The sequence below is a fragment of the Thermus thermamylovorans genome, assembly GCF_004307015.1.
In the GTDB taxonomy this organism is placed as follows: domain Bacteria; phylum Deinococcota; class Deinococci; order Deinococcales; family Thermaceae; genus Thermus; species Thermus thermamylovorans.
On the sequence record NZ_SIJL01000005.1, the window covers coordinates 106,178 to 159,415 of the forward strand.

At 71.3% G+C, this 53,238-nt stretch carries 54 protein-coding genes, 3 pseudogenes and 1 riboswitch (2 of these 58 only partly in view); of the genes and pseudogenes, 17 read left to right on the forward strand and 40 right to left on the reverse strand.

Translation table 11 applies throughout. From position 1 onward, the window contains the following. Positions 1 to 346, forward strand: the 3' portion of a protein-coding gene (gene ndk / locus ETP66_RS05350; protein WP_130841321.1) for a nucleoside-diphosphate kinase. Its footprint begins 68 nt before the window's first position; 346 of the gene's 414 nt are visible here — the last part of the coding sequence; its start codon lies off the left edge, out of view; it ends in the stop codon at positions 344 to 346. Between the two features lie 112 nt (positions 347 to 458). Here the strand turns inward: ndk and ETP66_RS05355 are convergent, their stop codons facing one another. The 3 genes from ETP66_RS05355 to folP form a co-directional block, all read right to left on the reverse strand. Next, the gene (locus ETP66_RS05355; protein WP_130841323.1) at positions 459 to 1,004 is read right to left on the reverse strand and encodes a LabA-like NYN domain-containing protein; all 546 of its coding nucleotides are present in this window, start codon (positions 1,002 to 1,004) and stop codon (positions 459 to 461) included. A 177-nt stretch (positions 1,005 to 1,181) separates the two neighbouring features. Continuing rightward, entirely contained in the window at positions 1,182 to 1,538 is a 357-nt protein-coding gene (gene folB, locus ETP66_RS05360) for a dihydroneopterin aldolase (RefSeq protein WP_130841325.1), read from the reverse strand. 2 nt (positions 1,539 to 1,540) lie between these two features. Continuing rightward, on the reverse strand, positions 1,541 to 2,311 hold the full coding sequence (gene folP, locus ETP66_RS05365) for a dihydropteroate synthase (protein WP_201738476.1): 771 nt from the start codon (positions 2,309 to 2,311) through the stop codon (positions 1,541 to 1,543). Between the two features lie 139 nt (positions 2,312 to 2,450). Here folP and ETP66_RS05370 point away from each other — a divergent pair, with 139 nt between their 5' ends. From ETP66_RS05370 to ETP66_RS05380, 3 genes are all read left to right on the forward strand, one after another. Next, entirely contained in the window at positions 2,451 to 3,659 is a 1,209-nt protein-coding gene (locus ETP66_RS05370) for an MFS transporter (protein WP_130841329.1), read from the forward strand. Between the two features lie 147 nt (positions 3,660 to 3,806). Next, positions 3,807 to 4,343, forward strand: coding sequence for a TRAP transporter small permease subunit (locus tag ETP66_RS05375; RefSeq protein ID WP_130841331.1), 537 nt, complete (start codon positions 3,807 to 3,809; stop codon positions 4,341 to 4,343). Position 4,344: 1 nt separating this feature from the next. Continuing rightward, the gene (locus tag ETP66_RS05380) at positions 4,345 to 5,844 is read left to right on the forward strand and encodes a TRAP transporter large permease (RefSeq protein WP_130841333.1); all 1,500 of its coding nucleotides are present in this window, start codon (positions 4,345 to 4,347) and stop codon (positions 5,842 to 5,844) included. Positions 5,845 to 5,967: 123 nt separating this feature from the next. On the opposite strand, the gene ETP66_RS05385 is transcribed toward ETP66_RS05380, so the two are convergent. From ETP66_RS05385 to rnhB, 3 genes are all read right to left on the reverse strand, one after another. Continuing rightward, positions 5,968 to 7,047: a TRAP transporter substrate-binding protein gene (locus ETP66_RS05385; RefSeq protein ID WP_130841335.1), complete on the reverse strand. Its 1,080-nt coding sequence runs from the start codon at positions 7,045 to 7,047 to the stop codon at positions 5,968 to 5,970. Positions 7,048 to 7,131: 84 nt separating this feature from the next. After that, the gene (locus ETP66_RS05390) at positions 7,132 to 7,602 is read right to left on the reverse strand and encodes a hypothetical protein (protein ID WP_130841336.1); all 471 of its coding nucleotides are present in this window, start codon (positions 7,600 to 7,602) and stop codon (positions 7,132 to 7,134) included. A 35-nt stretch (positions 7,603 to 7,637) separates the two neighbouring features. Beyond that, a complete protein-coding gene (gene rnhB / locus ETP66_RS05395) occupies positions 7,638 to 8,243 on the reverse strand; it encodes a ribonuclease HII (RefSeq protein ID WP_130841338.1) in 606 nt (201 codons plus the stop codon). A gap of 29 nt (positions 8,244 to 8,272) precedes the next feature. Here rnhB and ETP66_RS05400 point away from each other — a divergent pair, with 29 nt between their 5' ends. Then, positions 8,273 to 10,285: a molybdopterin oxidoreductase family protein gene (locus ETP66_RS05400; protein WP_130841340.1), complete on the forward strand. Its 2,013-nt coding sequence runs from the start codon at positions 8,273 to 8,275 to the stop codon at positions 10,283 to 10,285. A gap of 52 nt (positions 10,286 to 10,337) precedes the next feature. After that, the gene (locus ETP66_RS05405) at positions 10,338 to 11,642 is read left to right on the forward strand and encodes an amidase (RefSeq protein WP_130841342.1); all 1,305 of its coding nucleotides are present in this window, start codon (positions 10,338 to 10,340) and stop codon (positions 11,640 to 11,642) included. A gap of 13 nt (positions 11,643 to 11,655) precedes the next feature. On the opposite strand, the gene ETP66_RS05410 is transcribed toward ETP66_RS05405, so the two are convergent. Continuing rightward, positions 11,656 to 12,345, reverse strand: a complete 690-nt coding sequence (locus ETP66_RS05410; protein ID WP_130841343.1) for a hypothetical protein — start codon at positions 12,343 to 12,345, stop codon at positions 11,656 to 11,658. A gap of 216 nt (positions 12,346 to 12,561) precedes the next feature. Here ETP66_RS05410 and ETP66_RS05415 point away from each other — a divergent pair. Then, positions 12,562 to 13,681: pseudogene (locus ETP66_RS05415) on the forward strand (NADH:flavin oxidoreductase/NADH oxidase). Positions 13,682 to 13,701: 20 nt separating this feature from the next. Beyond that, the gene (locus ETP66_RS05420) at positions 13,702 to 14,661 is read left to right on the forward strand and encodes a quinone oxidoreductase family protein (RefSeq protein ID WP_130841345.1); all 960 of its coding nucleotides are present in this window, start codon (positions 13,702 to 13,704) and stop codon (positions 14,659 to 14,661) included. 23 nt (positions 14,662 to 14,684) lie between these two features. Here ETP66_RS05420 and ETP66_RS05425 read toward each other — a convergent pair whose 3' ends face one another. Continuing rightward, a complete protein-coding gene (locus ETP66_RS05425; RefSeq protein WP_130841347.1) occupies positions 14,685 to 15,470 on the reverse strand; it encodes a TSUP family transporter in 786 nt (261 codons plus the stop codon). Positions 15,471 to 15,629: 159 nt separating this feature from the next. Beyond that, positions 15,630 to 15,754, reverse strand: a riboswitch (molybdenum cofactor riboswitch). Positions 15,755 to 15,758: 4 nt separating this feature from the next. Beyond that, entirely contained in the window at positions 15,759 to 16,679 is a 921-nt protein-coding gene (locus ETP66_RS05430; protein WP_130841349.1) for a carbohydrate kinase family protein, read from the reverse strand. Positions 16,680 to 16,813: 134 nt separating this feature from the next. Between ETP66_RS05430 and ETP66_RS05435 the strand changes: the two genes are divergently transcribed. From ETP66_RS05435 to ETP66_RS05450, 4 genes and pseudogenes are all read left to right on the forward strand, one after another. Then, positions 16,814 to 18,637: an aldehyde ferredoxin oxidoreductase family protein gene (locus tag ETP66_RS05435; RefSeq protein WP_130841351.1), complete on the forward strand. Its 1,824-nt coding sequence runs from the start codon at positions 16,814 to 16,816 to the stop codon at positions 18,635 to 18,637. Positions 18,638 to 18,693: 56 nt separating this feature from the next. Continuing rightward, positions 18,694 to 18,963 (forward strand): annotated as a pseudogene (locus ETP66_RS05440) (ubiquitin-like small modifier protein 1); the annotation flags it as partial. Beyond that, complete coding sequence (locus ETP66_RS05445; protein ID WP_130841353.1) at positions 18,960 to 19,259, forward strand: DUF309 domain-containing protein; 300 nt, start codon at positions 18,960 to 18,962, stop codon at positions 19,257 to 19,259. The pseudogene ETP66_RS05440 and the gene ETP66_RS05445, both read left to right, overlap by 4 nt. Then, complete coding sequence (locus ETP66_RS05450; protein ID WP_130841355.1) at positions 19,256 to 20,236, forward strand: asparaginase; 981 nt, start codon at positions 19,256 to 19,258, stop codon at positions 20,234 to 20,236. Before ETP66_RS05445 ends, ETP66_RS05450 begins: the two co-directional genes overlap by 4 nt. Here the strand turns inward: ETP66_RS05450 and ETP66_RS05455 are convergent. Next, entirely contained in the window at positions 20,223 to 21,833 is a 1,611-nt protein-coding gene (locus ETP66_RS05455; RefSeq protein ID WP_130841357.1) for a dynamin family protein, read from the reverse strand. The genes ETP66_RS05450 and ETP66_RS05455 overlap by 14 nt on opposite strands. Next, positions 21,814 to 22,089: a hypothetical protein gene (locus tag ETP66_RS05460; protein WP_130841359.1), complete on the reverse strand. Its 276-nt coding sequence runs from the start codon at positions 22,087 to 22,089 to the stop codon at positions 21,814 to 21,816. The genes ETP66_RS05455 and ETP66_RS05460 overlap by 20 nt, the downstream gene beginning before the upstream one ends. A gap of 66 nt (positions 22,090 to 22,155) precedes the next feature. Here ETP66_RS05460 and glyA point away from each other — a divergent pair, with 66 nt between their 5' ends. Together glyA and ETP66_RS05470 are read left to right on the forward strand one after the other, a co-directional pair. Beyond that, the gene (gene glyA, locus ETP66_RS05465) at positions 22,156 to 23,379 is read left to right on the forward strand and encodes a serine hydroxymethyltransferase (RefSeq protein WP_130841361.1); all 1,224 of its coding nucleotides are present in this window, start codon (positions 22,156 to 22,158) and stop codon (positions 23,377 to 23,379) included. Between the two features lie 45 nt (positions 23,380 to 23,424). Next, complete coding sequence (locus ETP66_RS05470) at positions 23,425 to 25,011, forward strand: DNA repair protein RecN (protein ID WP_130841363.1); 1,587 nt, start codon at positions 23,425 to 23,427, stop codon at positions 25,009 to 25,011. Between the two features lie 94 nt (positions 25,012 to 25,105). Here ETP66_RS05470 and ETP66_RS05475 read toward each other — a convergent pair whose 3' ends face one another. Genes ETP66_RS05475 through gmk form a run of 5 tightly spaced genes read right to left on the reverse strand, consistent with a single transcriptional unit; the run spans position 25,106 to position 28,354 of the window. After that, entirely contained in the window at positions 25,106 to 25,717 is a 612-nt protein-coding gene (locus ETP66_RS05475; RefSeq protein ID WP_130841365.1) for a MarC family protein, read from the reverse strand. Next, complete coding sequence (argR, locus tag ETP66_RS05480; RefSeq protein WP_130841475.1) at positions 25,717 to 26,214, reverse strand: arginine repressor; 498 nt, start codon at positions 26,212 to 26,214, stop codon at positions 25,717 to 25,719. The genes ETP66_RS05475 and argR overlap by 1 nt, the downstream gene beginning before the upstream one ends. Positions 26,215 to 26,219: 5 nt before the next feature. After that, positions 26,220 to 27,410, reverse strand: coding sequence for a bifunctional phosphopantothenoylcysteine decarboxylase/phosphopantothenate--cysteine ligase CoaBC (gene coaBC, locus ETP66_RS05485; RefSeq protein WP_130841366.1), 1,191 nt, complete (start codon positions 27,408 to 27,410; stop codon positions 26,220 to 26,222). A gap of 1 nt (position 27,411) precedes the next feature. Continuing rightward, entirely contained in the window at positions 27,412 to 27,711 is a 300-nt protein-coding gene (rpoZ, locus tag ETP66_RS05490; protein WP_130841368.1) for a DNA-directed RNA polymerase subunit omega, read from the reverse strand. Then, entirely contained in the window at positions 27,689 to 28,354 is a 666-nt protein-coding gene (gmk, locus tag ETP66_RS05495; protein WP_130841369.1) for a guanylate kinase, read from the reverse strand. The genes rpoZ and gmk overlap by 23 nt, the downstream gene beginning before the upstream one ends. 99 nt (positions 28,355 to 28,453) lie before the next feature. On the opposite strand from gmk, the gene ETP66_RS05500 reads away from it, so the two are divergent. Beyond that, the gene (locus tag ETP66_RS05500) at positions 28,454 to 29,881 is read left to right on the forward strand and encodes a glycoside hydrolase family 13 protein (RefSeq protein ID WP_130841371.1); all 1,428 of its coding nucleotides are present in this window, start codon (positions 28,454 to 28,456) and stop codon (positions 29,879 to 29,881) included. Here the strand turns inward: ETP66_RS05500 and ETP66_RS05505 are convergent. From ETP66_RS05505 to ETP66_RS05585, 17 genes and pseudogenes are all read right to left on the reverse strand, one after another. After that, a complete protein-coding gene (locus ETP66_RS05505; protein WP_130841373.1) occupies positions 29,878 to 30,324 on the reverse strand; it encodes a methylated-DNA--[protein]-cysteine S-methyltransferase in 447 nt (148 codons plus the stop codon). The two genes, ETP66_RS05500 and ETP66_RS05505, sit on opposite strands and share 4 nt — an antisense overlap. Positions 30,325 to 30,327: 3 nt before the next feature. Further along, positions 30,328 to 31,401, reverse strand: coding sequence for a SpoIID/LytB domain-containing protein (locus tag ETP66_RS05510; protein WP_130841375.1), 1,074 nt, complete (start codon positions 31,399 to 31,401; stop codon positions 30,328 to 30,330). 63 nt (positions 31,402 to 31,464) lie between these two features. Further along, the gene (gene bshC, locus ETP66_RS05515) at positions 31,465 to 32,919 is read right to left on the reverse strand and encodes a bacillithiol biosynthesis protein BshC (protein ID WP_130841377.1); all 1,455 of its coding nucleotides are present in this window, start codon (positions 32,917 to 32,919) and stop codon (positions 31,465 to 31,467) included. 10 nt (positions 32,920 to 32,929) lie between these two features. After that, positions 32,930 to 33,556, reverse strand: coding sequence for a Crp/Fnr family transcriptional regulator (locus ETP66_RS05520; RefSeq protein WP_130841379.1), 627 nt, complete (start codon positions 33,554 to 33,556; stop codon positions 32,930 to 32,932). Between the two features lie 9 nt (positions 33,557 to 33,565). Then, entirely contained in the window at positions 33,566 to 34,384 is an 819-nt protein-coding gene (locus ETP66_RS05525; protein WP_130841381.1) for a menaquinone biosynthesis family protein, read from the reverse strand. Positions 34,385 to 34,390: 6 nt separating this feature from the next. Next, a complete protein-coding gene (locus tag ETP66_RS05530; RefSeq protein ID WP_130841383.1) occupies positions 34,391 to 37,183 on the reverse strand; it encodes a tetratricopeptide repeat protein in 2,793 nt (930 codons plus the stop codon). Positions 37,184 to 37,268: 85 nt separating this feature from the next. Further along, positions 37,269 to 38,291, reverse strand: a complete 1,023-nt coding sequence (locus tag ETP66_RS05535) for a 1,9-bis(guanidino)-5-aza-nonane synthase (protein ID WP_130841384.1) — start codon at positions 38,289 to 38,291, stop codon at positions 37,269 to 37,271. 66 nt (positions 38,292 to 38,357) lie between these two features. After that, positions 38,358 to 38,576, reverse strand: a pseudogene (locus ETP66_RS05540) (hypothetical protein); the annotation flags it as partial. 128 nt (positions 38,577 to 38,704) lie between these two features. After that, complete coding sequence (locus tag ETP66_RS05545) at positions 38,705 to 39,595, reverse strand: 2-hydroxyacid dehydrogenase (protein ID WP_130841388.1); 891 nt, start codon at positions 39,593 to 39,595, stop codon at positions 38,705 to 38,707. Then, the gene (locus ETP66_RS05550) at positions 39,570 to 40,097 is read right to left on the reverse strand and encodes a GNAT family N-acetyltransferase (RefSeq protein ID WP_130841389.1); all 528 of its coding nucleotides are present in this window, start codon (positions 40,095 to 40,097) and stop codon (positions 39,570 to 39,572) included. Before ETP66_RS05550 ends, ETP66_RS05545 begins: the two co-directional genes overlap by 26 nt. A gap of 77 nt (positions 40,098 to 40,174) precedes the next feature. Then, the gene (locus ETP66_RS05555; RefSeq protein WP_130841391.1) at positions 40,175 to 41,449 is read right to left on the reverse strand and encodes a Glu/Leu/Phe/Val family dehydrogenase; all 1,275 of its coding nucleotides are present in this window, start codon (positions 41,447 to 41,449) and stop codon (positions 40,175 to 40,177) included. Positions 41,450 to 41,462: 13 nt separating this feature from the next. Continuing rightward, positions 41,463 to 42,722 carry a Glu/Leu/Phe/Val family dehydrogenase gene (locus tag ETP66_RS05560; RefSeq protein WP_130841393.1) on the reverse strand — a complete coding sequence of 420 codons (1,260 nt, stop codon included), beginning with the start codon at positions 42,720 to 42,722 and terminating at the stop codon, positions 41,463 to 41,465. A gap of 48 nt (positions 42,723 to 42,770) precedes the next feature. Beyond that, positions 42,771 to 43,718, reverse strand: a complete 948-nt coding sequence (locus ETP66_RS05565) for a polyprenyl synthetase family protein (RefSeq protein WP_130841395.1) — start codon at positions 43,716 to 43,718, stop codon at positions 42,771 to 42,773. Between the two features lie 22 nt (positions 43,719 to 43,740). Beyond that, complete coding sequence (locus ETP66_RS05570; RefSeq protein WP_130841397.1) at positions 43,741 to 44,184, reverse strand: hypothetical protein; 444 nt, start codon at positions 44,182 to 44,184, stop codon at positions 43,741 to 43,743. A 63-nt stretch (positions 44,185 to 44,247) separates the two neighbouring features. Further along, positions 44,248 to 44,883 carry a redox-sensing transcriptional repressor Rex gene (locus ETP66_RS05575; protein ID WP_130841399.1) on the reverse strand — a complete coding sequence of 212 codons (636 nt, stop codon included), beginning with the start codon at positions 44,881 to 44,883 and terminating at the stop codon, positions 44,248 to 44,250. Further along, a complete protein-coding gene (locus tag ETP66_RS05580) occupies positions 44,880 to 45,635 on the reverse strand; it encodes an SPOR domain-containing protein (RefSeq protein WP_130841401.1) in 756 nt (251 codons plus the stop codon). The genes ETP66_RS05575 and ETP66_RS05580 overlap by 4 nt, the downstream gene beginning before the upstream one ends. A gap of 1 nt (position 45,636) precedes the next feature. Further along, a complete protein-coding gene (locus tag ETP66_RS05585) occupies positions 45,637 to 46,983 on the reverse strand; it encodes a tetratricopeptide repeat protein (protein WP_130841403.1) in 1,347 nt (448 codons plus the stop codon). A gap of 109 nt (positions 46,984 to 47,092) precedes the next feature. Here ETP66_RS05585 and ETP66_RS05590 point away from each other — a divergent pair, with 109 nt between their 5' ends. Next, a complete protein-coding gene (locus ETP66_RS05590) occupies positions 47,093 to 47,605 on the forward strand; it encodes an HNH endonuclease (protein ID WP_130841476.1) in 513 nt (170 codons plus the stop codon). Here ETP66_RS05590 and ETP66_RS05595 read toward each other — a convergent pair. Together ETP66_RS05595 and ETP66_RS05600 are read right to left on the reverse strand one after the other, a co-directional pair. Next, positions 47,581 to 49,335: a glycoside hydrolase family 13 protein gene (locus ETP66_RS05595; RefSeq protein ID WP_130841405.1), complete on the reverse strand. Its 1,755-nt coding sequence runs from the start codon at positions 49,333 to 49,335 to the stop codon at positions 47,581 to 47,583. The genes ETP66_RS05590 and ETP66_RS05595 overlap by 25 nt on opposite strands. A 9-nt stretch (positions 49,336 to 49,344) precedes the next feature. Beyond that, on the reverse strand, positions 49,345 to 50,178 hold the full coding sequence (locus tag ETP66_RS05600) for a DMT family transporter (protein WP_130841407.1): 834 nt from the start codon (positions 50,176 to 50,178) through the stop codon (positions 49,345 to 49,347). A gap of 45 nt (positions 50,179 to 50,223) precedes the next feature. On the opposite strand from ETP66_RS05600, the gene ETP66_RS05605 reads away from it, so the two are divergent. Then, complete coding sequence (locus ETP66_RS05605; protein ID WP_130841409.1) at positions 50,224 to 50,712, forward strand: DNA cytosine methyltransferase; 489 nt, start codon at positions 50,224 to 50,226, stop codon at positions 50,710 to 50,712. Between the two features lie 97 nt (positions 50,713 to 50,809). Here ETP66_RS05605 and rplQ read toward each other — a convergent pair whose 3' ends face one another. The 5 genes in view from rplQ to rpsM are tightly spaced (at most 45 nt apart) and all read right to left on the reverse strand, a layout consistent with a single transcriptional unit that may run on beyond the window. After that, positions 50,810 to 51,166, reverse strand: a complete 357-nt coding sequence (gene rplQ / locus ETP66_RS05610) for a 50S ribosomal protein L17 (RefSeq protein WP_130841411.1) — start codon at positions 51,164 to 51,166, stop codon at positions 50,810 to 50,812. A gap of 4 nt (positions 51,167 to 51,170) precedes the next feature. Next, complete coding sequence (locus tag ETP66_RS05615) at positions 51,171 to 52,109, reverse strand: DNA-directed RNA polymerase subunit alpha (RefSeq protein ID WP_130841413.1); 939 nt, start codon at positions 52,107 to 52,109, stop codon at positions 51,171 to 51,173. 45 nt (positions 52,110 to 52,154) lie between these two features. Then, positions 52,155 to 52,784 (reverse strand): 30S ribosomal protein S4, encoded by a 630-nt coding sequence (rpsD, locus tag ETP66_RS05620; protein ID WP_130841415.1) that lies wholly within the window; start codon positions 52,782 to 52,784, stop codon positions 52,155 to 52,157. 14 nt (positions 52,785 to 52,798) lie between these two features. Further along, on the reverse strand, positions 52,799 to 53,188 hold the full coding sequence (gene rpsK / locus ETP66_RS05625; protein ID WP_130841417.1) for a 30S ribosomal protein S11: 390 nt from the start codon (positions 53,186 to 53,188) through the stop codon (positions 52,799 to 52,801). A 36-nt stretch (positions 53,189 to 53,224) separates the two neighbouring features. Beyond that, positions 53,225 to 53,238, reverse strand: the 3' portion of a protein-coding gene (gene rpsM, locus ETP66_RS05630) for a 30S ribosomal protein S13 (protein WP_130841419.1). 367 nt of this gene lie beyond the right edge of the window; 14 of the gene's 381 nt are visible here — the last part of the coding sequence; the start codon falls outside the window, past its right edge; its stop codon occupies positions 53,225 to 53,227.

A 53,238-nucleotide genomic window follows, 5' to 3' on the forward strand; every position in this document is an offset into this window, starting at 1 on the left:
CCGCTTTGAGCGCAAGGGCTTCCGCCTGGTGGGCCTGAAGCTCATGCGCATCTCCCAGGAGTTGGCGGAGAGGCACTACGCCGAGCACCGGGAGAAGCCCTTCTTCCCCGGCCTGGTGAGCTTCATCACCTCGGGGCCGGTGGTGGCCCTGGTCCTGGAGGGCCCGGGCGCGGTGGCCGAGGTGCGGAAGATGATGGGGGCCACCCACCCCAAGGACGCCCTTCCCGGCACCCTCCGCGGGGACTTCGCCACCACCATCGACGAAAACGTGGTCCACGGCTCGGCGAGCCTCGAGGACGCCGAGCGGGAAATCGGCCTCTTCTTCCGCCCGGAGGAACTGCTCTAAGCACCCCGTCGTGGCCTGCGCCACGACGGGGCCCCAGGGACGCCGTGGGCAGGCCCCTTTGCCCCCATTCTGTGAGGCGGCCCCCCGGGGAAGAAGCCCGCGGGGGGTGGCGTCACTCCCCGCTTTCCGGGGCCTGGGGGAGGCTTTGCGCCCGGAGGCGCTCCCAGGGGAAGTCGTCCAGGGGGTAGAAGCGGTCCGCCTGCTGGGCCAGGCGGTGGGAGGAGAGGGCGTGGAAGGTGGTGTTCTCCACCTGCTTGCCCATGTCCTGCACCACCCGCACCACCTCGGCGAAGTCCCCGTCCCCGGAGACCAAAACCGCCACGTCGTAGGCGTCCGCGTAGGCCAGGCGCAGGATGTCGATGGCGATTTGGATGTCCACCCCCTTTTCCACGAACCCCTCGGTGCGGCGCTCCAGCCGGCCCAGGCGCACGGTCACGTAGGGAACCCGCTTCAGGTAGTTGAGGAAGCTCTGGTGGGCCTTGGCCGCGGGGTCCTCCGGGGGCAGGGGGGCGTTGTAGTAGTAGGCCCTGAGAAGCCGCCGCCCCGCGGTGAGGAGGGTGATGAACTCGATGAAGTTCAGCCGGTAGTCCGAGCCCAGGTGCTGCACCAGCCCCTTGTAGAGGTTGGAGCCGTCGATAAATATGGCCACCCTTTCCATACGCAGGCCCGCCCCTTCACCGGGCCCCCTCAGTTTAGCCCATGGGGGTGAGGGAGTTCATAGCCCACCGCTCAATGAGCGGTGGGGAGGGCATAGGGCTATCGGCTTTGCCCTTTCGGGCGGGGTCATCCTACCACAGGCTTCCCATGAGCGCAAGATGAGGGGAGGAAACGCCCTCTAGGAGCGCCTCCTCTCCGTTTCCGCGTACACGTCGCGGAAGACCCCGGGGATGGGGGCGTGGGGCTTGTGCACCCGCACCCGCACCGCCTGAAGGCGGGGGAAGGCCCGGAGGAGCTCCTCCGCCAGGTGGTCGGCCAGGGCCTCGATCAGGTAAAACCGTCGGCGGCGCACCGCCGCCTCCACCAGGGCGTAGACCTGGGCGTAGTCCACGGTCTCCTCCAGCCGGTCCCCCTTGCCCTCGAAGGGCACCTGGAGCCAGAGGTCCACCACGAACCGGGCCCCAAGCCGCCCCTCCTCGGGCCGCACCCCGTGGTGGCCGTAGAACTCCAGGCCCAAAAGGGCGATCTCCCCCACGGCTACCCCCAAAGGGCGTTCCAGACGGAGAGGGCCTCCCGGTGGGCCTTTACGTCGTGGACCCGAAGGAGCCTCGCCCCCTTCATGGCGGCGTAGAGGTGGGCGGCCACGGAGCCCAGGACCCGCTCCCGGGGCTCCTCCACCCCCGTGAGCTCCCCGATGGTGCGCTTGCGGGAGAGCCCCACCAGAACCGGGTGGCCCAGCCCCACGATGGCCTCCAGGCGGCGGAGGAGGGCCAGGTTGTGCTCCAGGAGCTTCCCGAAGCCGAAGCCCGGGTCCAGGACCACCTGGGGCACCCCCGCCCTCAGGGCCCCCTCCGCCTGGGCCTCCAGGAAGGCCCGCACCTCGGCCACCACGTCCCGGTAGCGGGCGTGGGCCATCATGGCCCGCGGGTCGGGGACGGGCATGTGCATGACCACCGCCGCCACCCCAAAGCGGGCGCAAAGGGCCACCATGCGCTCGTCCCTGAGGCCCGTCACGTCGTTCAGGAGGTGGGCCCCCAGCCTCAGGGCCTCCGCCGCCACCTCGGGTTTGCGGGTGTCCACGCTCACCGGCACCCCCAGGCCCAGGACAGCCTCCAACACAGGGAGGAGCCGCCTTTTCTCCTCCTCCAGGGGCACGGGCTCCGCCCCCGGGCGGGTGGACTCGGCCCCCAGGTCCAGGAGGTCTGCCCCCTCGGCCACCAGGGCCTTGGCCCGCTCCAGGGCCCGTTCCGGATCCAGGTAGAGGCCGCCGTCGGAAAAGGAGTCGGGGGTGAGGTTGAGGACGCCCATGAGGCGGGGGCGGGAGAGGTCCAGGGCGCGGTCGCGAAGCCAGAGGACGGGCACGGTAGGGATTATATCGGAGGAAGGGGGCGGGGGCCCGTCCCGGAAGGACCTGCCCGCGGGCCTGGGCTCTGGTAAGGTGGGGCCCATGCCCCGCGGCCCCGGGTGGTTCCTCGCCCTTTCCGCCTACTGGTTCGCCACCAGCCTCAAGTGGTTCCTGGTCCTCCTGGTGATCCTCCCTGCCAAGGTGGCGGAGCTCTCCCCCCCGGAGGAGCGGGCCTCGAGGCTCGGCTTCCTCTTCGCCCTGGGGGCGGTGATGGCCATCCTGGGCCCGCCCCTCATGGGCTACCTCTCGGACCGCCTGGGAAGGCGGCGGCCCTTTTTGCTCCTGGGAAGCCTCCTCACCGCCACGGCCCTCCTCCTCCTGGTCCACGCCCCCAGCTACGGCCTCCTCCTCCTGGCCTACCTGCTCCTGCAGGTGGGGGACGACCTGGCCACCGGGCCCTACTCGGCCCTCATCCCCGACCTGGTGCCCCGGGGAGAGCGGGGGACGGCCGCGGGGTACATGGGGGTCTTGCAGGTGTCCGGGCAGGTGCTGGGGGGGGTGGTGGGCTTCCTCCTGCCCCTGGCCCCCCAGGCCCACCTGGCGGCCCTGGTGAACCTCCTGGGGGCCCTGGCCAGCGCCCGGGTGGTCCCCGACCGCCTTCCGCGCCGGAACCCCAGGCCCCTCCTCACCGCCCTGGCCGCCCCCTGGGGGGACCGGGACTTCCTCCTGGTCTACCTCACCCGCTTCCTGGTGATGCTGGGCTTCTACCTGGCCCAGACCTACCTGCAGTACTACCTGGCGGACGCGGTGCGGACCTTCCAGGCCCTGGGCCGGACCCTCACCGAGGAGCCTTTCCAGGCGGTGGCCCTCCTGGGCCTCCTCATCTCCCTGGGGGCGGCCCTGGCCAGCCTGCCCGCGGGGCGGGCCTCGGACCGCCTCGGGCGCAAGCCCCTCATCTACCTTTCGGGGGCGGGGCTGGGCCTCCTCATGCCCTTCCTCCTCCTCTTCCCCCGCTACGACCTCTTCCTGGGCCTGGCCCTCTTCTTCGGCCTCTTCTACGGGGTGTACCTGGCGGTGGACTGGGCCCTGGTGGCCGATGTCCTCCGGGACCCCGAGGCCCACGCCACGGACATGGGCCTGTGGCAGACCTCCATCGTGGTGCCCCAGGTGCTGGCGGGGGCCTTCGGGCGGCCCTTGGACCTCCTGAACGCCCGGGAGGAGGGGCTGGGGTACCTGGTCCTCTTCCTCCTGGCCGGGGGGTTCTTCCTCCTGGGGGCCTTCCTGGTGGCCCCCATCCGCCGGGCCCGGTGAGGCAGCCCCTTGCCTTCAGGGGCCCAGGGGGGCGAGAATATGCCCCATAACCCCAAGGGGCCAGCCGGGCGAGGCCCTTGCCCTGGCCGCGTTGACGCCCTACCGGCCCCTGGGTAGCATGGTGCGGGTTAGCCAAGGAGGTTGGGAATGCGCATTCTCTTGCAGGTTTCGCGGGGCATAGACGCCTTGACCGAGGGGGTGGGGCGGGTCGTCCTCTGGCTGGTGCTCCTGGTAGCCCTCCTCTCCGCAGGCAACGCCCTCATGCGCTACGGCTTCAGCTACAGCTCCAACGCCTACCTCGAGGCCCAGTGGTACATGTTCAGCCTCATCTTCCTCTTCGGGGGGGCCTACGCCCTGAAGCACAACGCCCACGTGCGCATCGACCTGGTCTTCGGCCGCCTTTCCAAAAGGACCCAGGCCTGGATCGACGTGGTGGGCACGGTGCTCTTCCTCCTGCCCATGGCGGCGGGGGTGATCTACCTGGCCTGGCCCTGGGCCATGGCCTCCTGGAGCATCCGGGAGATGTCCCCCGACGTGGGGGGCCTGCCCCGCTGGCCCATCAAGCTGGCCCTGCCCCTGGGCTTCGCCCTCCTCTTCCTCCAGGGAATCTCGGAGCTCATCAAGCGGGTGGCCTTCCTCACCGGGCACCTCCCCCTGCCGGGGGAGGAGAAGGGGGTGATGTAGGGTGGACCTCTACGCCCTCATGCCCCCCCTGATGTTCCTGGCCCTGATCCTCTTCCTCCTCTCCGGCTACCCCGTGGCCTTCGCCCTAGGCGCGGTGGGCATCGTTTTCGGCTTTTTGGGCATCGCCCTGGACCTCTTCCCTGCACCGCTTCTCCGGGCCATGCCCGACCGCATCTTCGGCATCATGTCCAACCAGCTCCTCCTGGCCATCCCCTTCTTCACCTTCATGGGGATCATCCTGCAGCGGAGCGGCCTGGCCGAGGCCCTTTTGGACACCATGGGCAAGCTCTTCGGCCCCTTCCGGGGGGGGCTGGCCTTGAGCGTGGTCTTCGTGGGGGCCATCCTGGCCGCCACCACCGGGGTCGTCGCCGCCAGCGTCATGGCCATGGGGCTCATCTCCCTGCCCGTCATGCTCAAGTACGGCTACAACCCCCGCTTCGCCAGCGGGGTGATCCTGGGCTCGGCCACCCTGGCCCAGATCGTCCCCCCCAGCGTGGTCCTCATCGTCATGGCCGACCAGCTGGGGGTGAGCGTGGGGGACATGTACCGGGCGGCCCTGATCCCCGCCGCCTTCACCGTGGGGCTCTACTTCCTCTACGTGATCTACGTGGCCCTCTTCCGCCCCCAGTGGGCCCCGGCCCTGCCCCCGGAGGCCCGGCCCGAGGCGGGCCGGGAGGGGGAGGCGGTCTTCGCCCTCCTCTCCTACCTCCTGGTGGGGGTGGGGGCCTGGCGGCTGGGGGAGTTCCTGCGCCTGCCCGCCTGGCTGGAGGGCCTGGAGGTCCTCCTGGCCCTGGCCCTTTGGACCCTGGTTCTCCTGCCGCGGATCCGGGGGAACCCCCTCCTGCGGCGGGCCCTCCTCTCCATGGTCCCCCCCTTGGTCCTCATCTTCCTGGTGCTGGGCACGGTGCTCCTGGGCATCGCCACCCCCACGGAGGCCGGGGCCATGGGGGTGGTGGGGGCCCTGGTCCTGGCGGCCCTGAACCGGAGGCTCTCCTTCCCCGTCCTCTACGGGGCCATGGAGAGCACGGCCAAGCTCACCGCCTTCGTCATCTTCATCCTCATCGGCTCCACCCTCTTCAGCCTGATCTTCCGGGCGGTGGACGGGGATTACTGGATCGAGGGCTTCTTCACCCGGCTCCCCGGGGGGGAGGCGGGCTTCGTCCTCTTCGTCATGGTCCTGGTCTTCCTCCTGGGCTTCTTCATCGACTTCTTCGAGATCGCCTTCATCGTCCTCCCCCTCCTGGCCATCGGGGCCGAGGCCCTAGGCATCGACAAGCTCTGGTTCGGTCTCCTGGTGGGGGTGAACCTGCAGACCTCCTTCCTCACCCCCCCCTTCGGCTTCGCCCTCTTCTACCTGAGGAACGTGGCCCCGGCCTCGGTGCGCACCGGGGACATCTACATCTCGGGGGCCCCCTTCATCGGCCTGCAGCTTTTGGTCCTCCTCCTGGTCTACCTCCTCAAGGACCCCATCCTGGCCTTCGCCCGGGGCCTGGGGTGGTGATACCACCCCACGGGGACCTCGTCCCCGTGGGGGCCCCGGTGATACCCAGGGCCTCCCCCGAGGCGGACCCCAAACCCGCCCCGGCCGGGCCCTGGCCCGGCCGGGACAGGGGCTTTGCCGGACCTAGGGGTTGGGGAAGGCGTAGCTGGCGTAGCCCAGCTCGGCCACGTTGAACCAGCGGTACTGCTCCTGGCGGAAGTTGCGCCAGGCGGTGTAGACCCGGCGGTAGGTGGCGTCCCTGGCCGCCTCCTCCTCGTACCAGGCGAAGGCGGCCTGCTGGGCGGCCCGCATGATCTCTGCGGACCAGCGGCGCAGCTGCACCCCGGCCCGCACCAGCCGTTGCAGGGCCTGGGTGTTCACCTGGTCGTACTTGGCCAGCATCCACTGGTTGGCCTCCGCGGCGGCCACCTCGACCGCCTGCTGGTACTCCCGGGGCAGGCGGCCCCATTCCCGGAGGTTGATGTAGAAGGAGAGCATGGGACCGGGCTCATGCCAGCCGGGGTAGTAGTAGAAGCGGGCCACCCGGTGGAAGCCGAGCTTCTCGTCGTCGTAGGGACCCACCCACTCGGCGGCGTCCACCACGCCCCGCTCCAGGGCGGGGTAGATGTCACCCCCCGCCAGCACCTGGGGCACCACCCCGAGCCGGCTCATCACCTGCCCCCCGGGGCCGGGGATGCGCATCTTGAGGCCCCGCAGGTCGGCCACGGTGCGGATCTCGCGGCGGAACCAGCCCCCCATCTGCGCCCCGGTGTTCCCCCCGGGGAACTGGATGATGCCGAAGTCGGCGAAGATGGGGCGGAAGAGCTCGATGCCGCCCCCGAAGTACATCCAGGCGTTCTGCTGCCGGGCGGTGAGGCCGAAGGGCACCGAGGTGTCGAAGGCCAGGACCTGGGCCTTGCCCACGTAGTAGTAGCTGGCGGTGTGGCCGATCTCCACCGTGCCCGCCTGCACCGCGTCCATCACCTGGAGCCCGGGCACGATCTCCCCCGCCTGGTGGGGCCGGATCTGGAAGCGGCCGCCGGTGAGGGCGGAAACCCGCTCGGCGAAGAGCTCCGCCGCCCCGTAGATGGTGTCCAGGCTCCGGGGGAAGCTGCTGGCGAGCCGCCACCGGACGGTGGGGGTGGCCTGGGCGAAGACCGGGCCAAAAGCCGCGCTGGCGGCCACGCCGATACCTGCCTTCTTCAAAAACCCACGCCTATCCATGTTTTGACCTCCTTGGCGGTCGGGAGGGATTATACCCGGGGCCTCCCTGGGGCTGCAAGCCCCCGAGCGCATGTTCTTGCAGCCTCAACGGACATAGAAGAAAGTTTCTGCCACCTGGTGGCGGGTGGCCCGGGAAGCCTCCACGTAGACCCGAAGCCTCGCGTCCCAGTTGGCGTAGCGCCCCTCCAAGCGCACCCTGCCCGGAGGGGCATCGGTGTAGACCGCCCGCACCCGGTGGAGGCCCCGGGGCGGGGTGAGGGCGTAGCGGTAAGCCCCTGGGGGGAGCAGGTGGGTGCCCCGGTCCAGGTAGAGGCGGTCGAACTCGTAGGTGAAACCGTCCGGGTCCCGGGCCACAAGGGTCACCCAGCCTGGGGCGGCCAGGGTGAGGAGGAAGCGCACCTCCTCCCCCACGAAGTAGGTGGCCCCCACCCCCCGGTCGGGCTCGAAGCGCAGGATGGCCGGGGTGAGGTCCAGGCGGTAGGTGAGGCTCACCCCCTCCAGGGTCAAGGTGCAGGCGGAAAGGAGGCCCGCCATAAGGATCAGAACCGGGCGCATGGGCACCTCCTCCCCCAGCCTAGCCCAAAGCCCGCCTATCCCCCTTCAGGAAACCTTAAGGCCGCCTGGGCCACGGGGGCGTAGCGCTTACGGTGGACCGGGGAAGGCCCCAGGCGGGCCAGGGCCTCCCGGTGCTCCGGGGTGCCGTAGCCCTTGTGCCGGGCGAAGCCGTAGCCGGGGTAGAGGTGGTCCAGCTCCTCCATGAGGCGGTCCCGGTATACCTTGGCCAGGATGCTGGCCGCGGCCACGCTGGGGCTATGCCGGTCCGCCCTGGGAGGGGCAAACAGGGGCAGGGAGGTGGCCACCCGGAGGTAGTCGGTGACCAACGCCTCCGGAGGGGGGTTCAAAAGGGCCAAAGCCCGCTCCGCCGCCAGCAGGGTGGCCCCAAGCGGCCCAAGGCGGTCCACCTCCGCCACCTCCGCCACCCCTAGGGCCAAGGCCAAGGCCACCCGCCGCACCGCCTCCGCCAGGCGCGCCCGTTCCTCAGGCCCTAGGAGCTTGGAGTCCCGGAAGGGGTAGACCCCGGGGGGCAGGACCACCGCCCCCACCACGATGGGCCCCGCCCAGGCCCCCCTTCCTGCCTCGTCCACCCCGGCCACCTGGAGGCCCTTCCGCCAGAAAGGGGTTTCCAAAGGCTCCATACCCGGCACCTTCCCCTATCCTAAGGGGCATGAAGGCCCGCGCCACCTGTCCCCTGGACTGCCCCGACGCCTGCAGCCTCCTCCTCACCCTGGAGGGGGGGAGGCTCGTGCGGGTGGAAGGGGACCCGGCCCACCCCTTCACCCGGGGCTACGCCTGCGCCAAGACCTACCGCTACCCGGAAAGGGTAAAGGCGCGCCTCCTCTACCCCTTGCGCCGGGTGGGGCGGAAGGGGGAAGGCCGTTTTGAGAGGATCTCCTGGGAGGAGGCCCTGGACGGGATCGCCGAGAGGCTCAAGGCCATCCTGGACGCCCACGGGGGCGAGGCGGTGCTCCCCTACCACTACGCGGGCACCATGGGCCTCGTGGAGAACCAGCACCCCCTGGCCTTCTTCCGGGCCATCGGGGCCTCGGAGCTTCTGGAAACCATCTGCTCCAGCGCGGGGAGCGCTGCCTGGGAGATGACCTATGGGCCCCGCCTGGCCCCAGATCCCGAGGAGATCCCGGAAAACGTCCGCTACCTCCTCCTTTGGGGTATCAATAGCCTCTCCACCAACAGCCACCTCACCCCCTTCCTCAAGGCGGCGAGGAGGCGGGGGGCCAAGGTGGTCCACATCGACCCCTACGAGAACCTGACGAGCCGCTTCGCCGATGAGCACCTGAAGCTCCGCCCCGGCACCGACGCCGCCTTGGCCTACGCCCTAGCCCACGTGCTCTTCCGGGAGGGCTTGGTGGACCGGGCCTACCTGGAGGAGGCGGCCACCGGGGTGGAGGCCTTCCAGGAGGAGGCGGAGGGGTGGACGCCCAGGCGGGCCAGCGCCCTCACCGGGGTACCGGAGGAGGCCATAGAAAGGCTAGCCCGGGAGCTGGGGGAGGCCAAACGGGTCTTCCTCCGGGTGGGCTACGGCATGACCCGCCACCCGGGCGGGGGGAACGCCCTCAGGGCGGTGATCCTCCTCCCCGCCCTCCTGGGGGCCTGGCGCCACCCGGGGTGCGGGGCCATGCTCTCCACCAGCGGCGCCTTTCCCCTGAACAAGCGCTTTCTGGGGGGAAGACACCTCCTGGAGGGGGAGCACCCCCATGAGGGCTACTTCCGGCCCAACCCCCGGGTGCGCCGGGTGAACATGAACGAGCTGGCAAGCGCCCTCACCGCCCTTGACCCGCCCATCCGGGCCCTTTTCGTCTTCAACAGCAACCCCCTGGTGGTGGCCCCGAACACGGGAAGGGTCAAGGAAGGGCTTTTGCGGGAGGACCTCCTCACCGTGGTCCTGGAGCAGGTGATGACGGAAACCGCCCGCTACGCCGACTACCTCCTCCCCGCCACCCTCTTCTACGAACACCCGGACCTCTACACCAGCTACGGCCACTACTATCTCTCCTGGAACGAACCTCTGGCCGAACCGGAAGGGAAGGCCCGGCCCAACACCTGGGTCTTCCGGGAGCTGGCGAGGAGGCTTGGCCTAAAGGAGCCCACCCTCTACTGGGAGGCGGAAGCGGTGGCCAGGAGCCTCCTGGATGTGGACCATCCCTACCTGGAGGGGATCAGCCTGGAAAGGCTCAAACGGGAGGGCTTCGCCAAGCTCCGCCTCCCCAAGCCCTTCCTGCCCTTCGCCCAAGGCCCCGTGCGCTTCAGCCCCCCGCCGGAGGTCATCCCCACGGAGCCCCTGCCGGACTACCCCCTGATCCTCCTCACCCCCCCGGCCCACCGCTTCCTCAACACCACCTACGGGAACGTGCGGGAACTGGTGGAAGCGGAAGGGGGGGAGCCCCGCCTCCTCATCCACCCCCTGGACGCGGAGGCCCGGGGGGTGACGGACGGGGCTTTGGTCCACATCCGCTCCCCTTGGGGCCAGGTGGTGCGGAAGGCGAAGCTGACCGAGGCCCCCGTCCCGGGCACGGTGGTCCTGGAGGGCACCTGGTGGGAGGGGTGGACCCCGGACGGCAAGGGGATCAACCACCTCACCTCGGAAAGGCTCACGGACCTGGGGGGCGGGAGCACCTTCCACAGCACCCCGGTGGAGGTGGAGCCCCTCCGCCTAGCCTGAGGGGGGCAAACGCCCCTGGGGGAAGGCCCGCCTGGGGCTTTTATAATGGAGCATGGACCTCATTGGGGCCAAAGCCCTTCTGGAGCGGGAAGAAGCCACCCCTTTGAGCCTTTTGGAAGAGGCCCTGGAGCGGGCCCGGGCCTTCCAGGATCGCAACGCCTTGGCCTACCTGGACGAGGAAGGGGCGCGGGCGGAGGCCCAGAGGCTCACGGAGGAGCTCCGAAGGGGCCAGCCCCGGGGCCCCCTCCACGGCCTGCCCCTCACGGTAAAGGACCTCTTCCCCGTGTCGGGCATGCCCACCCGCGCCGGGACCCGGGCCCCCCTCCCCCCCCTGCCCGAGGAGGCGGCGGCGGTGCGCCGCCTGCGGGAGGCCGGGGCCCTCCTCTTCGCCAAGACCCACATGCACGAGATCGCCCTGGGCATCACCGGGGAAAACCCCTGGACGGGCCCGGTGCGGAACGCCATCGACCCCAGCCGCCAAGCCGGGGGTTCCAGCAGCGGCAGCGCCGTGGCCGTGGCCCTGGGGATCGGCCTCGCCTCCTTGGGCACGGATACCGGGGGCTCCATCCGCATCCCCGCGGCCTTCAACGGGGTGGTGGGCTTCAAGCCCTCCTTCGGCCGGGTGAGCCTGGAAGGGGCCCTGCCCCTCTCGCGCTCCACCGACCACGCGGGGCCCATCGCCAAAAGCGTACGGGACGCCCACTTCCTCACGGAGATCCTGGCCGGGGAGGGCATCCCCCTGGAGGGCCCCCAGAACCCCACCTTGGGCGTGCCCCTGGACTTCCTGGAGGGAAGGCTCGGGGTGGGGGTGCGCAAGGCCTTTTCCCGCCTGCTGGAAGACCTCCCCGGCCTCCGGGCCGAGGTGCGGGAGGTCGCCTTGCCCCTTCCCGGGGTCTACGAGGTCTACACCCGCCTGGTGCGCTACGAGGCGGCCCGCATCCACCAGAAAGCCCTGGAGGAACACCCGGAGGGCTTCTCCCCGGGGGTGCGGGAGGCCCTTTTGGCGGGGCTCGCCCTCACGGAGAAGGACTACCGGGACGCGGTGGCCGAGCGGGAGGCCCTACGCCTCCAGCTGATGAAGGCCCTCCGGGGGGTGGACGCCCTCCTCCTCCCCGCCCAGCCCCTCCCCGCTCCCCCCCTGGGCACGGAGGAGGTGGAGCTGGAATCGGGCAGGAGGAGCCACCGGGAGGCCTTCATCACCCTCACCCTGCCCTTCAGCCTCCTGGGGGTACCCGCCCTCACCCTCCCCTTCGCCAAGGTGGAGGGACTCCCCATAGGGCTCCAGGTGGTGGGGCCCTACGCGGAGGACGGGCGGGTCTTGGCCATCGGGGGGTGGCTGGAAGAGCGCCTCCGCTGAGCCCGCCGGGAGGCTAGGGGCCGAGCTTGCGCCTCAGGTAGGCCAGGAGCTCCTCCAGGGCCCGCCGCAGGGCCCGCTGCTCCTCGGCCAGGGCCTCGAGGGGGTCTCTGGGCAGCTCGCCCCCGGAGAGGGTCTTGAAGAGGAGGGTGGGGTTGCCGCACCGGGGGCAGGCCACCTCGGCGGGGCGCACCGCGGGGGCGTAGAAGACCCGGGCGCCGCAGCGGGGGCACTGGAGGTATTTGGCCCCCATGGCCTCCCCCTTGCGCACCTCCCGCTCCAGCTCCAAGGCCTCCTCCCGGGGGTAGCCCAGGAAGTAGTCCTCCCCCACCTGCACCGGTGCTGCGGCCTCTTCGGTGGCCTCGAGGTCCCCCCGGCCGCCTTCGGGCACCTCCCAGGTGAATCCGTTCCAGCGAAAGTGGCGGAGGTGCTTTCCCCCTTCCAGGTCCTCCACCTCCACGATGAGCTGCAGGTGGGGGTCCCGGGGGTAGTAGTAGAGGCGCACCCCCTGCACCCCGGAAAGGGCCTTCGTGCGGGGAAGGGTGTAGGCGAGGGGGCCATCCCCTCTGGCGGGGTAGCCCACCAGGCGCTCCAGATCGTAGAGGGTGAGGCCGGGGCGCTCCGTGTCGCCAAAGAGGAGGCGCTCCACGTGGCGGAAGGCGGCCGCAAGCCCAGGGCTTTGCCCTTGACCGAGGCCGGGGTCCATGGGACCAGTCTACCCCGGGGAGGCTTGGCGGGGTAGACCTCGTCTGGCGTCCCCTTGGGGTTTGGGCGTGGTCAAACCGCCGCCCCTTCGCCAGGGGTGCACGGCGCCCCGCACCTGGCCTAGGATAGCCCGTCCCCAGGAAAGGACCTTGCCCGCTATCCCTGAAGGCCGGCAGCACCCTTAGCCTTTCCCGGCCTACCCAGCCATAATGGACCCATGTCCCTCCTATTCACCCCCCTGGAGCTGCGGTCCCTTCGGCTCAAGAACCGCCTGGCCATGTCCCCCATGTGCCAGTACTCGGCCACAGAAGGAGGCCGGGTAACGGAGTGGCACCTCCTCCACTACCCCACCCGGGCCCTGGGGGGCGTGGGCCTGGTCCTGGTGGAGGCCACCGCCGTGGAGCCCTGGGGCCGCATCAGCCCCTATGACCTCGGCATCTGGTCTGAGGCGCACCTCCCGGGCCTGAGGGAGCTCGCCCGGAGGATCCGGGAGGCGGGGGCGGTGCCGGGGATCCAGCTGGCCCACGCCGGGCGCAAGGCGGGGACCGCCCGGCCCTGGGAGGGGGGGAAGCCCCTGGGCTGGCGGGTGGTGGGGCCAAGCCCCCTGCCCTTCGCCGAGGGCTACCCGGTGCCCGAGCCCCTGGACGAGGCGGGGATGGAAAGGATCCTAGAGGCCTTCGTGGAGGGCGCCAAGCGGGCCCTGGAAGCTGGCTTCCAGGTGATCGAGCTCCACATGGCCCACGGCTACCTGCTCTCCTCCTTCCTCTCCCCCCTCTCCAACCAGCGCACCGACGCCTACGGGGGAAGCCTGGAAGGGTGCATGCGCTTTCCCCTGCAGGTGGCAAAGGCGGTGCGGGAGGCCCTGCCCCCGGAGCTTCCCNNNAGGGTGCATGCGCTTTCCCCTGCAGGTGGCAAAGGCGGTGCGGGAGGCCCTGCCCCCGGAGCTTCCCCTCCTGGTGCGGGTCTCGGCCACGGACTGGGCCGAGGGGGGGTGGGGCCTAACGGACACCCTGGCCTTCGCGGCAAGGCTCAAGGCCCTGGGGGTGGACCTTTTGGACTGCTCCAGCGGGGGCGTGGTGCCCGGGGTGAAGGTTCCCGTGGCCCCCGGCTTCCAGGTGCCCTTCGCCGACGCGGTGCGCAAGAAGGTGGGCCTGAGGACAGGGGCCGTGGGCCTCATCACCACCCCCGAGCAGGCGGAAACCCTCCTGCAGGCGGGAAGCGCCGATCTGGTGCTTCTGGGCCGGGTCCTCCTCCGGGACCCCTACTTCCCCTTAAGGGCCGCCCAGGCCTTGGGCGTGGCCCCGGAGGTCCCGCCCCAGTACCAGCGGGCCCTCTGAGGGGTAAACTGGGGCTCACCATGAAGGCGGTCCGGGTACACCAAGTGGGAGGTCCCGAGGTCTTGCGGCTGGAGGAGGTCCCCGTCCCCGAGCCTGGGCCAGGGGAGGTCCTGGTGCGCCTTTTGGCCATCGGGGTCAACTACATCGACACCTACAAGCGCAGGGGCCTCTACCCCATGCCCCTCCCCTTCACCCTGGGGGAGGAGGGGGCTGGGGTGGTGGAAGGGGTGGGGGAGGGCGTGCTGGGCGTGGCCCCAGGGGATAAGGTGGCCTTTGCCAACGTGCAGGGGGCCTACGCCGAGTACCAGGTGGTGCCCGCGGAAAGGCTCGTGCCCGTTCCCGAAGGGTTGGACCCCAGGCTCGCCGCCGCGGTCCTCCTCCAGGGGATGACCGTTCACTACCTCCTCAAGAGCACCTACCCCGTGGCCCCTGGGGACCAGGTGCTGGTGCACGCGGGAGCCGGGGGGGTGGGCCTCCTCCTCATCCAGTGGGCCAAGCGCCTGGGGGCCACCGTCTACGCCACCGCCAGCACCGAGGCCAAGCGGGCCCTGGCCAAGGAGGCCGGGGCGGACTACGCCCTGCCCTACGAGGGCTTCGCCCAGGCGGTGCGGGCCCTTTCCGGGGGCGGGGTAGACGCGGTCTACGATGGCGTGGGGCAGAGCACCTTCGAGGGGAGCCTCGAGGCCCTCCGCCCCCGGGGCGTTTTGGTCCTCTTCGGCCAGGCCTCGGGCCCCGTGCCCCCCTTGGACCCCCAGGTGCTGAACCGCAAGGGAAGCCTCTTCCTCACCCGCCCCACCCTGCACCACTACACGTCAAGCCGCAAGGAGCTCCTCTGGCGGGCCGGGGAGGTCTTCCAGGCGGTGCGGGAGGGGTGGCTCAAGGTGCAGATCGGGGCGGAGTTCCCCCTGGAACGGGCCCGGGAGGCCCACGAGGCCCTGGAGGGGCGGAGGACCACGGGCAAGGTGCTCCTGGTCCCCTGAGGCGGGCAAACCCAGGGGAGCGCCTAGTGGCGCAGGAGCCGGAGGCCAGAGAGGGCCAGGAGGAGGGCCAGGAGGAGGAGCAGAACCCGCTCCGTGGCCAGGCCCAGGAGGAGGCCGCCTCCCAGAAAGGCCCCGAGGAGGGAGCCCAGGCCCATGGCCAGAAGGAGCCCCCCCTGCCGCCACAGCACGGCGAAGGTGCGGTCCTGGCTGTACTGGGCGAAGGCCGCCAGCATGGTGGGCAGGCTGATGAGGAGGGAGACGCTTCCCGCCAGCCGGGCCTCGAGGCCGTAGAGGAGGACCAGGGTGGGGATGAGAAGCTCCCCCCCCGCCACCCCCATCACCGCGGCCACGGCCCCGATCCCCAGGCCCAGGAGGAAGCCCAGGGGGTGGAGGAGGAGGGGAGGAGGGTCCAGGGGGAAGGGGCGGTGGAAAAGGGCCTCCAGAGCCAGGACCCCGGCCAGGAGGAGGAGCAACAGGCCCATGGTCCGCCGAAGAAGCCCCTCGGGCACCCGCCGGGCCCAGCCCGCCGCCCCAAAGGCCCCGAGGACGCTCCCCAGGAGGAGGGCCAGGGCCCCCCGGACCTCCCCCAGAACCGCCTCCGGGGGTACCACCCCCAGGCGGGCAGGCAGGCTCACCCCCACCACCAGGAGGCTCAGGGCCTTGTTGGCGATCACCGCCTCCAGGGGGGCGAGGCCGAAGGCGTAGAGGAGGAAGGGCAGCCGGAGCTCCGCCCCCCCAAGCCCCAAAAGCCCCCCGAAGATCCCCACCCCCAGGCCCACCAGGAAGGCCAGGGGGAGCCTGCCCCTCACGGGGCCCCCTTGCCCCCTGCCCGCAGGGGAGGACGCCCTCTTGCGGAGAGGAGGGCTCCCTCCCCTCTCCCCGGCGAGGCGGGCTTTGGCGCGCGGGAGCTAAAGGGCCCCGGCCCGAGGGCAAGGGTCCTTTGGGAGGGTGTCGCCGGGGGAGACGCGAGGTCTTCCATACCACCTCCTTTGCAACCACGGCAGGCGACGGGGTTGCCCCCGCCACCCCGGGGCCATCCGGCCCGGCCCGGAGGGCCCAGGGGGCCCATCCGGGCTCGGAGGCAGGCCGATTTTACCTCAAGGGAAACCCCCACCCCCCCAAAACCGCTCCCGCCAGGCCCGAAGCCCCTCCTCCGGCAGGTAGGCCCCCCGCACGGTGCAGGCCAGGGCGGAAAGGGCGATGGCCCCCTTTAGCGCCTCCTCCAGGTGATGCAGGGGCATCTGGGGGAGGCTGGCCTTCCCATACCCCTTGGGGAGGAGGAGAGCGAGAAGCCCCGCGGTGAAGGCGTCCCCCGCCCCCACGGTGTCCGCCACCGCCACCTTTTCCCCAGGGAGGCGCACCGCCTCCTCCCCCAGGAAGGCCACCGCCCCCTCCGCCCCCAGGGTGAGGACCTTGAGGGGCGGGGGGAGGCGCTTTACCGCCTCCACCGGCCCCTCGGGGAAAAGAAGCTGGGCGTCCTCCAGGGAGAGCTTCAGGAGGTCCACCTGGGCCAAATAGCCCTCCAGGCGCCGCCTTCCCTCTCCGGTAGGGTTCCCCCGCAGGTTGGGGTCGTAGGAGAGGAGGGCCCCTTCGGCCAGAGCCTCCCGCAGGAGGGCCTCGAGGCCCCCCGCGGTGCGCCCCTCCAGGGCGAAGAGGGAGCCGAAGTGAAAAGCCCGCACCCCCTTCAGGCCTCCCGGCTCCGGGCGGTAGGCGGCCCGGAAGGGGCGGTGGAAGCTGTAGAGGGCGTTTCCTCCCTCCTTTAGGCGCACCAGGGCCAGGGGCATGGGGTCGGGGTGGCGCTGCAGGAAGACCTCGAGGCCCCGACGCTGCATCTCCGCCTCGCTCCAGCGGGAAAGCCAGTCCTCCCCCACCTCGGAGAAGAAGCGCACGGGAAAACCCAGGCGGCTCAAGGCGGTGGCGGTGTTCAGGGCCGAACCCCCCAGCACCCCGGAAAAACCTAAGGGAGCCTCGTTTTCCAGGATCAGGTCCACCAGGACCTCGCCCGCAACCGCCAGCATGCCCCCATTATGCCCGTCACCCCCTTCACAATCCCCCCAAGGGGGGGTGGTATAATTTGGGAGAACTCAGGGCAGCCTCGCGCAGCTCAGCCGGCGACGGGCGCACGCTCCCCAAGCCCACGAGGAGGTGGCAGATGCTCGGCGGATATGCCCACAAGCTCGCGCGTATCAACCTTTCCAGCGGCCAGGTGGAGTATTTCGCCCCCGACCCCAAGGACCTGGAGATGTACGTGGGGGGCCGGGGCCTGGGGGTAAAGTACGTGTTCGAAAACGGCCCCCAGGTGGACCCCCTGGGCCCGGAGAACCTTCTCTGCATTATGAACGGCCCCCTCTCCGGCACCCGGGCCAAGATGTCGGGCCGCCTGGCCATCGTCACCAAAAGCCCCCTCACCGGAGGGGTCACCGACAGCCACATGGGGGGCTGGACCGCGGCCAAGCTGAAGTGGGCGGGGTTCGACGGCCTCCTCATCCGGGGGGCCTCGGAAAAACCCGTCTACCTGCTGGTGAAGGACGGGGAGGTCACCATCCACGACGCCTCGGACCTTTGGGGCAAGACCACCCACGAGGTCCACCGCCTCCTGCGGGAGCGGCACGGGGAGGAGGCGGACGTGATGGCCATCGGCCCCGCCGGGGAGAACCTGGTGCGCTTCGCCAACTGGATCAACAACGACGAGCGGGCCGCAGGCCGCGGGGGCACGGGGGCGGTGGCGGGGAGCAAGCGGCTCAAGGCCATCGTGGTGGTGGGCAAGCAGGACCGGATGCCCCAGCCCCAGGATCCGGAGGGGTGGCGGGAGGCGGACCGCCTGGCCTCGGCGGCCATCAACGACCCCAAGAACGTGACCGCCCCCAAGAAGGGCGGGCTCTCCCTCTACGGCACCAACGTGCTCATGAACATCACCAACGTCATGGGGGCCCTGCCCACCTACAACGCCCAGCACACCTGCATCGAGGGGGTGGAGACCATCTCCGGGGAGTACATCCGCGAGCACCGCCTGGTCAAGGACAACACCTGCCACGCCTGCCCCGTGGCCTGCAAGAAGATGGTGGAGGTCCACGTCGACGGCAAGACCATCCGCTTCGAGTCCTACGAGTACGAGTCCGCCTGGGCCCTCGGGGCCCACGCGGGCCACACGGACACCGACTGGACCGGCTACGCCATCTACCTCTGCAACGCCTACGGCATGGACACCATCGAGGCGGGCAACGCCATCGCCGTCCTCATGGAGGCTACGGAGAAGGGCTACTACACCGGGGAAGACGGCCTCCGCTTTGGGGACAAGGAGGGGGAGGCCCGCCTCCTGGAGGCCATCGCCCTCCGCCGGGGGGTGGGGGACGGCCTGGCGGAGGGCCCGGCCCGCTGGGCCAAGTCCATCGGCCATCCCGAGATTGCCCTCGAGGTCAAGGGCCAGTCCATCCCCGCCTATGACCCCCGGGGCCTCAAGGGCATGGGCATCGCCTACGCCACCTCCAACCGGGGGGCCTGCCACCTCAGGGCCTACACCCCGGCCTCGGAGATCCTGGGGGTGCCCTACAAGACCGACCCCCTGGCCTGGGAGGGCAAGGGCAAGCTCACCAAGCTCTTCCAGGACCTCTCCGCCCTCACCGACTCCCTGGACCTCTGCAAGTTCAGCCAGTTCGCCGAGGACCCCGAGACCTACGCCCGGCAGCTTTCCGCCTACTGGGGCCGCCCGGTAAGCGCGGAGGAGATCCTCAGGATCGGGGAACGGATCTACAACCTGGAGCGCTACTACAACAACCTGGCGGGCTGGGCGGAGGGCTCCGACTACCTGCCCGAGCGCTTCCTCAAGGAGCCCTCCGGGTGCGCGGGCTCCAAGGGCCAGCTCACCGAGCTGGACCTGATGCTGGAGGAGTACTACCGGGAGCGGGGCTGGGAGCGGGGCGTGGTGCCCCCCGCCAAGCTGCAGGAGCTCGGTATCCTCGCCCAGGCCGCCGACTAAGCCCCTCGGGAAGGCCCGGCCCCCAGGGGGGCCGGGCCTTCCCCTAAACTCGCCTTATGCCCAAGGTGAACCTCTACGCCACCTTCCGCGACCTCACGGGGAAGGGCCAGCTCCAGGTGGAGGGAAAGACCGTGGGGGAGGTGCTCGCGAACCTCGTCCGCCTCTACCCCGGGATGCGGGAGGAGCTCTTCGAGGGGGAGGCGCTGGCGGAGCGGGTCTCCGTCTTCCTGGAGGGGCGGGACGTGCGCTACCTGGAGGGCCTCGCCACCCCCCTGGCCCCCGAGGCCACCCTGGACCTCTTCCCCCCGGTGGCGGGGGGCGCATGGGGGAAGGCCCCCTGAGGGAGGCCTGGGGCCAGGCCCTCCGCCTCTGGGAGGAGGGGCGGTACTTCGAGGTCCACGAGGTCCTGGAGGCGGCCTGGCTTGGGGCCCGAGGGGAGGAGCGGCGCCTCCTCCAGGGGGTAATCCTCCTGGCCGCAGCCCTGCACCAGCAGGGCCAGGGGAGAAAGGGCCTCCGCAACCTGCGGAAGGCGGAGGCCAAGCTCCGGGGCCTCCCCTCCCCCTACCGGGGCCTGGACTGGCAGCCCCTCCTCCTGGAGGCCCGGCGTAGACTTGGGGGGTGAACGCCTTCGTCCACGTCTACCGCGGCGAGTGGGTGGAAAACCGGCACCGCATTTCCCTGGCGGTGGTGGGGCGGGAGGGGCTTCTGGCTTACGGGGGTGACCCGGCCTTCGTGTCCTACATGCGCTCTTCGGCCAAACCCTTCCAGGCCCTGGCCCTCTTCCTCACGGGGGCGGCGGAGCGCTTCGGCCTCACCGAGGAGGAGGTGGCCCTGGCCACCGCCAGCCACGACGGCACCCCGGAGCACGTGGCCGTGGCCGCCCGCTTCCTGGAGAAGCTGGGCCTAGGCCCGGAGCACCTGGTCTGCGGGGTGCACCCTCCCTTTTCCAAGGAGGCCCGGCGGGCCCTGGAGGCGGCTGGTCTAGGCCCTACCCCCCTCCACCACAACTGCTCGGGGAAGCACGCGGGCATGCTGGCCGCGGCCCTGGCCCTGGGGGCCCCGGTGGAGGGGTACGAGCGGCCGGACCACCCGGTGCAGCGCCTGAACCGCAAGACCCTGGCCGAGCTTTCCAGGGCTGAGCCCGTCCACGCCACCGACGGCTGCAGCGTGCCCACCTTCGCCCTGCCCCTCGCCCGCGCCGCCCGGGCCTTCTACCTCCTGGCCCGCCCGGAGGGGGCCCCGGAGGCCTACCAGAAGCCCCTCCTCCGGGTGGGCCAAGCCATGCGCCGCCACCCCCACCTGGTGGCGGGGCCAGGGAGCATCGACACCCTCCTCATGGAGCGCCTGCCCCTCCTGGCCAAGCGGGGGGCGGACGGGTACTACGGCCTGGCCCTCCTGGAGAGCCCTAAAGGGCCCTTAGGCGTGGCCCTCAAGGTGGAGGATGGCGCCTCCCAGGCCCGGGAGGTGGCGGTGGTAGCCCTCCTGCGCCTCCTGGGCCTGGACCCCGGCCCCACCCCCTGGGACCGGCCGGAGGTGCGGAGCCACCGGGGCCTCCCGGTGGGCCACCTGGAGGCCCGCCTGGACCTCACCTGGCCCTGAGCCCCTCCGCGGCGGCGAGGAGCCCGGCCAGGGCCCGGCGCCCCGCCTCCAGGGCCTGCCCCCGCTCCTCCAGGGCCCCGCAGCGGTCCCGGAAGAGGCCGCGGAAGCGCTCCTCCGTCCGGCGGAGGCCCTCCTCCAGGGCCTCCTCCAGGGCGCCCCGCACCGTGGCGAAGGCCTCCGCCAGGCGCTCGGAAAGGAGGCGCTTGGCCCGCTCCTTGCGCCTGGGCAGGATGGAGAGGGAGAGGAAGGCCAGGAAGAAGCCCGCCAGGAGCCCGGTGAGGTCCGCGGCCACCCCCTTGAGGACCAGGACCAGGGCCGCCCCCAGGCCCAGGCCCCCCGCGCTCCCCGCCAGGGTGCGCACCACCGCCTCCTGGGCCAGGCCGGAGAGGCGCTCCGCCTCCGCCTCGGGGCGGAAGCGGGCCAGGGCTTCCTCCAGGGGGGCGAAGAAGGGCTCCTCCCCCCGGGGGACCGGCCGCGCCTCCTTCAGGTAGGCCAGGGCGTCCAGGAGGAGCTCCTCCTCCCGGCGGGAAAGCCAGCGCAGGGCCTCCCCCACGGCCCTTTCCAGCCTGGCCCCCGCGTCCTGGACCACCTCCTTGAGGAAGCCCTCCCGGAAGGCCTTGGCGTTGAGGAGATCAGGCAGCCGGGCCAGGCGCACCGTCTCCTCCAGGAAGCGGTGGCCCCGGGCCTCCACCTCCCGGAAGACCCGCTCCGCCAGGGCCAGCTGGCCGGCGAAGTCCCGGCGCGTCCGCCCCAGGTGGCGGGCGAGGAGCGCCTCCAGGGCCCGGCAGGTGGCGAGGCCCTGGGCCACCTCCTCCGCCTCCCCGGCCAGGACCCCGTCCGCCTCCCGCAGGAGCTTCCCCAAGACCCCCAAGGCCCCCTCCAGCTTGAGGGGGAGGGCCCTTTGGGCGAGGACCTCCTCCGCATGGGCCCGGAGGGCCCGCAAGCCGGGGTCCTGCCCCCGCTTGCCCCGCCGGGCGGAGACCAGGAAAAGGGGGACCTCCTCCCCCAGGATCCCCCGGACCCCCGCGGCCACGTACCGGGCCACGGCCTCCTGGTCCTGGGGTTCCAGCAGGTCGGCCTTGTTCACCGCCAGGACCACCTTCTTGCCCCAGGCGCGGACGAGGCCCAAAAACTCCCCCTCGGAGCGGGTGAGGGGCCGGTCGGCGCTGGTGACGAAGAGGACCAGGTCCGCCCGGGGCAGGAAGCGGCGGGTCAGGACCTCGTGGGCCTCCAGGAGGGCGTTGGTCCCCGGGGTGTCCACCAGGGCCAGCTCCCGCAGGAGGGGGTGGGGAAGGCGGAGACGGGCGAACCCCTCCCCCGCCTCCTCCCCGCCCTCCCCGTACTCCAGGAGCTGGATGCGGTCCGTGGTGGGGGTGGGGCCCTCGGGGAGGAGGTCCGCCCCCAGGAGGGCGTTGGCCAGGCTGGACTTGCCGCTGTTGAACTCCCCCACCAGGACCAGGAGGAAGGGGCCCTCCAGGTCCAAAAGGGCCTGGCGGAGAGGGGCGGGGTCCAGGGGGGTGCGGGCCAGAAGCTCCAGGCCCTGGAGGAGGAGGGCCCGCACCGCCTCCTTCCTGGCCTTAGCTTCGGGGGAGAGCATTCCGCCTCAGGAGGAGGCCCGCCCCCAGGCCCAGGAGGAAGCCCAGGAGGAGGAAGGCCAGGGCGAAGGCCCCGGTGGAGGCCAGGTGCCAGCCGAAAAACCAGTAGCTGCACACCGCGTAGCGCTCCACCTGCACCCGCACCAGCTCCGGCAGGTCGCGGCTGGTGGTGAAGTTGATGAGGATGGTGACCAGGAGGAGGAGGGCCAGGAGGAGGCCCACCCCCCACTTGGCGATGGTGAGGGCGTTCCCTTTCATGCCCCAAGCTTACCAGGCCTCCCGGACCCCCTGTTCCCCCTCCCGCCCAGGGCCTATAATCGGCCTATGGTCCGGGCACGCCTTAGGGACGAGGCCCTCTTCCGGCTCATCGCCCTGGAGGAAAAGCGGCAGCGGGAGGGCCTGGAGCTCATCGCCAGCGAGAACTTCGTCTCCCAGGAGGTGCGGGAGGCGGTGGGAAGCGTCCTCACCAACAAGTACGCGGAGGGCTACCCCGGGGCCCGCTACTACGGCGGGTGCGAGGTGGTGGACCAGGTGGAGGCCCTGGCCATCGAGCGGGCCAAAGCCCTCTTCGGGGCTGCCTGGGCCAACGTCCAGCCCCACTCCGGCTCCCAGGCCAACATGGCGGTGTACATGGCCCTCATGGAGCCGGGGGACACCCTCATGGGCATGGACCTGGCCGCCGGGGGCCACCTCACCCACGGCGCCAAGGTGAACTTCTCCGGCAGGCTCTACCGGGCGGTCTTTTACGGGGTCCGGCCCGACACCGAGCTCATCGACCTGGAGGAGGTGCGCCGCCTGGCCCTCGAGCACCGGCCCAAGGTGATCGTGGCCGGCGCCAGCGCCTACCCCCGCCTCTGGGACTTCCGGGCCTTCCGGGAGATCGCCGACGAGGTGGGGGCCTACCTGGTGGTGGACATGGCCCACTTCGCTGGGCTGGTGGCGGCAGGCCTCCACCCGAGCCCCCTCCCCCACGCCCACGCGGTCACCAGCACCACCCACAAGACCCTGAGGGGCCCGAGGGGCGGCCTCCTCCTCTCCAACGACCCCGAGCTGGGCAAGAAGATCGACAAGCTCATCTTCCCCGGCATCCAGGGGGGCCCCCTGGAGCACGTGATCGCCGGGAAGGCGGTGGCCTTCTTCGAGGCCTTGCAGCCCGAGTTCCGGGAGTACAGCCGCCTGGTGGTGGAAAACGCCCAGCGCCTTTCGGCGGAGCTGGCCGGGCGGGGCTACCGCATCGTCACCGGGGGCACGGACAACCACCTCTTCCTTTTGGACCTCCGCCCCAAGGGCCTCACGGGGAAGGAAGCGGAGGAGAGGCTGGACGCCGTGGGCATCACCGTGAACAAGAACGCCATTCCCTTCGACCCCAAGCCCCCCCGGGTCACCTCGGGGATCCGCATCGGCACCCCGGCCATCACCACGAGGGGCTTCACCCCCGAGGAGATGCCCTTGGTGGCTGAACTCATCGACCGGGCCCTGGTGGAGGGGCCTTCGGAGGCTCTCAGGGAAGAGGTGCGGCGCCTGGCCCTGGCCCACCCCTTGCCCTAAGGGCGGGCCCCACCCCCAGGGATCCTGGCCCTACAATGGTGGAGGATGCTCCTCCGCCTCGAGGTCCAGAACCTGGCCGCCATCCGCCAGGCCGCCCTGGAGCTCGGCCCCGGGCTCAACGTCCTCACCGGGGAAACGGGGGCGGGCAAGAGCCTCCTGGTGGACGCCCTGGCCCTCCTCCTGGGGGCGAGGCCCGAGGGGCTCCTGGGGCCTTTTGGCGACAGCCTCCTGGTCACCGCCTTCTTCGCTGCGGGGGAGGAGCGGGTTCTCTCCCGCCGGGTGGGGGCCCGCTCCACCCCCCGCATCGACGGGGAGGTGGTGAGCCTCAAGGAGCTCCAGGAGGAGGCCGAGCGCTGGCTCTCCCTCCACGCCCAGCACGCCGCCCTCGCCCTCCTCTCCCCCAGGCGCCAGCGGGAGCTTTTGGACGCCCTCCTCCCCCCGGACCTCCTCCAGGGTTACCAGGAGGCCTACGCCCGCCACCAGGCCCTCCTTGGGGAAAAGCGGGCCCTGGAGGAGGCCCTGAGGTCCCGGAGCGAGCGGGAGGACCTCCTGCGCTTCCAGCTCCAGGAGATCCGGGAGGCCCGTCCCCGGCCCGGGGAGGACCAGGAGCTTGAGCAGGAAGCAGAGAGGCTCCGCCATCTGGAAGCCCTGCGGGAACGGGCAGGGCGGGCCTACGCCCTCCTGGCGGAAGGGGGAGCCTTGGACCTCCTCCAGCGGACCGTGCGGGAGCTCCGGGCGGGGGGGAGGTTCGACCGCGCCCTCGAGGCCCTGGCAGGGGACGTGGAAGGGGCCCTGGAGGGGGCCCGGGCGGTGGCGAGGGAGCTGGAGGACTACCTGGAGGGATTGGAGGGGGACCCGGAGCGCTTGGCCGCCTTGGAGGCCCGCCTCTCCCTCCTGGAACGGCTCAAGCGCAAGTACGGGCCCACCCTGGAGGCGGTCCTGGCCCATGCGGCCAGGGCGGAGGCGGAGCTCGCCGCCCTGGGGGGAGGGGAGGAGCGGCTTTGGGCGCTGCAAAGGGAGGTGGCGGCCGCCCGGGAGGCCCTTCTGGAGGCAGGGGCGGCCCTCTCCCAAGCCCGCCTGCGGGCGGCGGAGGCCCTGCAAAAGGGCATGGAGGCCGAGCTCGCCGCCTTGGGTCTGCCCCGGGCCCGCTTCCCCGTGGGGCTCAAGGCCCTGCCGGAGCCAGGGGCCTTCGGCCTGGAGGAGGTGGCCTTCCGCTTCTCCGCAGGCCCCCACCTCCCCCCCGCCCCCCTCGCCGCCGCCAGCGGCGGGGAGCTGGCCCGCATCGCCCTGGCCCTGGCCCTCCTCACCGGGGCCGAGGCCCCCACCGTGGTCTTCGACGAGATGGACGCGGGGGTAGGGGGGGAGACGGCCTGGAAGGTGGCCGAGCGCCTGGCCCGCCTGGCGGAGACCCGCCAGGTGCTGGTGGTCACCCACCTGCCCCAGATCGCCGCCCGGGCCCACCGCCACCTGCGGGTCAAGAAGGCGGGGGAGGAGGTGCGGGTGGAGGTTCTGGAGGGGGAGGAAAGGGTGCGGGAGCTGGCCCGCCTCCTCTCCGGCCAGTACACCGAGGCCGCCCTGGCCCACGCCCGCCTCCTCCTGGGCCAGCCCGCCGCCTCCCCCAAGACCCCGTGAGGCGCTCCCCGGGCTTCCACGCCCTCTTCTGCCGAGCCCTTCCCCGCCCCAGGCCGGATCCGCCCCCAGCCCGACGCGGTCGGGGTGGGTTGCCCTAGAGGAGGCCCCTGACCCCGTCGGCCACGAACTGCACCGCCAGGGCGGCCAGCAGGATGCCCAGCACCCGGGTGACCACGTTCACCCCCGTGCGCCCCAGGGCCCGGCGCACGGAGGCCGCCCCCCTGAGGAAGAGGTAGGCCAGGAAGAGGACCAGGAAAGCGGTGAGGAAGACCACCGCCGAGCCCCCGGGCACCTCCCGGGCCTCCCCTCCCAGGATGAGGACGCTGGCCAGGGCCCCAGGGCCCGCGATCAGGGGGATGGCCAGGGGGAAGACGGAGATGTCGGCCCGCTCCCGGGCCTCGTCCTTCTCCTCCGCCGTCTCCCGCTCGTGGTGGGCGAAGACCATCTCCGTGGCGATGCGGAAAAGGAGGATCCCCCCGGCGACCCGCAGGGCCTCGAGGCTGATGCCCAGGTACTCCAAAAGCCCCCGGCCGAAGAAGAAGAAGCAAACCAGGAGCCCCCCGGCCACCAACACCGCCTTCCTGGCGATCTGGGCCTGCCTTTGGGGGGGGCGGTCCCCGGCCAGGGCCAGGAAGACGGGGACCAACCCCACGGGATCCACCACCACAAAGAGGGTGAGGAAGGACTTGAGGAAAAGCTCCCACATCAGGAGGGAAGCTGGGGGCCTCGCCTCAAGCCCTTACCCAGAAGCAAAAGCTGCCCGAACTCCTCCTCCAGGGCCTCGGCCTCCCCCTCGGTGCGGCCCACCACCAGGATGGTGTCCTCCCCCGCCAGGGTACCCACGATCCCGTCCCGCCGGAGGCGGTCGATGAGGAGGGCGATGCCGGAGGCGTGCCCCTCGGCGGTCTTCACCACCAGGATGTTGCCCCCCCGGTCCACGTCCTTCACGAAGAGCCCAAACTGGCGCCTGAGCTCCTCGTAGGCGTCCTCGGGGAGCTCCAGGGAAGGGAGGGCGTAACGGTGCCGCCCCTTGCCCAGGGCCACCCGGGCCAGCCTGAGCTCGGCGATGTCCCGGCTCACCGTGGCCTGGGTCACGTCAAAGCCCAACTGCCGCAGGCGCTCCACCAGCTCCTTCTGCGTGCCGATCTCCTCCCGGCTCACGATCTCCTGGATGGCGCGGTGCCGCTCCGCCTTGCTGCGCATAGGCATCAGGACCTCCAAAACTCCCTGACAAGGTCCAGTATACGCTCGGCCACCTGGCGCTTGGGCATCCGAGGGAGTTCCACCACCCGTCCGTCCCGGAGCAGGAGGACCACCTCGTTCTCGGGGCTGCCGAAGCCCACCCCCTCGCGGTTCACCCAGTTGAGGGCGATGAGATCCAGGTTCTTGCGCAGAAGCTTGCCCCTGGCCCGCTCCAGCCCCTCCGCCGTCTCCATGGCGAAGCCCACCAAGACCTTGCCGTCCTTCCGCTCGCCCAGTTCCTTGAGGATGTCGGGGTTGGGGACCAGGCGGAGGACCTTTTCCGCCACCGCCTTGGGCTCCTTGTCCGCCAAGACCTCCGCCGGGCGGTAGTCGGCCACCGCCGCGGCCATCGCCACCGCCTCCGCCCAGGGGTAGCGCTCCAGGATGGCCTTACGCATCTCCAGGGCGCTTTCCACCCTGACCACCTCCACCCCCCAGGGGTCGGGCAGGGCGGTGGGGCCAGAGACCAGGACCACCTCCGCCCCCCGGTCGCGGGCGGCCTCGGCCAGGGCGTAGCCCATGCGCCCCGAGGAGGGGTTGGAGAGGAAGCGCACGGGGTCCAGGTACTCCCGGGTGGGCCCGGCGGAGACCAGGAGCCTGAGGCCCTGGAGGTCCTTGGGGGCGAGAAGGGCCTGAAGCCGCTCGGCGAGTTCCTCGGGCTCCAGCATCCTTCCCCACCCCTCCCCCTCCCCCACCGCCGCCAGGGGGCCGAAGGCGGGGCCGAAGAGGGCGTGGCCCAGGGCCTTGAGCCGCTCCGCGTGGCTTTGCGTCTGCGGGGCGAGCCACATGGCCTCGTTCATGGCCGGGGCCCAGGCCACCCTCCGGGCCCCGGCCAGGAGGGTGGCGGAGAGGAGGTCGTCGGCGAGGCCCAAAGCGGCCTTGGCCATGGCGTCCGCGGTGGCCGGGGCCACCAGGACCACATCGGCCCAGCGGGCAAGCTCTATATGCAAGGCCCGGCCCTCGGGCCTGAACCAGGCCTCCTCCGTGGCCACCTCGCCCCCCGCGGCCACCGCCAGGGAGAGGGGGGTGACGAACTCCAGGGCCCTGGGAGTGGCCAGGGCCCGCACCTCGTGGCCCTGGGCGCGGAGGAGGCGGAGGAGGTGGGGCACCTTGATGGCGGCCACCCCGCCCGTCGCCGCCACCAGGACCCGGGCCACCCTACTCCTCCTCCGCCACGGGATAGAGCCTTTCCATTTCCTTCTGCAGGCGGTCCTCGGGCACCAGGTTCTCCCCGAAGACCAGCCGCCCCGTGGGCATCTCCTTCATGGCCCAGGTGACGGGGTTGGGGTCGTCGAAGAGGCCCTCGAGGGTGCGCATCTTGGGCCTCTCCTCCGGCTCCAGCACGGTGTTCTTGAAGCGGTGGCGCAGGAGCTGCTGGGCCCTTTTGGCCACCGCCACCGTGAGCCGGTACTTGGAGTCCACCAGACCGAAGAGCCTATCGATCCCGGGTTCCGCCATGCTCCCTCCGCAAGATCTCCTCCAGCTCCGCCTCCAGTTCCGCGTCCCGTTCCAAGGCCCGGGAGAGCGCCCGGGCCATCCTTCGGGTGCGCCGCCTCTCCGCGGTGAGGATGGCCAGGAAGTCGGCCACCGCCTCCTCCAGGACGTCGTTCACCACCACGTAGTCGAAGCGGTGGGCGTCCTGGATCTCCCACTCCGCCTGCTCCAGCCGCCTGGCGATCTTCTCGGGGCTGTCCTGGCCCCGGTAGACCAGACGGCGCTTGAGCTCGGAAAGGGAGGGGGGCAGGAGGAAGATGAGGACCGCCTCCGGCACCTTGGCCTTCACCTGCAAGGCCCCCTGGACCTCGATCTCCAGGAGCACGTCCTCCCCCCGCTCCAGGGCCCGCTCCACGGGAAGCCTGGGGGTGCCGTAGAGGTGGCCCACGTACTCCGCGTACTCCAGGAGGCCGCCCTCCCGCAGGAGGGCCTCGAAGCGGGGGCGGTCCACGAAGTAGTAGTCCACCCCGTGGCGCTCCCCGGGACGGGGGGGACGGGTGGTCATGGAGATGGAGTAGAAGAGGCGGGTGCGCTCCAGCACCTTGGCCCGCACCGTACCCTTGCCCACGCCGCTGGCCCCGGTCATGACGAAAAGGCAGCCCCCCATACCCTTCCCCTGGGAGGATACCAGAGGGGGGACCCTTGGGGCAAGGATTTTTGTGAACCGGGCACAATCGGCCGCCAGGCCCGTGGTAGGATGGCGGCCGTGGCCTGGTACGAGGGCGCCTTTTTCTATCAAATCTTCCCCGACCGCTTCTTCCGCGCAGGCCCCCCGGGCAAACCCGCCCCCGCGGGGCCCTTCGAACCCTGGGAAGCCCCCCCCACCCTGCGGGGCTTCAAGGGGGGCACGCTCTGGGGGGTGGCGGAGAAGCTCCCCTACCTGAAGGAACTGGGCGTGGAGGCCCTTTACCTGAACCCCGTCTTCGCCTCCACCGCCAACCATCGCTACCACACCGTGGACTACTTCCAGGTGGATCCCGTGCTGGGGGGGAACGCCGCCCTCCGCCACCTCCTGGAGGTGGCCCACGCCCACGGGATGCGGGTCATCCTGGACGGGGTCTTCAACCACACCGGCCGGGGGTTCTTCGCCTTCCAGCACCTCCTGGAAAACGGGGAGGAGAGCCCCTACCGGGACTGGTACCACGTGAAGGGCTTTCCCCTCAAGGCCTACACCGCCCACCCCAGCTACGAGGCCTGGTGGGGCAACCCCGAGCTCCCCAAGCTCCGGGTGGAAACCCCGGCGGTGCGGGAGTACCTCCTGGAGGTGGCCGAGCACTGGATCCGCTTCGGGGCCGACGGCTGGCGGCTGGACGTGCCCAACGAGATCCAGGACCCTGAGTTCTGGCGGGCCTTCCGCCGCCGGGTGAAGGGGGCCAACCCCGAGGCCTACCTCGTGGGGGAGATCTGGGAGGAGGCCGACTTCTGGCTCCAGGGGGACATGTTCGACGCCACCATGAACTATCCCCTTAGCCGGGCCATCCTGGGCTTCGTGGGGGGGGAGGCCCTGGACCGGGAGCTCGCCGCCTGGTGCGGCCTAGGACGCATCGAGCCCCTCCAGGCCCTGGCCTTCAGCCACCGCCTGGAAGGCCTCTTCGCCCGCTACCGGGAGGAGGTGGTCCGGGCCCAGATGAACCTCCTCACCTCCCACGACACCCCCCGCCTGCTGAGCCTGATGCGGGGGAGCGCGGAACGGGCCCGCCTGGCCCTCGCCCTCCTCTTCCTCCTGCCCGGAAGCCCCACCGTCTACTACGGGGAGGAGGTGGGCCTGGCGGGGGGGCACGACCCGGAGAACCGGGGGGGCATGGTGTGGGAGGAAGGCCGCTGGAGGCGGGAGCTCCTGGACACCGTGCGGCGGATGGCCCGCCTGCGCCGGGAGCACCCCCTCCTCCGCACCGCCCCTTACGGGCGGGTCTACGCCGTAGACGGCCACCTGGCCTTCACCCGCGGCCCCTACCTGGTGGTGGTGAACGCCACCCCCGAGCCCTTCCTGCAGGACTTCCCCCTCCACGGGGCCCTGCCCCGGGGAGCCCAGGCGGTGGACCTCCTCTCCGGAGCCCTCTGCACGCCCACGGGAGGGCGCCTCTGTGGGCCGGTCCTCCCCCCCTTCTCCCTGGCGGTCTGGGTGGAGGTTTAGGGGAGGGCGCCCTCAAAGCGCAGGAGCCAGGCCTTGAGCCCCTCCCGCCCGGCGAACCCCCCCAGCCGCCCGTCGGCGTGGATCACCCGGTGGGCGGGCACCAGGAGGAAGAAGGGGCAGGCCCGCATCCCCGCCCCCACCGCCCGGGGGGAGAGGGCCAGCTCCCGGGCCAGGGCGCCGTAGCTCGCCACGCGCCCGAAAGGGATGCGGCGCACCCTTTCGTAGAGGGCTATCCGGGCCGGGGAAAGGCCGGTGTAGTCCAGGGGAATGTCTAAAAAGTCCGGTTTCCTCCCGGCGAAGTAGGCGGCAAGGCGCTCCCGGACCCAAAGGGCCAGGTCCCCTGTCGCCTCCTTGCCCCGGGGGAAGAGGGCGGGTTCCAGGGACCGGACCCCTCGAGGCGAGACCTCGAGCCACAAGGGGGTCAGGGGCGTGGGGATGAGCACGGCTCAGGGAGGTCCGCTCCAGGCCCAGGCTCCCCGGGCCTGCCCCAGGAGGAGGTCGGAGAGGAAGGTGCCGGGGAAGTAGTGGCCCAGGATCTCCCGGTAGCCGTACCCTGCCTCGGCCATGCCCCGGGCGCCCCACTGGGAAAGCCCCACCCCGTGCCCCGCCCCGCGGCCCACCGCCTCCCAGCCCTGGAACTCCACCAAGGCCGAGGGCAGGCCCATGAGGCGCGCCAGGCGCTGGGCCTCGGGGCCCTGCACCTCCACCCCCAGGACCCGCAGGCGCCAGACCCGCCCCGAGGGGCTCCGCTCCCGCACCACGGGGGGCTCCTGCCCCTGGGGGGTGTAGCCCAGGCCCCGCAGGGCCTGGGCCGCGGCCTCGGGGGTGAGGGCGAGGCGCCACTGGCTCCTGGGCCCCCGGGCGTAGGGGTCGGGGCGGGGGCGGAGGTAGGGGAGGGCCCGCTGGAAGACCTCCTCGCTGCCTGCGGTCATCCCCCCGGAGTCCGCGTGGTAGAGGGCGGAGATGGCCTCCCCCCCGTAGCTCAGCACCTGGCCTTGGGTGGCGGCCACCGCCTGGCCGTGCCTGGGGGTTTCGGCGGCCAGACCCAGGTAGACCTGGCAGAGCTCCCCCGCGCAGAGGTCGTAGGGGGCCCGGGGGTTCAGCCGGTAGACGGCGAAGGTGCGGGCCACCACCGCCTGGGCCAGGAGGGCCTCGAGGGGGAAGCTCCCGGGCATCTCCCCGGGCAGGACCCCGAGGAGGTAGGCCTCCAGGGGGAGGACGTTGACCACCAGGAGGCGCCCCTCGTGGAGGAGGAGGCGCACCCCGCCCCGGTAGGGGCGGCCCTCGAGGGCGAAGCGGGGGGAGGCGAACTCCCAAAAGGGCCCAAGCCGCCCCCCCACCACCACCCCCTCCCGCACCCCCCAGGCCCGCAACTCCCCCTCGGGAAGGAGGAGGCGCACCTCCTGGCCCAGGGGCACCTCCCGGAGGAGGACGCGCACAAGGAGCTCCTCCCCTTGGGCCCAGGCGGGCGGGCGGAGCAGGAAAAGGGCCAGAAGGGCCAGCTTCAACCCCGGCGGCATAGGCCTCCCGCCCATCTTACACCAGCCATCCCGCCCGCAAGCCCGCCCCCCGGAAAGGGCCCCTTAGCCCAGGGCCAGAACCGCCCTGCCCTGGGCCGGGGCCTCCCGAAGAAGGCCCAGGGCCTCGGGGTGGCGCAGGGCGTACATGGGGAAGGGGTAGACCCGTTCCTGGGGCAGGCCCAGGGGCAGGAGGTGCCGCTTAAGGCGCTCCAGGTGGTGGAGGAGGACCGCATCCCGGTCCAGACGGGCCCGCAGGAGCTTGCCCAAAAGCCGCTCCCCTTCCCCCCCGATCCGGGCCCGAAAGCGGCGGAAGGGCCTCTCCAAGGTAGGCTCCAGGGCCTTGGCCCTCTCCCCCAGGGCCTCCAGCTGGCGTTGGAGACGGGCCAGCTCCTCCTCCACCTCCCGGAAGCCTTCCAGCACCCCCCGCACGGCCCCCAGGAAGGCCGCCTCCCCCCCCTCCACAAAGGCCCAAGGGTCCAGGCGGTACCGCCCCAGGAGGCGGGCCGCCGGGGGCTCCAGGACCACGGCCTGGAGCCGCAGGAACAGGGCGGGCATGGGCAGGCCATGGAGGGCGTAGACCCCGGAAAGCTCCGCCACGTAGCGGAACTCGTTGGGCCCCACCACGAAGCCCGCGGTGGGCAGGGCCAGGTCCTGGAAAACGGGCCTGAGGCCCGCCGCTGGGGTGAGGCGGGAGGGATCGGTGCGGAGGATCTCCAAAAGCTCTTTCCGGCTATACCGCCGCACCCCATCGCTGAAGACGCCCCCCTCGTAAAAGAGGAGCCGCCGGGCGTCCGTCTCCAGGAAGAGGTTGGTGGCCCCGGGCTTGCGCCGCAAGGGGGGCTTCCCCCCCAGGGCCCGGATGCGCTCGGCCTCCCGGTTGAGGGCCTGGGCGCTGGCCAGGGGATCGGAGAGCTCCCTTTCCAGGGCCCCCTGGAAGAGGGGGCTAAGCTCCTCCGCCATGGGGTCGAAGGGCAGGAGGCCCCGCTGCCCCAAGAAGGCCAGGAGGATCCTGGCGGAGAACTCGGAGAGGGTCCCGCCCTCCAGGGCGTAGGCCACCCGGGGATCCCTGGCCCACGGTCCCAAAAACCCCACCAAGACGCCCCGGTAGGGGTCTAGGGGGATGCGGCCCGCGGGCAGGGGAGGCAGGGGGAGGGAAAGGGTGCGCAGCTCGTCCTCCAGGAGGAGGTGCAGGTGGCGCACCTCCTCCACGTCGTGGTCCTGGGAGGCCACCCAGAAGACCGCGGCCGCCCCCACCTCCTCCGCCAGGGAGAGGGCGGTGTGGGCCTTGTAGAAGGTGAGGGCGGGCCCCCCCAGGAGCCCCGCCTGCTGGCCGGCCACCACCGCCCCCCGGGCCAGGCGCCCCAGGGCGGAAAAGGCCTCCGGCGGAGCCTGGAGACGGCGCAGGTAGGCGGTGAGGGCGGGGACCAGGTCGGGGTGGCCCCTCCGGCCCAGGCGCTCCCTCAGGGCCTCCTTCCCCTGGGGCAGGCCCAGGAGGTGGGCCAGGGCCTGGGCTTCCATGCTTCAAAGCCTAAAGCGGCTCCGCCAGGCGCACAAGGGCCTCCCGGTCCCGCACCTCCACCCGGCGGTAGCCCAGGTCCACCGCCCCCCGGAGGGCCCACTCCCCCAGGAGCTTGGTCACCGTCTCCCGCGTGGCCCCCACCATGTGGGCCAAGGCCTGGTGGGAAAGGGTCACCTCCCCTTCCCGGGCAAGCCTGAGGATCAGGCGGGCCAGACGCTGGCCCACGGAGAGGTGGCGCACCTCCCAAAGCCGCTCCTCTGCCGCCTTGAGCCGGGCGTAAAGGGCCTGGAGGAGGAAGCGCTCCACCTCGGGAAAACGGGAGCGCAAGGGCCCCAGGGCCTCCTGGGGGGCGAAGAGGAGCTCGGCGTAGGTGAGGGCGGTGGCCCCGGAGGTGCGCCGCTCCTCGCCTACCAAAGCCTCCTCCCCCAGAAGCCCTTCCGGACCCACCACCCCCAAGGTGGCGGGCTCCCCTAAGGGGGACCGGGGTCCTTCCAGCCAGAGGAGCCCCGTACGCACCAGGTACGCGCCGTCCACCCGGTCCCCGGGAACGTAGAGCACCGCGCCGCGCCGCACCCTTAAGGGCTGGAAGACCCGGGCCACTTCCCGCCGGGCCTCGAGGGCCAACCCCTGGAACATGCCCCGAGTCTACAAAAAGAGAGGCGCCTGCGAAGGGGGAAGAAGCCCCCTGGCCTCCGCCAGGGCGAAGAGCTTTGCCACCGCCCTTTCTCCCTCCTCCCCCACGTCTAGGCTGAAGGCGTTCACGTAGGTCCGCACGTGGGCCCAGATCACCTCCTCGGAGAGCTCCTGGGCGTGGGCCCTGAGGTAGGGGAGGGTCGCCTCGGGATGGGCGAGGGCGTACTCCAGGCTCCTCCGCACCGCCCGGTCCAGCCCGCGGATCAGCCCTTCCCCCAGGTCCCGCCGGGCCAGGATGGCCCCCAAGGGGAGGGGGAGGCCCGTCTCCCCTTCCCACCACTCCCCCAGGTCCAGCACCTTCACCAGGCCGTACTGGGGGTAGGTGAAGCGGCTTTCGTGGATGATGAGCCCGGCCTCCACCTCCCCCCTGGCCACCAGGGGCATCACCTGGTCGTAGCGCACCTCCACCGGCTGGAAGCCCTCGGCGTAGAGGGAGAGGAGCAGGAAGGCGGTGGTGTGCCGGCCGGGGATGGCCACCCGCGCCCCCTCGAGGCTTCCCAGGGGCCTTCTGGCCACCAGCAAAGGCCCCACCCCCCGGCCCAGGGCCCCCCCGCTTCTCAGGGCCACGTAGCGGTCCCGTACCCTTCCGTAGGCGGCGTAGGAGAGCTTGGTGAGGGGAAGCCTCCCCTCCAGGGCCCAGCGGTTCAGGGTCTCCACGTCCTCCAGCACCGCTTCCACGGGCCTGGGGCTTTCCACCAGGCCGTGGGCCAGGGCGTAGAAGATGAAGGTGTCGTTGGGGCAGGGGGAGTAACCGAGCCTGAGCGCCTCCACAAGACCCTACTGTACCCCTTTGAGGGCCCGCTTGAAGAGCTCGGGGGCGAAGGCCTTGAGGGCCCTCAGGAACCCCGTGGCCCCCCGGGCCCGCCCCGGGATCACGTGGACGGGCACCCCCAGGCGCTCGGCCTCGAGGCGCACCGGCTCCGAGAGGTCGTGGCCCACGTAGCTGGACACGATCATGAGGCCGTGGGCCTTCTCCAGGCGGTTCTGGATGCGCCTCAGGGCCTCCTTGCCCACCCCGGCGCCGTCGGCGTCGAACCAGTCCACCCTGAGGCCCCGGGCCTCCAAAAAGGGCACCAGGCGGCTCCTTAGCTGGGTGTGCCCCCCCACCACCAGGAGGCGCTCCCCGTGGAACCGGGGGAGCGTCTCCTCCAAAAGCTCCTCCCGGCCCGCGGGGAAGGCCCGGGGCTCCTCGCCCAGGGCGACCAGGCCCCGGCCCACCGCCTTGAGCTCCTCGAGGTAAAGGGCGAGGCTCTCGTCGTGGGGGCGGAGGAAGAGGAGGTTTCTGAGAACCTCCCGGGAGAGCTCCAGGTCCTTCTCCCGGTAGAGGGCCACCTCCAGGGCCTTCTGCCAGCACTCCGCCGCCCGGCGCCAGTCCCCCTGGGCCTCGTGGTGCTCCGCCAGGTCGAAGAGGACCTCCAGGGCCTGGGGATGGGCCTGGAGTTCCTCCAGAAGGAGCCTCTCCGCCTCCTCCACCCTTCCTGCGGCGTAGAGGGCCGCCAGGTACTGCCCCCGCACCGCCTCCGCCTCGGGGCTTTCCCGGAAGGAGCGGGAAAGGCGGTAGGCCAGGGCCAGAAGCTCCAGGGGGGGAGCGGGGGTGCGGCCTAGGGCCTGGTAGAGGACGCTGAAGGCGGCCCAAGGCCCCTCCAAGCGCTCCAGGAGAGCAAGAAGCGCCATGAGGTCCGCTTCGGCCACCTCGGAAAGCCCCGCATCCCGGGCCCGGGAAAGGAGCTCCCGGGCCAGGACCTCCTCGCCCCCCGCCAGGGCCTCCTGGGCCAGGCGGAAGAGGTAGGGGGCGGGGTAGGCCCGGAGGGCGTGGGCCCGCTTGTGGTCCCCCAGGACCTCCCGGAGGGGCCGCCTCAGGGCCCGCTTCACCCCGGCCAGGTGGTGGAAGGCCAGGCCTGCCACCTCCCCTTCCCCGTGCCGCGCCGCCTCCTCCAGGAGGCGGAGGGCTTCCCAGTAGCGTCCCTCCCGCTCCCGGAGCATCCCCAGAAGGAGGAGGGCCTCGGGGATCTCCGCCCGGGCCAGGGCCTCGGTGAGGTAGGGCTCCACCGGCTTCAGGTCCTCGGATGCCCTAAGGTCCAGGGGGGAGCGCACCCTGAGGGCAGCGAGGGCCAGGCCCAGGAAGCCCTCCGCCTCGTCCAGGTCGGCAAGCCGCCTGGCGTAGCGCTCCGCCCGGGCGAAAAGCCCCTGGAGGAGCGCCGCCTTCAGCCCCAGGCGGAGCATCTCGCGGGTGAGGAGACCCGGGGCGAGGTCCTCCACGAACTCCGCCCGGCGGCTCACCTCCGCCCACTCCCCCTCCCGGGCGAAGCGGCGCATGCGCTCGGTGATGCGCTCCAGGGCCTCCCGCACGTAGAGTTCCGCCTCGGGAAGCCCGGACTCCACGAACTGCCTGAGGGCGTCCGCGTAGCGGCCTTGGGCCAGGTAGACCCGGCCCAGATAAAGGCGCCAGCGTCCGCCCTGCCAAGCCAAGGCCTCGAGGCGCCCCCGGGCCCTCTCGTACTCCCCGAGCTCCACCAGGACCAAGGCGCGGAGGTCCTCCGCCTCCTCGCTCATGGCCCGCCTCAGGGCCTCCTCGGCCTCGGCGTAACGGGAGAGGGCGAAGAGGGCCCGGCCCCGGAGGTAGGCCGCCTCCCCCGCAAGATGCGCTTCCGCGTGGCCCGCCCCTTCGGGCAAGCGGGCCAGGACCTCCGCGTACCGACCCGCGGCCAGAAGCTCCCGCGCCTCGGCCAGATCCAACCCCTGGACCCCCACGGGGACCGGCGGGGCAGGGGCCTCCTCCCCGGCCACCCTCACCTCCTCCAACCGGGCCTCCTCCGCCAGCACCTCCGGCCTGCGGGCCAGGACCAGGAAGTACTCCCCCTCCCCTACCCGCACCACCTCCCGGAAGCCCAGGCGCAGGAGGCCCTCCTCCACCCCCTCGAGGCTCTTGCCCAGGAAGGGCCCGTGGCCGTAGACGAGGAGCCCTCCGGGCCTAAGGAGCCTAGCGAAAAGGGGCAGGCGCCGGAAAAAGGCAAAGCGCTGCCAAAAGCCTTCGGGCCCCAGGCGGCCCGGGAGGCCCCCGTCCACAAATCCTTCGGGGAAGACGGAGAGGAGCAGGAGGGTGTCGAAGGGGGGGAGCTCGGCCTCCTCGGCCCAGGCCAGGTGCCAGGCCACCCCGGGCACCCGCTTCCGCCCCACCTCCACCGCCTCCGCCACCCCATCCAGGGCGTGCCAGGCGAGGTCGGGACGCTGCCTCTGCAGGTAGCCCACCAAAGCCCCGGTGAAGGCCCCCACCTCCAGGACCCTGCCCTCCACCCGGGGGGGGACCTCCTGGGCGTAGAACTCCAGAAAGGGGAGGTGCATGCCGTAGACCAGGGCCTCCCCCTTGGGAACCTGGAGCACCTCGCGGTAAAAACTTCGCACCGCCTCCCGCCCCCCGCCCGAGAGGTAGGCCCGCCAGGCCTTGAGAAGGGGCTCCCGCTTGGCGGGGCTTCCCACCCGCTTGGCCAGCTCCGCTTCGAAGCGCCCGGGGGACACGGGCCCCAGGACGCCGAAATGCTCCTTCAGGTAAAGCCTTAGCTCCTCCGGCATTTGCTGGGAGTTTACCAAAAGGAGGAGGGGTTGGTCCATACGAAAGCCCCGCCTGGGCCCGGGCCCAGGCGGGGCCGAAGTCGACCTAAGCGGGCACCCTGGCGGCAAAGAGGTCGGCGTAGCGCCGCTTGGCCCGCGCCCCCGCCCGGTGCCAGACGTAGGAGGCCAGGAGGGGGAAGGCCAGGGTGGCCTCGGCGAAGACCATCTGGGAAAGGGCGGCGTCCACCTTGCCCCAGCTTTGGGCCTCGGAGAGGGTGGAACCGGAAAGCCCCCCGTCCCGCTCGTCGGCCACGGTGATCTGGATGGCGTACTTGTGCATCTCCACCCGGTGGCCCAGCACCTCCGCGGCCACCACGATGTCCTGGGCGAAGTTCTTGGGCACCCCGCCCCCCAGCATCACCAGGCCGGTGGTGCCCGCTTTGAGCTTGATCTCCGTGAGCTCGCGGAAGTCGGCCACGGAGTCGATGGTCACGTGGGCCTTGGGGTTTTTCACCTGGTGGTAAACGAGGCCGAAGCCCGCGGAGGAGTCGGAGAAGGCGGGGACGAAGATGGGCACCCCCTCCTCGTAGGCCGCCCGGACGATGCTCCTCTCCCCCAGGCCCCTTTCCGCCAGGTAGCGGCCCATATGCCCGATGAACTCCCGGCTGGAGTAGGGCCTGGGCTCCAGGGCGTCGGCGATCTCGGCGATGGTGTAATCGGTGTGGCGAAGCTCCTCCTCGTCGATGTAGGTGTCGTAGATGCGGTCGATCCAGAGGCGGCGGAGGGTTTCGTCGTCCGCCTTGGGGTCCCCCTGGTAGTGGCGGTGGCCCAGGGCCTCGAAGAAGTCCTGGTCCACGATGTTGGCCCCGGTGGCCACGATGGCGTCCACCAGGCCCTTCCGTATGAGGTCGTGGACGATGAGGCCCTGCCCGGCGGACACCAGGCTCCCCGCCAGGGTGAGGATGACCGCTGCGTCGTCCTCCAGCATGCGGAGGTAGATCTCCGCCGCCCGGTAAAGGTTCCGGGCCTGGAAGGCGGTCTTGCCCATGGCCTCGAGGATGGGCCCCGCGTCGAAGGCCTTGATGTCGATGGGGACCACGGGCGTAGAGAGGAGTGCTTTCTTTTCCATTTCTTCTCCTTTCTACGCGGGGTGGGCGTCGGGCGGCTCCCCCCCTTTGGCGCCCCCTGCCCCTTGCGGCAGGACCCCAAGTATACCACCCCCCGCGATGGGGGGGTAGACCTCCAGGGGGCCCTCCACGGGCTCGTCCAGGCCCACCGCCCGCTCCCCCACCGCCAGGAGCCAGACCTCCTCCAAGGGGAGGCCCAGCTTCTCCAGGGCCTCCCGGGGCGTCTTGGCCTCCACCTTTAGGCGCTCGCCGAAGCGCCTCAGGTCGCCGTGCAGGATCACCTCCATTTTCCCCTCCTTTAGGGTCCCCGCCGCAACCCAAGCCGCGACGGGGCCTCCTACCCTTGGCCGCCGGAGCCTTCCCCGGTACCCTTTCACCGGGGCCCCCACGCGGACCTTGTCCGCGTGGGGTGGTATCAGTACCCCTCCCGCACCACGTTGAGGAGGGGCTCCCCCCGGAGGTAGCGCAGGGCCTGCTCCGCCAGGAAGCGGGCCGCCCGCCGGGGGAAGCCCTCGGAGAGCCCCGCCACGTGGGGGGTGAGGAGGAGGCCAGGGGCCCGCCACAGGGGATGCCCTTCGGGCAGGGGCTCGGGGTCGGTGACGTCCAAAGCCGCCCGCACCCTCCCCTCCTTGAGGGCCTCCAGGAGGGCCTCCGTCTCCACCAAGCCCCCCCGGCCCGCGTTCAGGAGCAGGGCTCCGGGCTTCATCCGCCCGAGGAACTCCCGGTCCACCAGCCCCCGGGTCTCGGGGGTGAGGGGGAGGAGGAGGACCACCGCGTCCGCCTGGGGGAGAAGGTGGGGAAGGTCCTGAGGGGTGTAGACCCCGGGGCGGGGGTGTTTGGCCACGGGGAGGACCCCCACCCCAAAGGGCTTGAGCCTCGCCTCCACCGCCTTGCCGATGGCCCCATAGCCCAGGAGGAGCACGGTCTTGCCCTCCAGGTCGGGGAGGCGCCTGGGAGCCCAGCGCCCCTCCCTTTGCGCCTCCAGAAAACCGGGGAGGTCCTTGAGGAGGGCCAAGAGGCCCATCGCCACCCACTCGGCCACGGGGGCGTCGTGCACCCCGGAGGCGTCGCAAAGGACCACCCCCTCGGGGACCAGGGGCAGGATCCAGTCCACCCCCGCGGAGAGGGTCTGGACCACCTTGACCTCCACCTTTTCCAGGACCTGGCGCACCACCTCCTCCTGCCCGAAGGGGGGCAGGAAGAAGTCGGCCCGTTTGGGCCAGGGGTCATCCAGGTAGTACACCTCCACCCCCTCGGGCAGAAGGGCGAAGACCTCCTCCCTAAGCCTCGGGGCTAAAATCCTCACGGCGCACCTCCATGTACACGTCCTCCCTGCCCTTGGGGCCTGGACCAAGCCCCACCTCCCGGAAGCCCGCCTTCTGGAAGGCCCGCCGGGCCCGCAGGTTGTGGGCGAAGGTGCGGAGCTTCACCCGCTTGAGGCCCAGGGGGCCGAAGGCGTAGGCCAGGGCCGCCCGCACCGCCTCGGTGCCGTAGCCTTGGCCCCAGCGCTCCTTCCTGCCGATGAGGATGCCCAAGGTGGCCTCCTCGGGGGTGAGGTCGTAAAGCTCCAGGGTGCCCAGGTACTCCCCCCCCTCGTCCAGGATGAGGAAGGCCTGGCGGTCCTTGCGGCGCATCTCCGCCAAGACGAAGCGCCGGAAGAGCCAAAAGGGGGAACGCAAGGGGCTTGAGCCGTTCCACTCCGCCACCTCGGGGTCGCGGAAGGTCTCGTAAAGGCCGCGCCACTCCGCCTCGGTGAGGCCCGCGCTGAAGGGCTTCAGGGTCACGCGGCCGTGGCGGGGCCAGTCCACGGCACCTAGCCTACGCCCAAGAAGGCAGGGAGAAAACTGCCACCAAACGCCCCTTCGCCCACCGGCCTCCGGCATTCCTAAGGGTAAAGGCCCCGCAAGGCCCGGGCCTCGAGGACCCGGGTGGCCGCCACCACGTAGGCAGCGGTGCGCAAGGAGATCCTCTTCTCCTTCGCCACCTGCCACACCGCCTCAAAGGCGTTCCTAAGAACCCGCTCCAGGCGGGCGTTGATCTCCTCCTCCGTCCAGAAGTAGGAGTTGAAGTCCTGCACCCACTCGAAGTAGCTCACCGTGACGCCCCCGGCGTTGGCAATCACGTCCGGCACCACCAGGACCCCTTTCTCCTGCAGGATGTCGTCGGCGGCAGGGGTGGTGGGGCCGTTGGCCCCCTCGGCCACGATCCGGGCCTGGATGCGCCAGGCGTTTTGCTCCGTGATCTGCTTCTCCAGGGCGGCGGGGACGAGGAACTCCGTGGGCACCGCCCAGAACTCCGGATTGGGCAGGGGCTCGGCCTTGGGGTAACCCCGCACGCCCCCGTACTCGGCCACGTGCCGCTGGAGGTCATAAGGGTCGATCCCCGCCTCGTTGTAGACCGTGCCCGTGTGGTCCTGCACGGCGATGACCCGGGCCCCGTGGTCATGGAAGATGCGGGCGGCGGCGCTCCCCACGTTGCCGAAGCCCTGCAGGGTCACCCGGCTGTCCTGGATGGGAAGGCCGATCTTCTCCGCCGCCGCGGCGGCGGTGACGAAGACCCCCCGTCCGGTGGCGTCCCGCCGTCCCAGGGAGCCCCCTAAGGCGATGGGCTTCCCCGTCACCACCCCGGGGGCGGTCCGGCCCACGTTCATGGAAAAGGTGTCCATCATCCAGGCCATCTCCCGTTCCCCGGTGTTCACGTCGGGGGCAGGGATGTCCCGGTCGGGGCCCAGGAGGGGGCCCACCTCGGAGGTGTAGCGTCGGGTGAGCCGCTCCAGCTCCCGCACGGAAAGCCTTCTGGGGTCCACCCGGATCCCTCCCTTGCCGCCCCCGTAAGGCAGATCCACGGCAGCGTTTTTGATGGTCATCCAGGCGGCCAGGGCCATGACCTCGGAGAGGGTAACCTCGGGGTGGTAGCGCACCCCCCCCTTGGCGGGGCCGCGGGCGGTGTTGTGGTGGACCCGGTACCCCTCGAAGTGGGCCACGGTGCCGTCGTCCAGGTGGATGGGCACGTCCACGATGAGGACCCGCTTGGGCCTTTTGAGGCTCTCCGCCAGGGGGGCGTACCGCCCCAGGTAAGGGACTACCCGGTCCACCTGCTCGGTGAAGATCTCCCAGGGGCCGCCGTCCTTGCCCAGATAGGAAAGGGGCTCACGCTTCATCAGCACTCCTCGATCAGGGGTAAACGCCGCGAAGCCGGGTGGCCTCGTTGACCCGCTCCAAGGCCAGGACCATGGCCCCGGTGCGCAGGTCCGCGCCCAGGGCTTCCGCCCTGGCGCATACCTCGGCCACCGCTTTGGCCACGCTCCTCCTAAAGCTTTGCCGCACCTCCTCCGCGCTCCAGAAGAACATGTTGAGGTCCTGCACCCACTCCAGGTAACTGGCCAAAAGCCCCCCGCCCCCCGTGAGGAGGTCAGGAACCACCAGGACTTCCTTGCCCAGGAGGTAGGCCTCGGCCTCCGGGGTGAGGCCGAAGTTGGCGGCCTCCAGAACCGCCTGGGCCCGCACCGCCTTGGCCCCTTCCCCGTCCAGGGCACCCTCCAGGGCCGCCAGGACCAGGTAGTCCACGGGCAGGGCGAAGAGCTCCTCTGGCGCCAGGTCGTAGCGGGGCAGGTCCCCGGCGGCCTCGTAGTGGCGGAGGACCTCGGCCACGGGAAGGCCCCCCTCCCGGTACATGGCCCCCCGCCCCGTGGACACCGCCACCACCTGGAGGCCCATCCCCTCCGCGTGCAGGGCAAAGCTTCCCCCCACCTGGCCGAAGCCCTGCACCGCCACCTTAGCCCCCGCAAGGGGCAGGCCCCGCCTTTCCGCGAGCTCCTTGAGGACCAGGGCCACCCCGAGCCCGGCGGCGTCGTCCCGGCCCTCGGTGCCCCCCAGGGCGTGGGGCTTCCCCGTCACCACCCCGGGTACGGTGGAGCCCACGGTCATGGAGTAGGTGTCCATGATCCAGGCCATCACCTGCTGGTCCGTGCCCAGATCGGGGCCCAGGATGTCGGTGTCCGGGCCGATGAGGTTGACGAGCTCGGCGGTGTAGCGCCGCACCAGGCGCTCAAGCTCCCTGCGGGAGAGGAGCCTGGGGTCGGCGGCGATCCCCCCAGCGGCACCGCCGAAGGGCAGGTCGTAGACGGCCGCCTTCAGGGTCATCCAGGCGGCCAGGCCCGCGGTCTGCCCCAGGGTCACCCGGGGGTCCAGGCGCACCCCCCCCTTGGCCGGGCCCCGGGCGATGTCGTGCACCACCCGGTACCCCTGGAAGACCCGCACCTTGCCGTCGTCCATGACCACAGGTAGGGAGACCGTGACCAGGCGCTTGGGGTGGGCCAGGTACTCCACCGTGGTGGGGTGGATCTCCGCCACCCTCAGGGTTTTCTCTAGTCGCTCCAAAAAGGCCTCCCAGAGGCCGGGGTCCTCCGGGGGCCGGTAGGCGGGAAGAGCCATAGCATCACCCTGGGGGATTATACCCCGCCCAGGGAGGGCGAAGGGCCCTCAAGAGAGCCTTTCCGCCTCCCTCAGGGCCAGCTCCCGCAGGGCCTCCTTGTAGGGGGAGTCAGGGAGGGGCTTTAGGGCCTCCGCCGCCAGGCGGGCCCGCTCGCGGATGCGCCTTTCCACCTCCTCCGCCACCCCGCTCTCCCGGGCCAGGGCCCTTAGCCGCTCCAGGTCGCCCGGCTCCTGCCCCCGGCGGCGCAGGACCTCCCGCACCTCGGGGAAGCGCTCCATGAGGAGAAGGGTGGCTAAGGTGGCCTTGCCCTCCCTCAGGTCCCCCCCCACGGGCTTGCCCAGGCGCTCGGGGGTGCCCAGGAGGTCCAGGTAGTCGTCCCGCATCTGGAAGGCCTGGCCGTAGAGGAGGCCGAAGCGGGCCAGGGCCTGGCGCACCCCCCCGTCCACCCCCTTGAGGAGGGCGGGGCCTTCCGTGCAGAGCTCCATCAGGACCGCGGTCTTGGCGGTGATGATCCTCTCGTAGTTCTCCAGGGAGTAGTCCTCCAGGGCCGCCACCTGGAACTGCAGGACCTCCCCTTCGCTCAGGGTCCGGGCCACCTCCGCAAAGCGCTCCACCAGCTCCATGCGCCCGGTCCTGGCGATCACGTGGAGGAGCCGGGAAAGGAGGAAATCCCCGGAGAGGACGCTCACCGCGTTGCCGTATTTGCGGAAGGCGGCCTCCTTGCCCCGCCGCGTCTCGGCGTCGTCGATGAGGTCGTCGTGGAGCAGGGTGGCGGAGTGGAGGAGCTCCACCGCCAGGGCCAGCTCCAACTCAAAGGGAGCCCCCCCGATGGCCCTCGAGGCCAGGAAGACCAGCCGGGGGCGGATGCGCTTCCCCCCTGCGGTCACCAGGTCCTGGTGGATGAGGCGCACGAAAAGGACGTCGGACTGGACCAGCTCGGAAAGGGCCTCCTCAAAGCGGAGCAGGGGGGCCTCGAGGTCGGCAAGGACCGTCACGCCCCCCAGTATAGCCCTAGGATCAGTAAAGCTCTATCGGCGCCGGCAACGAAAGTACCTTTTCCTGACCGTTGGGGGAGATCGACCGGTACTTAACCGCCTGGACAGGCGAAAGGGGTGTAGGGGAGCTTTTGTCCACCTGCCGGGTATACGGGCCGCATGGGTCCGTGTTGGCGGGTGGGCAGGACTGGGGGATAAGGAAAGGCGACTCCACCTGGTTGTTCGAAGCGTCCAGAAGCTCCACTATGCCCACGCCCGAGCCGGGCAGGGAGTAGAGCACGATTTGGTAGCTGTAGGTGTAAGTGGTGTTGCCGTTTTGGTCTGTTTCTGTTTTAAAGGAGAGGTTTTCCCGCGAAACCAGAACCGTGGGTCCGCTGAAGGCAATACCCCCCTCGAAGAAGTTGCTGCACCCTGCGAGTCCCAAGAGCATCAACCCGAAACCGAAGCGAACTGCTAACCCCTTCATCCCATCATCTCCTCTCGCCACTTGNCCAGAACGCCTGCTAGCAGCTTGAGCGTTTTCATAATCTCACCCCATCATCTCCTCTCGCCACTTGGGATTCAGTATAGCAAAGCTGAGCCGGGCCAGGCCCGCCAGGAAGTCCACGTTCTCCACCGCCACCTCCTTGGGCACCTCCAGCACCGTGGGGGCGAAGTTGAGGATGCCCTTGATCCCCGCGGCCACCAGGCGGTCGGCCGCCTCCTGGGCCGCTTCCCGGGGCACGGTGAGGAGGGCGATCTCGATGCGCCCCGGCACCCTTTGGGGCAGGAGGTCCATGGGCTCGATCACCCCGCCCCGCACCGGGCGGCCGATCTTCTCCGGGTCCACGTCAAAAAAACCTCGGAGCTCAAAGGTCTCCCCGAACCCCGGGTAGTCGGCCAGGGCGCTGCCCAGGCGGCCCATGCCCACGATGGCAAGCCCCCAGCGGCGGCTCAAGCCCAGGATGTGGCGCAGCTCCCGCTTGAGCACCGCTACGGTGTAGCCCACCCCCCGGGTGCCGTAGGAGCCGAAGTAGGAGAGGTCCTTGCGCACCTGAAAAGCCGTCACCTGGGCCTCCTCGGCGAGCTGCTCGGAGCTGGTGCGGTGGACCCCCTTGGCCTCCAGCTCCTCCAGGATGCGCAGGTAGGTGACCAGGCGGCTGATGGCGGCGCTGGGAACCTTCATCGCACCTCCAAGACCTCCAGGCCCATGGCCTCCAGCCTGGACCGCACCGCCTGCCGTTCCCCCTCGGCCACCGGCCCCACCCGCACCCGGAAGACCCCGTCCCTGGCCAGGACCACCGGCAAGCCTGCCTCCCGGAGGCGGGCGGCCAGGGCCAGGGCGTTCTCCTCGCGGGCGAAGGCTCCCACCTGGAAGTAGACCTGCCCCGCCGCCGGGGGGGCCGCCCCCTGGCCCCGGTAGACCTGGGGCCCGTAGGCGGCGAGGGCCTGGGCCACCCGCCGGGCCTCGGCCTCGGAGGCGTAGGGGCCCACCACCACCCGGGTCAGGTTGCCTGCGGGCTCTAACCGGGCCGGGTAGCCTTGCCGCACCAGCTCCCGCTGGAGCCGGAGGGCGTTCTCCGGGTCGGCGAAGGCCCCCACCGCCACCCGGAAGGCCCCCCCCGCAGGAGCGGGCGGGGCCGCAGGAGCAGGGGATGGGACCGCAGGGGCCGGAGGGGGCGCAGGCTGGGGAGGGGTTGCGGGCGGCGGCTCCCTGGGGGCCTCGGGCAGGGGGATGACCGTGACCAGGGGTTCGGGCGGCCCCTCCGCCGCCGGGGGGGCTGGTCGGGGCGCGATGGGGGCCGGGGAGGGGGAAGGGGCCCCCTGGGGCCGGGCAAAGGGGTTGATCCCGGTGAGGTAGAGGACGATGCCCGCGGCCACGAGGGCGATGAGGAGAAAGATGAAGAGGTCCAGCCAGTTGTCCCGCAACCAGCCCATCCTACCTCCTGAGGAGGGCCTGGGCCTCCTGGGAACCCAAGGCGGCGGCCTGCCTGAGGGCCCGCTCCGCCTCCGCCTCCCGGGCCAGGCCCAGGAGGGCCAGGCCCAGGTTGTACCAGGCGGCGGCCAGCCGGGGAGCTGCCGCCAGCACCTCCCTGAGGACCAGCTCCGCCTCACCGAAGCGCCTCAGGGCCAAAAGGCCCGCGGCCAGGTTGGCCCCCACTTCAGGACCCCCCCCTGCCCGGTGCAGGGGGCCCAGAACGGCCACCGCCTCCTCCGCCCGGCCCAGCTCCAGGAGGATGGCCCCCCGCAGGGCCTGGGCCTCCGCCCCCGAGGCCCCCTCCAGGAGGGCCAGGGCCTCGGCCCGCCGCCCCAGGGCGTAGGCGGCCTGGGCCTGGAGGAAGGTCCCCGGAGGCCCGGCCTCGGCGGCATAGCGGTAGGCGCTGGCGGCATCGCCGAGCCGCAGGTAGGCCGCAGCCAAGCCCAGGGCCACCTGGGGCTCGGGGGCCGCCCGGTAGGCGGCGAGGAGGTGGGGCAAGGCCCCCCGGGCGTCCCCCGCCCCCAGCCGCCTTTGGCCCAAGAGGTAGGCCGCCTCCCAGAGGGAGGGGTCCAGGGCGTAGGCCTCCCGCAGGAGGGGCTCGGGGGCCTCGGAGAGGAGGGCCTTGCGCAGGAGGAGGCGGGCCCTGGCGGGGCCCGCCACCGCCTGGAGCCCCCGGTCCAGCTCCCTGAGGGCCCGCTCCCTGAGGCCCTCCTCCGCCAGGATGCGGGCCAGGAGGTCCCAGGCCTCGGCCACCCCGGGGTCCTGGTTCAGGAGGCCGTAGAGGACGGGGACCGCCTCCGCCCGCGCCCCGGAGGCGTAGAGGGCCTGGGCCAGGGCCAGGCGGTAGGCGGGACTCCGCTCCGGGGTGAGCCCCCGCCTCAAGGCCTCCGCCGCCTCTCGGGGGCGGCCCGCCTGGCTGAGGGCGCTGGCCAGGGCTAGGTGGGCCTCCTCGGTGGGCCGCAGGGCCACCGCCCGGGCGAGGGCCTCCGCGGCCTCCCCCGGCCGGCCCAGGCGCAGGAGGACCTGGCCCAGGTTGAAGTGGCCCTCGTAGCGCTCGGGGAAGACCCGCACCATCTGGTCGAAGGCGAAGCGGGCCTCCTCCAGCCGGCCCAGGCGGAAGAGGGCCACCCCCAGGCCCAGGTGGGCCTCGAGGCGGCCGTAGTCCCGGGCCAAGAGGTCCTCGTACAGGAGGACCGCCTGCCCATACTGGCCTGCCCGCAACAGGGCTTCCGCCTGCTCCAGGGCGGGCTGAGCCAGGACGAGCCCGCCCCCGAGGAGGACCAGGAGTTTGGAAAAGGGTCGCATCATAAGGGCCTCCCAACCCGCCGTTGCCCCTAGCATAGCACAGGGGGAAGGAAAACCTCCAAGCGGGGGCCTCTGCTATCCTGAAGGGGTGGGGGTGGGCGGCGAAAAACCCCTGGACCTGGACGCCCCGCAGGTCCTGGTCCTCAACGCCGGGTACGAGGTCCTGGGCCTTTGCAGCATCAAGCGAAGCGTCCTCCTGGTGCTCTCCGGGGGGGCGGAGGCCCTTGCGGAAAGCGGCCGCCACCTGCACACCCCCTCCACCCGGATCCCCGTGCCCAGCGTGATCCGCCTGAAGCGCCTGGTGCGCCGAGGCCCGAGCCGCACCCCTCTAAACCGCCGCAACGTCCTGAGGCGGGACCGCTACACCTGCCAGTACTGCGGCCGGCAGGGGGGCGACCTCACCGTGGACCACGTCCTGCCCCGAAGCCGGGGAGGCAAGAGCAGCTGGGACAACCTGGTGGCCGCCTGCCGCCCCTGCAACCTGAGGAAGGGGGACCGCACCCCCGAGGAGGCGGGGATGCGCCTCCTCAGGCCCCCCCGGGCGCCCAAGGCGCCCCTTTTTCTTTCCGACCTGAGGGAGATCCCCGCAGACTGGCGGCCCTACCTGGAGGCCCTCTTGAGGTAAAGGGCCCCCACCCCGGGCACCTCCGCCTGGCCCAAGAAGCGCTTTCCCGTGAGGAGGTCCCGCCATGCGCCGGGGGGCAGGGGCAGAACCTCGGGAGCCTGCCCGTTGTTGAAGGCCAGGAGCAGGGCCTCCTCCCCCTGCCCCCGCCAGAAGGAGAGGAGGGGCCCCTCGGCCAGGTGGGTGGCGAAAGCCCCCGCCCGCAGGGCGGGTTCCTCCCGCTTGAGACTGGCCAAGGCCGCCACGTAAGCCCGCATCTCCCCCGAGCAGGCCTCCCAGGGGAGGGGGCGCCGCTGGAGGTCGTGGGGCTCCCGCTCCCCCAGAAGGGCGCACTCCTCCCCCTGCCAGACCACGGGCACCCCGGGGAGGGCGAAGAGGAGGGCCAGGGCCAGCCGGGCCCGGTCCCGGTCGCCCCTCAGGTCGGAGAGGAGGCGGGAGGTGTCGTGGGAGCTCACCAGGTTGAAGCCCATGGCCGCGGCGGCCTCGGGGTAGAGGGCGTAAAGCTCCGCCAGCTCCCTCAGGGCCCTGGGCCCCCCGAAGAGGGCGGGGTGGAGCCCCTGGGCGTAGCGCAGGACGATGTCCCGGCCCAGGGCGTAGTTCATGAGGCTGTCAAAGGTGTCCCCCCGCACCCAGCGAGGCGCCCGCTCCCAGATCTCCCCCACCAGGTAGACCTCGGGGTCCACCGCCCGCAGGCGCCGCCTCAGCTCCTGGAAGAAGGCTTCGGCGTTCAGAAGCTCCAGGGGAGCGTCCACCCGCACCCCCCGGAAGCCGAAGCGCACCCAGCGCTCCGCCACCCCGAAGAGGTAGGCCTGGACCTCCGGGTTCAGGGTGTTCAGCTTGGGCAGGCTGGCCACCCCCCACCAGCTCTCGTAGGCCGTGGGGTCCCCGGGGCGGAAGGGGTAGCGCCGGATGAAGTACCAGTTCCAGTAAGGGGAGGCAGGCCCACGCCGCACCACGTCCTGGAAGGCGAAGAAGCCCAGCCCCGTGTGGTTGGGGACGAAGTCGAAGACCACCCGGATGCCCAGGGCCTCGGCCCGCCGCAGGAGCTCTGCCAAGAGGGCCTCGTCCCCCAGGTGGGGGGCCACCCGCAAGGGGTCGTGGACGTCGTAGCCGTGGGCGCTCCCCGCCAGGAAGATGGGGTTCAGGTAGAGGAGGCTCACGCCCAGCTCCGCCAGGTAGGGAAGCTGCCGCAAAATCCCCTGCAGGTCGCCGCCGTAGTACTGGTGGCAGCAGTGCATGGGCCCCGGGGGATCCTCCCAGCGGGAGAGGTGGGGCCTGGGCCCGCCCCGCTCCTGCCAGACCTGGTTGTAGCGGAACTCGTTGTACTCCAGGGCCAGATGGTCGTTGCCGGGATCGCCGTTATAGAAACGGTCGGGGAAGATCTGGTACCCCACCCGCCCCTCCAGCCAGGGGAGGGCCCGGAAAGGGGTGGAAGGGGGGAGGAAGGGGCCGAGGAGCCGCTCCCCTTCCGGGGTGCGCAGGCGGATCTGGTAGGGCCGGGCCTCGGGGAGAACCCCCCGCCAGACCTCCCGCCCCGGGAGGGAAAGCTGCCGGGCCATGGGCCAGGCCCGCCCTTCCTGGAGGAGGTGGGCCTCCCGCACCTCCCCCGCCCCCGCCTGGAAGCGCACCGCGTACCCCTGGGGCAGGGCGGAGAACTGGGCGGGGTCCCCCGGGTCGTGGCCCTGGGCGAAGGCCAGGGCCAGGAGGAGGGTTAGGGCATGGAAGCGCTTCATGCCCCGAGTCTACCGCCGCACCGTGAGGAGGACGGCGAGGAGCACCAGACAGGCCCCCAGGTAGCCCAAGGGGGAAAGCACTTCCCGAAAGAGGAGGAAGGCGAAGAGGTTGGCCACCACGGGCTCCAGGGTGGCCACCACGCTGGCCCGGGTGGCGGGCAAGCGCCTAAGCCCTGCGTAGTAGGCCAGATAGGCCCCGTAGGTGGAGAAGGCCCCGAGAAAGAGGAGGGCGAGGAGGGCCTCCCGGCTCAAGGGGGCGAACTCCGCGAAGGGCAAAAGCCCCAAGGCCCCCACGGGCAGGGCGTAGAGGAAGAGGGTAGGGGTGGCGTAGCGGGGCAGGTAGAGCTTGCCGAAGATGTAGTAGAGGGCATAGGTGAAGCCGGAAAGGAGGCCGAAGAAGAGGGCCAGGGGCCCGGCCCGCACCCCGCTCCCCCCGCCTAGGCCCATCAGGGCCACCCCCAGGAGGGTGAGGGCCACGGCGAGAAGCCCCAGGCGGTCCAGGGGCTCCTTCAGCACCAGGAAGGAGAGCAAGGCCACCCAGGCGGGGGCGGTGTAGAGGAGGACCGAGGCCAAGGCCGCCCCCCCGTAGCCCACGGCAAGCTGGTACGCCCCGTAGAAAAGGGCAACCCCCACCAGGCCGAAGAGGAGGAGGGCCGGGAGGTCTTTGGGCTCCACCCGCACCTGGCGGAGGAGGAGGGCGTGGAGGCCGAAGAAGGCCCAGGCGATGAGGGCCCGGAAGAAGGCCACCCCAAGGGGAGGAAGTCCCTCCTGGAAGGCCAGCCGACTCACGGGCCCGATGAGCCCCCAGAGGGAGGCCGCCAGGAGCAGGTACAGGTAGCCCACGGGCAGAGAGTATAATCCCCCAAGGTGCCCTATGGAGGCCGACCTATGAGCGCGCGCACCCTCTTTGCCCTTTTGCTCCTCCTCCTCCTCGCCCTCTTCGCCTGGCTCAACTGGGGGGAGATCACAAAGCCCACCTCCCTCTCCCTGGGCCTCACCCGGGTGCAGGCCCCCCTGGGCCTGGTGCTGGTGGTGGCCCTGGGGGTGGTCTCCCTCCTCTACCTGATCTTTACCCTCGGCTTGGAAACCGCGGCCCTCTTGGAGGTGAGGCGCTACGCCCGGGAGCTTCTCCACTACAAGAAGCTGGCCGAGGAGGCAGAGCAGAGCCGCTACAGCGAACTCAGGCGGTACCTGGAGGCCGAGCTCGCCCGCCTGGGGGAGGCGGAGAGGGAGGAGATCCGGGCCCTCGAGGCCCGCCTCCTGGAAACCCTGGAGCGGCACGGCAACACCCTGGCCGCCTACATCGGGGAGCTGGAGGACCAGCTCCTCAGGCGCCTGGGCCCTGCGGACGGCCCTGCGGACGGAGAAAAAGGCTGAGGCCCCTGGCCGCTAGGCCCCCACCGCCTCGCCCAGGGGAGAGGGTGCCCCGCTGGCTGCAGGGCCCCACGCGGACCTCGCTCCGCGTGGGGTAGCGCTACTCCACCAGCTCCACCAGGGCCAAGGGGGCCCCATCCCCCCGGCGGCGCTCCGCCAGCTTCAGCACCCGGGTGTACCCTCCGGGGCGGTCCTGGTACCTGGGGGCGATCTCGTCGAAGAGCTTGCGGGTGAGCTTGACGTCCTGCAGGTCGCGGAGCACCAGGCGGCGGGCGTGCAGATCCCCCCGCTTGGCCAGGTGGATGAGGTGGTCGATGAAGCCGGTGAGCTCCTTGGCCTTGGGCAGGGTGGTGGTGATGCGCCCGTGGGCCAGGAGGCTCTTGGCCTGGTTGCGGTAGAGGGCCAGGCGGTGGGCGGAGTGGCGGCCGAGCTTCCTTCCAGATTTCAGGTGGCGCATGGTCTCACTCCTTCAGGGCGAAGCCCCGCTTGGCCAGGGCCTCGCGGATCTCCTCTAGGCTCCTCTCCCCTATGCCGGGGATGTTCTTGAGGTCCTTGAGGTTGAGGGCCAGGAGGGCCCGCACGGACTCAATCCCCTCCTCCTTGAGGCTGTGGAGCACCCGGGTGGAAAGGCCGAGCTCCTCCAAGGGGAAGTCCTCCTCCTCCTTCTCCCCCCTCTCCGGCTGAGGGGCCTCCGCGGGGGCCAGGGCCGTGGCCTGGGGGTTGGCGAAGTAGGAGAGGTGCTCCCTCAGGATCTCCACCGCCTGGTTGAGGGCCTCCAGGGGGGTGACGGAGCCGTCCGTCCAGACCCGGAGGGTGAGCTTGTCCAGGTCGGTGCGCTGGCCCAGGCGGGTGTCCTCCACCTGGAAGGCCACCCGGCGCACCGGGGAGAAGAGGGCGTCCACGGGGATGGCGTTGATGCGGTCCTTGATGCCGTGGCGCTCCGCGGGCACGTACCCCACGCCCCGGTCCACCCGCACCTCCATGTAAAGCCGCCCCCCCTCCTCCAGGGTGGCGATGGGGAGGTCGGGGTTCAGGATCTCCGCGTCCGGGGGCACGGTGAAGTCCGCCGCCCGCACCGTCTTGGGGCCCTCGGCGCGGAGGACCAGGGTGGCGGTCTGGACCTTGGGGTCCAGCAGGCGGACCACCAGTTCCTTGAGGTTCAAGACGATCTCCACCACATCCTCCTTGACCCCGGGGATGGTGGAGAACTCGTGGAGGACGTCCTCGATGTAGACGCTGGTGACCGCCGTCCCGGGGATGGAGGAAAGGAGGATGCGCCGCAAGGGGTTGCCCAGGGTGACGCCAAAGCCCCGTTCTAAGGGCTCCAGGACGAACTCCCCGTACTCCCGCCCCTGGGTGCGCACCGTGAAGACCGGGGCTTTCAGCTTGCTCTCTAGCATAGGCCTCCTCGCTGACGGGGCCCGGCAGGGCCAGGCCCCTCCGGGTCACCTGGAGTAGAACTCGATCACCAGCTGCTCGTTCACGGGCAAGGCCAGATCCTCCCGGTCGGGCAGGCGCAGGAACCTGCCCTTCATGGCCTCCGGGTCCAGGGAGAGCCAGGGGCCTACCTTGCGGCCCTTCATGGCCTCGAGGTTCTCCCGGATGAAGGCCAGGTTCCGGCTCCCCTCGGCGATGGCGATCTCGTCCCCCGGCCTCACCCGGTAGGCGGGCAGGTCCACCCGGCGGCCGTTTACCGTGATGTGGCCGTGGCGCACCATCTGCCGGGCCTGGCGGCGGCTGCTGGCGAAGCCCAGCCGGTAGACCACGTTGTCCAGGCGGGACTCCAGGAGGCCCAGGAAGACGGTGCCCGTGACCCCCTTTTTGCGGCTGGCCTCCTCGAAGAGGTTCCGGAACTGGGTTTCCGAGATCCCGTAGATGCGGCGGAGCTTCTGCTTCTCCCGGAGGCGCACCGCGTAGTCGGAGGGGCGGCGCGCCCGACGCTGGCCGTGCTGGCCCGGGGGGTAGGGGCGGCGCTCCATGGCGCACTTAGGGCTGTAGCACCTTTCCCCCTTCAGGTAGAGCTTGACCCCTTCCCGGCGGCAGAGGCGGCAAACTGGTCCAATATAGCGACCCATCTTCTCCCAACTCCTTACGAGGCCTTGCGGAACTTCTTCTTGGGCCGGCAGCCGTTGTGGGGCACGGGGGTGTCGTCCACGATGGACTTCACCTGGAGGCCCGAGGCTTGCAGGGCCCTTATGGCCTGCTCCCGGCCCGCCCCGGTGCCCCGGACCACCACGTCCACGCTCCCCATACCGTAGGCCATGGCCTTCTTGGCGGCGTCCATGGCCGCAAGCTGGGCGGCGTAAGGCGTGCCCTTGCGGCTCCCCTTGTAGCCGATAACCCCGCCCGAGGACCAGGTGATGGGGTTGCCCTCGGGATCGGTGATGGTGACGATGGTGTTGTTGTAGGAGGCGTGGATGTAAGCCTTACCGCTGGCCACCTGCCGCTTGACCTTTTTCTTCGTCGTCTTTCTGGCCATACTCTCCCTCTTGGAGTATCCTCTGGCCCTAGGGGGCTACTTCCTGGGGG

Excerpts from the sequence above, each read along its gene's own strand:
- ETP66_RS05560 (WP_130841393.1), bottom strand. The coding sequence starts at position 42,722 with ATGGCTCTTCCCGCCTACCGGCCCCCGGAGGACCCCGGCCTCTGGGAG.
- ETP66_RS05430 (WP_130841349.1), bottom strand. The coding sequence starts at position 16,679 with ATGCTGGCGGTTGCGGGCGAGGTCCTGGTGGACCTGATCCTGGAAAAC.
- ETP66_RS05475 (WP_130841365.1), bottom strand. The coding sequence starts at position 25,717 with ATGTGGGAGCTTTTCCTCAAGTCCTTCCTCACCCTCTTTGTGGTGGTG.
- ETP66_RS05375 (WP_130841331.1), top strand. The coding sequence starts at position 3,807 with ATGCGCATTCTCTTGCAGGTTTCGCGGGGCATAGACGCCTTGACCGAG.
- ETP66_RS05455 (WP_130841357.1), bottom strand. The coding sequence starts at position 21,833 with ATGCTCTCCCCCGAAGCTAAGGCCAGGAAGGAGGCGGTGCGGGCCCTC.
- ETP66_RS05460 (WP_130841359.1), bottom strand. The coding sequence starts at position 22,089 with ATGAAAGGGAACGCCCTCACCATCGCCAAGTGGGGGGTGGGCCTCCTC.
- ETP66_RS05390 (WP_130841336.1), bottom strand. The coding sequence starts at position 7,602 with ATGCGCCCGGTTCTGATCCTTATGGCGGGCCTCCTTTCCGCCTGCACC.
- ETP66_RS05445 (WP_130841353.1), top strand. The coding sequence starts at position 18,960 with ATGGGGGAAGGCCCCCTGAGGGAGGCCTGGGGCCAGGCCCTCCGCCTC.
- argR (WP_130841475.1), bottom strand. The coding sequence starts at position 26,214 with ATGCGCAGCAAGGCGGAGCGGCACCGCGCCATCCAGGAGATCGTGAGC.
- ETP66_RS05405 (WP_130841342.1), top strand. The coding sequence starts at position 10,338 with ATGGACCTCATTGGGGCCAAAGCCCTTCTGGAGCGGGAAGAAGCCACC.
- ETP66_RS05435 (WP_130841351.1), top strand. The coding sequence starts at position 16,814 with ATGCTCGGCGGATATGCCCACAAGCTCGCGCGTATCAACCTTTCCAGC.
- ETP66_RS05535 (WP_130841384.1), bottom strand. The coding sequence starts at position 38,291 with ATGGAAAAGAAAGCACTCCTCTCTACGCCCGTGGTCCCCATCGACATC.
- ETP66_RS05370 (WP_130841329.1), top strand. The coding sequence starts at position 2,451 with ATGCCCCGCGGCCCCGGGTGGTTCCTCGCCCTTTCCGCCTACTGGTTC.
- ETP66_RS05355 (WP_130841323.1), bottom strand. The coding sequence starts at position 1,004 with ATGGAAAGGGTGGCCATATTTATCGACGGCTCCAACCTCTACAAGGGG.
- ETP66_RS05520 (WP_130841379.1), bottom strand. The coding sequence starts at position 33,556 with ATGTTCCAGGGGTTGGCCCTCGAGGCCCGGCGGGAAGTGGCCCGGGTC.
- rpsD (WP_130841415.1), bottom strand. The coding sequence starts at position 52,784 with ATGGGTCGCTATATTGGACCAGTTTGCCGCCTCTGCCGCCGGGAAGGG.
- ETP66_RS05580 (WP_130841401.1), bottom strand. The coding sequence starts at position 45,635 with ATGGGCTGGTTGCGGGACAACTGGCTGGACCTCTTCATCTTTCTCCTC.
- ETP66_RS05510 (WP_130841375.1), bottom strand. The coding sequence starts at position 31,401 with ATGCCGCCGGGGTTGAAGCTGGCCCTTCTGGCCCTTTTCCTGCTCCGC.
- ETP66_RS05575 (WP_130841399.1), bottom strand. The coding sequence starts at position 44,883 with ATGAAGGTTCCCAGCGCCGCCATCAGCCGCCTGGTCACCTACCTGCGC.
- rpsK (WP_130841417.1), bottom strand. The coding sequence starts at position 53,188 with ATGGCCAGAAAGACGACGAAGAAAAAGGTCAAGCGGCAGGTGGCCAGC.
- gmk (WP_130841369.1), bottom strand. The coding sequence starts at position 28,354 with ATGGGGGGCTGCCTTTTCGTCATGACCGGGGCCAGCGGCGTGGGCAAG.
- ETP66_RS05470 (WP_130841363.1), top strand. The coding sequence starts at position 23,425 with ATGCTCCTCCGCCTCGAGGTCCAGAACCTGGCCGCCATCCGCCAGGCC.
- ETP66_RS05385 (WP_130841335.1), bottom strand. The coding sequence starts at position 7,047 with ATGGATAGGCGTGGGTTTTTGAAGAAGGCAGGTATCGGCGTGGCCGCC.
- folP (WP_201738476.1), bottom strand. The coding sequence starts at position 2,311 with ATGGGCGTCCTCAACCTCACCCCCGACTCCTTTTCCGACGGCGGCCTC.
- ETP66_RS05555 (WP_130841391.1), bottom strand. The coding sequence starts at position 41,449 with ATGAAGCGTGAGCCCCTTTCCTATCTGGGCAAGGACGGCGGCCCCTGG.
- ETP66_RS05530 (WP_130841383.1), bottom strand. The coding sequence starts at position 37,183 with ATGCCGGAGGAGCTAAGGCTTTACCTGAAGGAGCATTTCGGCGTCCTG.
- ETP66_RS05585 (WP_130841403.1), bottom strand. The coding sequence starts at position 46,983 with ATGATGCGACCCTTTTCCAAACTCCTGGTCCTCCTCGGGGGCGGGCTC.
- ETP66_RS05410 (WP_130841343.1), bottom strand. The coding sequence starts at position 12,345 with ATGGACCCCGGCCTCGGTCAAGGGCAAAGCCCTGGGCTTGCGGCCGCC.
- ETP66_RS05605 (WP_130841409.1), top strand. The coding sequence starts at position 50,224 with ATGAGCGCGCGCACCCTCTTTGCCCTTTTGCTCCTCCTCCTCCTCGCC.
- ETP66_RS05420 (WP_130841345.1), top strand. The coding sequence starts at position 13,702 with ATGAAGGCGGTCCGGGTACACCAAGTGGGAGGTCCCGAGGTCTTGCGG.
- rnhB (WP_130841338.1), bottom strand. The coding sequence starts at position 8,243 with ATGGAGCCTTTGGAAACCCCTTTCTGGCGGAAGGGCCTCCAGGTGGCC.
- bshC (WP_130841377.1), bottom strand. The coding sequence starts at position 32,919 with ATGGAAGCCCAGGCCCTGGCCCACCTCCTGGGCCTGCCCCAGGGGAAG.
- ETP66_RS05595 (WP_130841405.1), bottom strand. The coding sequence starts at position 49,335 with ATGAAGCGCTTCCATGCCCTAACCCTCCTCCTGGCCCTGGCCTTCGCC.
- rpoZ (WP_130841368.1), bottom strand. The coding sequence starts at position 27,711 with ATGGCGGAACCCGGGATCGATAGGCTCTTCGGTCTGGTGGACTCCAAG.
- ETP66_RS05400 (WP_130841340.1), top strand. The coding sequence starts at position 8,273 with ATGAAGGCCCGCGCCACCTGTCCCCTGGACTGCCCCGACGCCTGCAGC.
- ETP66_RS05615 (WP_130841413.1), bottom strand. The coding sequence starts at position 52,109 with ATGCTAGAGAGCAAGCTGAAAGCCCCGGTCTTCACGGTGCGCACCCAG.
- rplQ (WP_130841411.1), bottom strand. The coding sequence starts at position 51,166 with ATGCGCCACCTGAAATCTGGAAGGAAGCTCGGCCGCCACTCCGCCCAC.
- glyA (WP_130841361.1), top strand. The coding sequence starts at position 22,156 with ATGGTCCGGGCACGCCTTAGGGACGAGGCCCTCTTCCGGCTCATCGCC.
- ETP66_RS05570 (WP_130841397.1), bottom strand. The coding sequence starts at position 44,184 with ATGAAGGGGTTAGCAGTTCGCTTCGGTTTCGGGTTGATGCTCTTGGGA.